Source organism: Vibrio owensii CAIM 1854 = LMG 25443, from assembly GCF_000817815.1.
Lineage (GTDB): Bacteria > Pseudomonadota > Gammaproteobacteria > Enterobacterales > Vibrionaceae > Vibrio > Vibrio owensii.
Window position 1 is genome coordinate 57,672 of record NZ_JPRD01000007.1, and the last position, 57,671, is coordinate 115,342.

The 57,671-nt window shown below is 43.7% G+C and carries 53 protein-coding genes and 1 pseudogene (1 of these 54 only partly in view); 31 read left to right on the forward strand and 23 right to left on the reverse strand.

Annotation, left to right across the window (positions count from 1 at the left end; translation table 11 throughout):
- Nucleotides 1-39 carry the 5' portion of a hypothetical protein gene (locus H735_RS03275; protein ID WP_005435209.1) on the reverse strand. The gene continues 492 nt to the left of window position 1, outside the view, so 39 of the gene's 531 nt are visible here — the first part of the coding sequence; the start codon lies at nt 37-39; the stop codon falls past the left edge of the window.
- A 174-nt stretch (nt 40-213) separates the two neighbouring features.
- Nucleotides 214-585: a YgiW/YdeI family stress tolerance OB fold protein gene (locus tag H735_RS03280; RefSeq protein WP_005427087.1), complete on the reverse strand. Its 372-nt coding sequence runs from the start codon at nt 583-585 to the stop codon at nt 214-216.
- Between the two features lie 164 nt (nt 586-749).
- Here H735_RS03280 and H735_RS03285 point away from each other — a divergent pair, with 164 nt between their 5' ends.
- The 4 genes from H735_RS03285 (at nt 750) to modC (ending at nt 4,849) form a co-directional block, all read left to right on the forward strand.
- On the forward strand, nt 750-2,201 hold the full coding sequence (locus H735_RS03285) for a cobyric acid synthase (RefSeq protein ID WP_027726763.1): 1,452 nt from the start codon (nt 750-752) through the stop codon (nt 2,199-2,201).
- A gap of 90 nt (nt 2,202-2,291) precedes the next feature.
- Nucleotides 2,292-3,044, forward strand: a complete 753-nt coding sequence (gene modA / locus H735_RS03290; protein ID WP_020196878.1) for a molybdate ABC transporter substrate-binding protein — start codon at nt 2,292-2,294, stop codon at nt 3,042-3,044.
- 12 nt (nt 3,045-3,056) lie between these two features.
- Entirely contained in the window at nt 3,057-3,746 is a 690-nt protein-coding gene (gene modB, locus H735_RS03295) for a molybdate ABC transporter permease subunit (protein ID WP_020196879.1), read from the forward strand.
- On the forward strand, nt 3,743-4,849 hold the full coding sequence (gene modC, locus H735_RS03300) for a molybdenum ABC transporter ATP-binding protein ModC (RefSeq protein ID WP_020196880.1): 1,107 nt from the start codon (nt 3,743-3,745) through the stop codon (nt 4,847-4,849). Before modB ends, modC begins: the two co-directional genes overlap by 4 nt.
- Nucleotides 4,850-4,917: 68 nt before the next feature.
- Here the strand turns inward: modC and H735_RS03305 are convergent, their stop codons facing one another.
- Nucleotides 4,918-5,355: a DUF3069 domain-containing protein gene (locus H735_RS03305; RefSeq protein ID WP_020196881.1), complete on the reverse strand. Its 438-nt coding sequence runs from the start codon at nt 5,353-5,355 to the stop codon at nt 4,918-4,920.
- Nucleotides 5,356-5,600: 245 nt separating this feature from the next.
- On the opposite strand from H735_RS03305, the gene H735_RS03310 reads away from it, so the two are divergent.
- Complete coding sequence (locus H735_RS03310) at nt 5,601-6,560, forward strand: diguanylate cyclase (RefSeq protein ID WP_020196882.1); 960 nt, start codon at nt 5,601-5,603, stop codon at nt 6,558-6,560.
- A 14-nt stretch (nt 6,561-6,574) separates the two neighbouring features.
- Nucleotides 6,575-7,546 carry a Solitary outer membrane autotransporter beta-barrel domain gene (locus tag H735_RS03315; protein WP_020196883.1) on the forward strand — a complete coding sequence of 324 codons (972 nt, stop codon included), beginning with the start codon at nt 6,575-6,577 and terminating at the stop codon, nt 7,544-7,546.
- Between the two features lie 12 nt (nt 7,547-7,558).
- On the opposite strand, the gene H735_RS03320 is transcribed toward H735_RS03315, so the two are convergent.
- The gene (locus H735_RS03320) at nt 7,559-8,803 is read right to left on the reverse strand and encodes a GGDEF domain-containing protein (RefSeq protein WP_027726765.1); all 1,245 of its coding nucleotides are present in this window, start codon (nt 8,801-8,803) and stop codon (nt 7,559-7,561) included.
- Between the two features lie 255 nt (nt 8,804-9,058).
- Here H735_RS03320 and H735_RS03325 point away from each other — a divergent pair, with 255 nt between their 5' ends.
- The 14 genes from H735_RS03325 (at nt 9,059) to H735_RS03385 (ending at nt 23,408) form a co-directional block, all read left to right on the forward strand.
- Entirely contained in the window at nt 9,059-9,427 is a 369-nt protein-coding gene (locus tag H735_RS03325; RefSeq protein WP_005435183.1) for a late competence development ComFB family protein, read from the forward strand.
- A gap of 62 nt (nt 9,428-9,489) precedes the next feature.
- Nucleotides 9,490-9,771 carry an HlyU family transcriptional regulator gene (locus H735_RS03330; RefSeq protein ID WP_005427008.1) on the forward strand — a complete coding sequence of 94 codons (282 nt, stop codon included), beginning with the start codon at nt 9,490-9,492 and terminating at the stop codon, nt 9,769-9,771.
- A 464-nt stretch (nt 9,772-10,235) separates the two neighbouring features.
- Nucleotides 10,236-10,958 (forward strand): hypothetical protein, encoded by a 723-nt coding sequence (locus tag H735_RS03335; protein WP_020196885.1) that lies wholly within the window; start codon nt 10,236-10,238, stop codon nt 10,956-10,958.
- Between the two features lie 257 nt (nt 10,959-11,215).
- Nucleotides 11,216-11,935 carry a hypothetical protein gene (locus H735_RS03340; RefSeq protein WP_020196886.1) on the forward strand — a complete coding sequence of 240 codons (720 nt, stop codon included), beginning with the start codon at nt 11,216-11,218 and terminating at the stop codon, nt 11,933-11,935.
- 491 nt (nt 11,936-12,426) lie between these two features.
- A complete protein-coding gene (locus tag H735_RS03345; RefSeq protein ID WP_020196887.1) occupies nt 12,427-13,983 on the forward strand; it encodes a Re/Si-specific NAD(P)(+) transhydrogenase subunit alpha in 1,557 nt (518 codons plus the stop codon).
- Between the two features lie 12 nt (nt 13,984-13,995).
- On the forward strand, nt 13,996-15,390 hold the full coding sequence (pntB, locus tag H735_RS03350) for a Re/Si-specific NAD(P)(+) transhydrogenase subunit beta (protein WP_005435174.1): 1,395 nt from the start codon (nt 13,996-13,998) through the stop codon (nt 15,388-15,390).
- 188 nt (nt 15,391-15,578) lie between these two features.
- Nucleotides 15,579-17,000: a sensor histidine kinase VxrA gene (gene vxrA / locus H735_RS03355; protein ID WP_304944935.1), complete on the forward strand. Its 1,422-nt coding sequence runs from the start codon at nt 15,579-15,581 to the stop codon at nt 16,998-17,000.
- Complete coding sequence (vxrB, locus tag H735_RS03360) at nt 16,975-17,637, forward strand: response regulator transcription factor VxrB (protein ID WP_005435172.1); 663 nt, start codon at nt 16,975-16,977, stop codon at nt 17,635-17,637. The genes vxrA and vxrB overlap by 26 nt, the downstream gene beginning before the upstream one ends.
- 8 nt (nt 17,638-17,645) lie before the next feature.
- Nucleotides 17,646-18,527 (forward strand): DUF2861 family protein, encoded by an 882-nt coding sequence (locus tag H735_RS03365; RefSeq protein WP_005435171.1) that lies wholly within the window; start codon nt 17,646-17,648, stop codon nt 18,525-18,527.
- 59 nt (nt 18,528-18,586) lie between these two features.
- Nucleotides 18,587-19,705, forward strand: a complete 1,119-nt coding sequence (locus H735_RS03370; protein WP_020196889.1) for a conjugal transfer protein TraF — start codon at nt 18,587-18,589, stop codon at nt 19,703-19,705.
- Nucleotides 19,706-19,747: 42 nt separating this feature from the next.
- Complete coding sequence (locus H735_RS29785) at nt 19,748-19,903, forward strand: YoaH family protein (RefSeq protein ID WP_005427041.1); 156 nt, start codon at nt 19,748-19,750, stop codon at nt 19,901-19,903.
- Nucleotides 19,904-21,098: 1,195 nt separating this feature from the next.
- A complete protein-coding gene (locus tag H735_RS03375; RefSeq protein ID WP_202905991.1) occupies nt 21,099-21,578 on the forward strand; it encodes a hypothetical protein in 480 nt (159 codons plus the stop codon).
- A 137-nt stretch (nt 21,579-21,715) separates the two neighbouring features.
- On the forward strand, nt 21,716-22,339 hold the full coding sequence (locus tag H735_RS29575; RefSeq protein ID WP_020196892.1) for a hypothetical protein: 624 nt from the start codon (nt 21,716-21,718) through the stop codon (nt 22,337-22,339).
- 136 nt (nt 22,340-22,475) lie between these two features.
- On the forward strand, nt 22,476-23,408 hold the full coding sequence (locus H735_RS03385) for a DUF2971 domain-containing protein (RefSeq protein ID WP_020196893.1): 933 nt from the start codon (nt 22,476-22,478) through the stop codon (nt 23,406-23,408).
- 36 nt (nt 23,409-23,444) lie between these two features.
- On the opposite strand, the pseudogene H735_RS03390 reads toward H735_RS03385, so the two are convergent.
- The 5 genes and pseudogenes from H735_RS03390 to H735_RS03410 all read right to left on the reverse strand — a co-directional run bounded on the left by H735_RS03390 (nt 23,445) and on the right by H735_RS03410 (nt 26,903).
- A pseudogene (locus tag H735_RS03390) lies at nt 23,445-23,875 on the reverse strand (phage protein).
- A 490-nt stretch (nt 23,876-24,365) separates the two neighbouring features.
- Nucleotides 24,366-24,677 (reverse strand): stress response translation initiation inhibitor YciH, encoded by a 312-nt coding sequence (gene yciH / locus H735_RS03395; protein WP_005435166.1) that lies wholly within the window; start codon nt 24,675-24,677, stop codon nt 24,366-24,368.
- 4 nt (nt 24,678-24,681) lie between these two features.
- Nucleotides 24,682-25,065, reverse strand: a complete 384-nt coding sequence (locus H735_RS03400) for a DUF3319 domain-containing protein (protein WP_020196894.1) — start codon at nt 25,063-25,065, stop codon at nt 24,682-24,684.
- A 128-nt stretch (nt 25,066-25,193) separates the two neighbouring features.
- The gene (locus H735_RS03405) at nt 25,194-26,183 is read right to left on the reverse strand and encodes a D-alanine--D-alanine ligase (protein WP_020196895.1); all 990 of its coding nucleotides are present in this window, start codon (nt 26,181-26,183) and stop codon (nt 25,194-25,196) included.
- A 150-nt stretch (nt 26,184-26,333) separates the two neighbouring features.
- A complete protein-coding gene (locus H735_RS03410; protein ID WP_009704436.1) occupies nt 26,334-26,903 on the reverse strand; it encodes an SPOR domain-containing protein in 570 nt (189 codons plus the stop codon).
- A gap of 236 nt (nt 26,904-27,139) precedes the next feature.
- Between H735_RS03410 and H735_RS03415 the strand changes: the two genes are divergently transcribed.
- Nucleotides 27,140-29,773 carry a bifunctional acetate--CoA ligase family protein/GNAT family N-acetyltransferase gene (locus tag H735_RS03415; protein ID WP_020196896.1) on the forward strand — a complete coding sequence of 878 codons (2,634 nt, stop codon included), beginning with the start codon at nt 27,140-27,142 and terminating at the stop codon, nt 29,771-29,773.
- A gap of 85 nt (nt 29,774-29,858) precedes the next feature.
- On the opposite strand, the gene H735_RS03420 is transcribed toward H735_RS03415, so the two are convergent.
- Entirely contained in the window at nt 29,859-30,746 is an 888-nt protein-coding gene (locus tag H735_RS03420; RefSeq protein ID WP_020196897.1) for a LysR family transcriptional regulator, read from the reverse strand.
- Nucleotides 30,747-30,982: 236 nt separating this feature from the next.
- Between H735_RS03420 and H735_RS03425 the strand changes: the two genes are divergently transcribed.
- Nucleotides 30,983-33,121, forward strand: coding sequence for a TonB-dependent hemoglobin/transferrin/lactoferrin family receptor (locus tag H735_RS03425; RefSeq protein WP_020196898.1), 2,139 nt, complete (start codon nt 30,983-30,985; stop codon nt 33,119-33,121).
- Between the two features lie 342 nt (nt 33,122-33,463).
- Here H735_RS03425 and galE read toward each other — a convergent pair whose 3' ends face one another.
- Complete coding sequence (gene galE / locus H735_RS03430) at nt 33,464-34,480, reverse strand: UDP-glucose 4-epimerase GalE (RefSeq protein WP_005435155.1); 1,017 nt, start codon at nt 34,478-34,480, stop codon at nt 33,464-33,466.
- Between the two features lie 54 nt (nt 34,481-34,534).
- Nucleotides 34,535-36,493 carry a sensor domain-containing diguanylate cyclase gene (locus H735_RS03435; protein WP_020196900.1) on the reverse strand — a complete coding sequence of 653 codons (1,959 nt, stop codon included), beginning with the start codon at nt 36,491-36,493 and terminating at the stop codon, nt 34,535-34,537.
- A 286-nt stretch (nt 36,494-36,779) separates the two neighbouring features.
- On the opposite strand from H735_RS03435, the gene H735_RS03440 reads away from it, so the two are divergent.
- Genes H735_RS03440 through H735_RS03450 form a run of 3 tightly spaced genes read left to right on the forward strand, consistent with a single transcriptional unit; the run spans nt 36,780 to nt 39,150 of the window.
- A complete protein-coding gene (locus H735_RS03440; RefSeq protein WP_009704442.1) occupies nt 36,780-37,535 on the forward strand; it encodes a 5-oxoprolinase subunit PxpA in 756 nt (251 codons plus the stop codon).
- On the forward strand, nt 37,535-38,218 hold the full coding sequence (locus H735_RS03445) for a 5-oxoprolinase subunit B family protein (protein ID WP_020196901.1): 684 nt from the start codon (nt 37,535-37,537) through the stop codon (nt 38,216-38,218). Before H735_RS03440 ends, H735_RS03445 begins: the two co-directional genes overlap by 1 nt.
- On the forward strand, nt 38,215-39,150 hold the full coding sequence (locus H735_RS03450; RefSeq protein WP_020196902.1) for a 5-oxoprolinase subunit C family protein: 936 nt from the start codon (nt 38,215-38,217) through the stop codon (nt 39,148-39,150). Before H735_RS03445 ends, H735_RS03450 begins: the two co-directional genes overlap by 4 nt.
- Before the next feature lie 32 nt (nt 39,151-39,182).
- Here the strand turns inward: H735_RS03450 and H735_RS03455 are convergent, their stop codons facing one another.
- The 3 genes from H735_RS03455 to H735_RS03465 all read right to left on the reverse strand — a co-directional run bounded on the left by H735_RS03455 (nt 39,183) and on the right by H735_RS03465 (nt 44,115).
- A complete protein-coding gene (locus H735_RS03455; RefSeq protein ID WP_020196903.1) occupies nt 39,183-40,616 on the reverse strand; it encodes an FAD-dependent oxidoreductase in 1,434 nt (477 codons plus the stop codon).
- A 353-nt stretch (nt 40,617-40,969) separates the two neighbouring features.
- Nucleotides 40,970-43,423, reverse strand: a complete 2,454-nt coding sequence (locus H735_RS03460) for an ABC transporter permease (protein WP_020196904.1) — start codon at nt 43,421-43,423, stop codon at nt 40,970-40,972.
- Nucleotides 43,414-44,115, reverse strand: a complete 702-nt coding sequence (locus H735_RS03465; protein WP_020196905.1) for an ABC transporter ATP-binding protein — start codon at nt 44,113-44,115, stop codon at nt 43,414-43,416. Before H735_RS03465 ends, H735_RS03460 begins: the two co-directional genes overlap by 10 nt.
- Between H735_RS03465 and tesA the strand changes: the two genes are divergently transcribed.
- The 4 genes from tesA to H735_RS03485 all read left to right on the forward strand — a co-directional run bounded on the left by tesA (nt 44,114) and on the right by H735_RS03485 (nt 49,827).
- Complete coding sequence (gene tesA, locus H735_RS03470; protein WP_020196906.1) at nt 44,114-44,716, forward strand: multifunctional acyl-CoA thioesterase I/protease I/lysophospholipase L1; 603 nt, start codon at nt 44,114-44,116, stop codon at nt 44,714-44,716. The two genes, H735_RS03465 and tesA, sit on opposite strands and share 2 nt — an antisense overlap.
- 83 nt (nt 44,717-44,799) lie before the next feature.
- The gene (fabV, locus tag H735_RS03475; RefSeq protein ID WP_020196907.1) at nt 44,800-45,999 is read left to right on the forward strand and encodes an enoyl-ACP reductase FabV; all 1,200 of its coding nucleotides are present in this window, start codon (nt 44,800-44,802) and stop codon (nt 45,997-45,999) included.
- Between the two features lie 189 nt (nt 46,000-46,188).
- The gene (locus H735_RS03480) at nt 46,189-48,099 is read left to right on the forward strand and encodes a bifunctional diguanylate cyclase/phosphodiesterase (RefSeq protein ID WP_020196908.1); all 1,911 of its coding nucleotides are present in this window, start codon (nt 46,189-46,191) and stop codon (nt 48,097-48,099) included.
- A gap of 72 nt (nt 48,100-48,171) precedes the next feature.
- Complete coding sequence (locus H735_RS03485) at nt 48,172-49,827, forward strand: ABC-ATPase domain-containing protein (protein ID WP_020196909.1); 1,656 nt, start codon at nt 48,172-48,174, stop codon at nt 49,825-49,827.
- Nucleotides 49,828-49,931: 104 nt separating this feature from the next.
- Here the strand turns inward: H735_RS03485 and H735_RS03490 are convergent, their stop codons facing one another.
- Complete coding sequence (locus tag H735_RS03490; protein ID WP_020196910.1) at nt 49,932-50,552, reverse strand: DNA-J related domain-containing protein; 621 nt, start codon at nt 50,550-50,552, stop codon at nt 49,932-49,934.
- Nucleotides 50,553-50,665: 113 nt separating this feature from the next.
- Nucleotides 50,666-51,505: an isopenicillin N synthase family dioxygenase gene (locus H735_RS03495; protein WP_009704452.1), complete on the reverse strand. Its 840-nt coding sequence runs from the start codon at nt 51,503-51,505 to the stop codon at nt 50,666-50,668.
- A 222-nt stretch (nt 51,506-51,727) separates the two neighbouring features.
- Here H735_RS03495 and H735_RS03500 point away from each other — a divergent pair, with 222 nt between their 5' ends.
- Nucleotides 51,728-52,324 carry a DUF2238 domain-containing protein gene (locus tag H735_RS03500; protein WP_020196911.1) on the forward strand — a complete coding sequence of 199 codons (597 nt, stop codon included), beginning with the start codon at nt 51,728-51,730 and terminating at the stop codon, nt 52,322-52,324.
- Here the strand turns inward: H735_RS03500 and cutA are convergent.
- The 5 genes from cutA to H735_RS03525 all read right to left on the reverse strand — a co-directional run bounded on the left by cutA (nt 52,286) and on the right by H735_RS03525 (nt 55,332).
- Nucleotides 52,286-52,618 (reverse strand): divalent-cation tolerance protein CutA, encoded by a 333-nt coding sequence (gene cutA / locus H735_RS03505; RefSeq protein WP_009704454.1) that lies wholly within the window; start codon nt 52,616-52,618, stop codon nt 52,286-52,288. The two genes, H735_RS03500 and cutA, sit on opposite strands and share 39 nt — an antisense overlap.
- 9 nt (nt 52,619-52,627) lie before the next feature.
- Nucleotides 52,628-52,879, reverse strand: coding sequence for a hypothetical protein (locus H735_RS03510; protein WP_009704455.1), 252 nt, complete (start codon nt 52,877-52,879; stop codon nt 52,628-52,630).
- Entirely contained in the window at nt 52,863-54,569 is a 1,707-nt protein-coding gene (locus H735_RS03515) for an SgrR family transcriptional regulator (protein ID WP_005435131.1), read from the reverse strand. The genes H735_RS03510 and H735_RS03515 overlap by 17 nt, the downstream gene beginning before the upstream one ends.
- A 79-nt stretch (nt 54,570-54,648) precedes the next feature.
- Nucleotides 54,649-54,882 (reverse strand): DUF3389 domain-containing protein, encoded by a 234-nt coding sequence (locus H735_RS03520; RefSeq protein ID WP_020196912.1) that lies wholly within the window; start codon nt 54,880-54,882, stop codon nt 54,649-54,651.
- 12 nt (nt 54,883-54,894) lie between these two features.
- Nucleotides 54,895-55,332 carry a hotdog fold thioesterase gene (locus H735_RS03525; RefSeq protein WP_020196913.1) on the reverse strand — a complete coding sequence of 146 codons (438 nt, stop codon included), beginning with the start codon at nt 55,330-55,332 and terminating at the stop codon, nt 54,895-54,897.
- Between the two features lie 192 nt (nt 55,333-55,524).
- Here H735_RS03525 and H735_RS03530 point away from each other — a divergent pair, with 192 nt between their 5' ends.
- The gene (locus H735_RS03530) at nt 55,525-56,310 is read left to right on the forward strand and encodes a M48 family metallopeptidase (RefSeq protein WP_020196914.1); all 786 of its coding nucleotides are present in this window, start codon (nt 55,525-55,527) and stop codon (nt 56,308-56,310) included.
- Nucleotides 56,311-56,414: 104 nt separating this feature from the next.
- Here H735_RS03530 and H735_RS03535 read toward each other — a convergent pair whose 3' ends face one another.
- Entirely contained in the window at nt 56,415-57,443 is a 1,029-nt protein-coding gene (locus tag H735_RS03535; RefSeq protein WP_020196915.1) for a site-2 protease family protein, read from the reverse strand.
- Nucleotides 57,444-57,671: the final 228 nt, after the last annotated feature.

Genomic DNA, 57,671 nt, shown 5'->3' on the forward strand with positions numbered 1-57,671 from the left:
CAAACCAAAGGCAGCAACCTTTAGAGCTTTACCTAACATGGGTGTCTCCGGGCAAGAAAATAATACGAACGAAAAAAAGGTCTGCAAAATGCAGACCAAGATTTACAAAGTATCATTTTAGGCGTTTCCCGTCACCTAATGCACTAGGACAAAGTGCGTATGATTTGTTCAGTTCAATGTTGTGCTGCCCAATTGAGCAGCGAAAAGGCAAGATTACATAACAACAAGGTGTTCTACTTCAATTTCTGGCTTGCTGCCGCCTTCAAACTCGCCAAACAGACGTACTTTTGTCGTTTGATCGATTGGCGTCGTTAGGCGGATGTCGTCGTCCAACTCAACCATGATTTCACCAGAGCCGTCGCTAAAGATAAATTGGTCGGCACGAGTTTGACGAAGTAGGTTGCCTTCTACAACCACGTCTTTCTCAGTGAACATGCTTGAGTCTTTAATCAATGCATCGACTTTCTCAACCGTAACAGGGCCATTAAATTGAATGCTTGATTGGCCGTGATTATGGTCTTTAGCCATTGCAACAGTAGGAGCGATAGCAAGTGCAGCGATAGTAGCGATAACAGTGTTTTTCATAATTTGGTTTCTCTATATAGGTGTTCGTTTTTGATGGTGCTATTAAAACAAACCTTATTTGAACCATTACTGATTCGAACATTCATATTCGATTCATTTTCTTGAGTCCTATGCTGAGATAACGTTATGATTGTTCACCTTCTTTTTTCTCTTATTAAACGTTCATGAAATCACCAATCCCTTCATTAATGGTTCAAGGCACAACTTCAGATGCCGGAAAAAGCGTCCTTGTGGCAGGTTTATGCCGGGTATTAGCCCGCAAAGGGATAAAGGTTGCCCCATTCAAGCCACAGAATATGGCGTTAAACAGTGCAGTAACCAAAGATGGAGGTGAGATTGGGCGTGCTCAAGCGGTTCAGGCACAAGCTTGCAACATTGAGCCTACGGTTCACATGAATCCTGTGTTGATTAAGCCGAACAGCGATACCGGCGCTCAGATCATCTTACAAGGCAAGGCGTTGTCGAATATGGACGCTGTCGGCTTTCATGATTACAAGAAAGTGGCAATGGGAACGGTGCTGGATTCATTCGCAAAGCTAACAGATGAATTCGAATCCGTGATGATAGAAGGTGCGGGTAGTCCTGCGGAAATCAACTTAAGAGAAAATGACATCGCAAACATGGGCTTTGCAGAAGAAGCCGACGTTCCGGTCATTATTATTGCGGATATCGACCGTGGTGGTGTGTTTGCCCATCTGTATGGAACGCTGGCGTTACTATCCGAATCTGAACAAGCTCGCGTTAAAGGCTTCGTTATAAATCGCTTCCGTGGCGACATCAGCTTGCTTGAATCTGGTCTTGATTGGCTAGAAGAGAAAACTGGCAAGCCTGTGCTTGGTGTACTACCGTATCTTCACGGATTAAACCTCGAAGCAGAAGATGCCATTACGGCGCAGCAAGAGCTGTCTTCACAAGTGAAACTCAGTGTTGTGGTACCAGTATTAACGCGCATCAGTAATCATACCGATTTTGATGTGTTGCGCCTAAACCCAGACATTAACCTTCGCTATGTGGGTAAAGGTGAAAAGCTCGATAAAGCCGATCTCGTGATCCTACCGGGCACTAAGTCAGTCCGAGACGATTTGGATTATCTCCGTAGCCAAGGCTGGGATAAAGACATTCAACGCCACATCCGTCTGGGCGGTAAAGTCATTGGCATCTGTGGTGGTTACCAGATGCTTGGCAACGTAATTGATGATCCAAATGGTGTAGAGGGCCAGCCTGGTCGTAGCGAAGGTCTTGGTTTGTTAGACATCACGACAACTCTAACCAACAGTAAACAGCTTACTCATTCACAAGCAGATTTATTCCTAAACGGAAAAACAGCCAAAGTGAAGGGTTATGAAATCCATGTAGGAAGAAGTGAAGTTCAGGACGCACAACCTCTCAAGTTAAATTCTGGCGAAGCAGAAGGAGCGCTGAGTGAATGCGGCCAAATTATGGGAACTTACCTACACGGGTTCTTCGATGAAGCAGATGTGCTGAGCTTGGTGTCTGAATGGGTAAACGGTACTCAAATCAAACAACAAGACTTTGAAGAGTTAAAAGAACAAGGCATTAATCGCATTGCGGATGCGATAGAACAACATATGAATCTTGACTTTCTGTTCAAATAAATCCAGTTTTTAACTGTTTGAAGCATAAATAAAAGTGGGCTCGTTGTTCCACAATATCTTTTTCTGCCTGTCTAGCACTGGAGTGTTTTTATGAAAGCATGGAAGATTCATGCTTGCCTAGCGGCAATACTGAGCGTTTCATCAGCAGCAAACGCAACGACCGATTTAAAAGTCTATGCGGCTTCGTCAATGACCAATGCGATTGACGATATCGCGCAAAAATTTGAACAACAATACGACGTAAAAGTCACACCTGTATACGGCGGGTCTTCATCCATCGCTCGCCAAATTCTAAACGGCGCACCAGCTGATGTGTTTATCTCTGCAAACACTAAGTGGATGAACTACTTGGTAAAATCTAAAGCAGTAAAGAGTGACAATGTCACCGAACTGGTTCGTAATAGTCTGGTTCTTATTGCTCCTAAAGCTTCAACTGTGACTTCATTTAACTTTTCAGACACCAGTGCCTGGAGCCAAGCTTTAGAGGGTAATCGCCTTGCACTAGGTAACCCAGTCTCGGTTCCTGCGGGCATGTATGCGCGAGAATCTCTTACTAACCTTGGTGTTTGGAAACAGCTTGAGCGACAAGTAGCGCCAGCGAAAAACGTTCGACTCGCCTTAGCATTAGTTGAACGCGGTGAAGCGCCACTTGGTGTGGTTTACAAAACGGATGCGCTTTTAACAGATAAAGTAAAAGTGGTCGGTGAATTTGCCAATAACACCCACGCTGATATCGTCTATCCAGCGGCTATCGTTAAAGACTCGACGCAATCAGAACAATTCTTCGAATATTTGAAATCTGACGATGCCAAACAAGTGTTTGCGCAGTACGGTTTTCAATAAAAAGGGCCCAGAGTGACAGAACTTGAATACCAAGCCTTAATGTTAAGCCTAAAAGTTGGCGCGTATGCCGTCGTGTGGCTTATTCCATTGGGCGTCGCTCTTGCTTGGTTGCTTTCACGAAAAGAGTTTATCGGCAAATCCATTCTCGACAGCCTTATTCATTTACCGTTGGTTTTACCGCCAGTAGTGATCGGCTACCTACTGCTGATCTCGCTAGGTCGCCAAGGCGTTTTGGGTAACTGGCTTTTTGAACACTTTGGTCTGGTGTTCAGTTTCAACTGGAAGGGCGCAGTTATCGCTTGTATCGTTGTTGCCTTGCCTCTAATGGTGCGTTCCGTTCGCCTTAGCTTAGATAACGTTGATCCTAAACTCGAACACGCCGCATCAACGCTAGGCGCGTCACCTTTCAAAGTCTTCCTAACTATTACGCTACCTTTAACGATACCCGGCATCATTACTGGCACTATGCTATCTTTTGCTCGTAGCTTAGGAGAGTTTGGTGCAACGATCAGTTTTGTCTCAAACATTCCCGGAGAGACACAAACCATTCCTTTAGCGATGTACAACTTCATAGAAACACCTGGAGCTGAGATGGAAGCCGCTCGCTTATGCATCATTTCTATTGTCTTGGCTCTGTCGACGTTAATGATTTCAGAATGGTTAAATCGCAAAGCAGCTTCACGTCTGGGAGCTAAGCGATGAGCATTAAAATTCAATTTAAACAATCACTTGGCGAAACTGATTTTGATATTGACTTATCGTTACCGGGTAACGGAATAAGCGCATTATTTGGCCGTTCTGGTGCCGGAAAGACCACACTTATCAACATTATCAGCGGGTTGGTGACGCCAAAGCAAGGTAAAGTGTCGATTGGTGAACACGTTCTTTTCGATAGTGATACCGGAATTAATTTACCCACGCACAAGCGCAAAATCGGTTATGTATTTCAAGACTCGCGCTTATTCCCGCATTACTCTGTGAAAGGTAACTTGCTCTACGGCGTAGCCGAAAAAGACGATGATTACTTTGATAAAGTGACAGAGTTGCTCGCGATTAAGCCTCTGTTAAAGCGCTTTCCAATCTCGTTATCCGGCGGTGAGAAGCAGCGTGTCGCTATTGCTCGAGCCTTGCTATCAAAGCCAAATCTATTATTGATGGATGAGCCGTTAGCGTCATTGGATATGCCACGTAAGCGTGAAGTGATGCCATTTTTGGAAGAGTTGTCTGAGCAGGTCAATATTCCTATCGTCTACGTTACCCATAGCTTACAAGAGATCCTGCGTTTAGCGCAGCACCTGTCGATTCTCGATAAAGGCAGAATCATGACGTCAGGTAAATTAGAGGAAGTGTGGGCATCTCATGCTATGCGCCCTTGGCAGTCATTCTCAGACCACAGTAGCTTGTTTGAAGGAAAAATCGCGACACACCACGAGAAATACGCGTTAACGTGCGTGAAACTCGCTCCAAGCGCTTGTCTGTGGGTGCAAAAAGTGGATGGGGAGCCTGATACACCAATCCGACTGCAAGTGCGTGCAAACGACGTATCCATCGCGCTAGAAAAGCCAATATCAACATCGATTCGAAACGTACTACCAGCAACGGTGGCGTCAATAGAAGCGCTCTCAACTGGTGAAGATAAGCAAAGTATTACTGTATCGTTAAAGCTTGATGAAGATTGTCACTTATGGGCGACGATAACACCGTGGGCATTGGATGATCTGAATTTGAAAGTCGGTGATGAGGTTTATGCTCAAGTTAAAGGTGTGAGTGTCACGCAACGCGATATTGCTTTGGCGCATCATTAAGTTCTCTAAACCGTAGATACACAAAAGGCCGCAGGGTGCGGCCTTTATTATTAAAGAAAGTGTCGGAATTACTTCGCGAAAACTTCTTTGAATTCACGCTTAAGAAGAGGGTCACGACGTGCTTTCTTAAGTTGCTTAACCATGTCTTTTACACAGTTGTGTAGAACATTGTCTAGCAGTTGAGCACGGTAGTCTTCTTTATCTTCATCTGTCATGTTTTCTGGCAGGTTAAGAGTCGGGAATTCTTCCATCACATTCAGACCAGCAAAAGCTTGGCCAACAGAAACTAGAGCGTGGAACTGCTCGAAGTTGTCTAGAATGTTTTGTGCACTTCCTGGCATTTCATCCCAAGATGCACGAACAGCTTCTTCAGACACTTCATGGATAGAGGTAACCATCTCAAACATTTGCTCTGGAACTTCATCGAATTCGATAACTTTACGTAGTTCTGGAGAAATAGATTCTAGATCGATTTTTTTGCTTTCGTTGTTAGTTGCTTCTGACATCATGAGTCCTGTTAGTACATAAGAGCGCACGTAATTTGTAGTGCGTAATGTAACCAGATTAAAGTGTCCCTAGTTACAAAAGGCGGGAATATTAATACCAAATGCGTCAAATAGCTACCATAAGAACTATTTGATTACGTGACCGTTCAACAAAAAAATATAGCACTAAATTTGTCGCGTAATGCAACAACCTCGTGTGTATGATATATGTTTAATAAAGACTGATAAAAAGAATGGAACGCGCTATGCAACCGACAGGGACATCGATGCGCATTCTCTTAGTTGATGACGTTCAGCTAGACCGAATGCAGTTGGCAATCCGATTAAAACAACAAGGTCACATTGTTAAAGCCGTTGGCAGCGGGATGGAAGCCCTCAATACCTATGAGAGTTTCGACCCTGAACTCGTGCTGCTGGATATTGCGATGCCGGACATGAACGGCTTCGAAGTTTCACTTCATATCAGAGAAACCTTTCCAGACTGGATCCCAATCATCTTCTTAAGCAGTCACGAAGAGCCAGAAATGATCGCGAAAGCAATCGAAGCGGGCGGTGATGACTATTTGATTAAGCCTGTTGATAAGCTTGTTCTAAATTCTAAGTTAATGGCAATGCAGCGAATTGCGCACATGCGTCGTGAGTTAAAGCAAGCCACCGCACAGCTCGAAGAGATGAATTCACGTTTGCAACAACAGGCAAATGAAGATGGCCTAACCAAACTCTACAACCGTCGTTATATTGATCAGAAGCTCGAAACCATGATTGCGTGGCACGGTCGTCACCACATGCCGATGGCGCTAATTCTTCTTGATGTCGATTTCTTTAAGCCGTTTAACGATAACTACGGCCATATAGAAGGGGATCGCTGTCTACAAGCCATCGCGAATCAGTTAAAAGCAACCTTCTGTCGTTCTGGTGAATATGTGGGGCGTTATGGAGGAGAAGAGTTTGTCATCTTGCTTAATAGCACAGATGCGCAGACCGCCGAAAAAGAAGCTGAGCGTGTACAAGAAGCGATGTACTTCCTAGATTATCCTCATGCGTATTCAAGCGTCGCAAATAGAGTGACAGTGTCACAAGGGGTGTTTGCATTTCAACCAACAGGTAAGGATAATGTCGCCGAATTGTACGCGACAGCAGATAGGGCGCTATATACGTCCAAATCGCTTGGAAGAAATACGTATACGGTGGTAAATGCAAGTTAAATCAAAAGGATAAGATGAAATATGCTTTAGTGACATTGTCACTTATTTCAACAGCAACTCACGCTAGCCCGGTTCAACAAACTTTGCAGAAAGAGTTTGAGCGTAACTTTGCCATCGGTATCGTCCTATCAGACAGTGATGTGTTCACCCTTGGCTTTCACGACTTTGACCCTAACAAATACCTCGACATAGACAACGAAGACATAGGAACGCAAGACTCCGTTGACTTAAGAAAACAAGTTGCTATTTCCACACTTCCTTATCATCTCTCTCTCACTGACGACGAGCAATCCCCAACAAAGTACAATTTAAAAGGGCGCTTGTATGCATTGGGAATCGATCAAGACGTTCATATAAATGAAGACAAAACCCCTGATCGAAACAAAGAACTTATCCTAGGTTCTTACACCGAACTAGAACGCCAAAACAAACTGACAGAACATCTCACGTTGAGCACCGCCGCTGGCGCTCATCTTATGTATTATCGCAACGAGTATGACTACCGAAGTGATGCTATCAGTGACTTGAGGCCCTTTTTAGATGGCGTATTCCTGAATACGGATGCGTGGGCTATTGTGGGTGAAGTGAACGCCGAGCTGAAGTATTTAGAAAACGAGCATTGGGGTAAATGGTATGTTTGGTCGTCTCCACATTATTTCTACGGTAAAGGATGGGGAGAAGGCAATAACGGGGATGTCGGCAACCCAGAAGGCTGGTATTGGGTCAACGGTGTAAAGTTATTCTATGACTTTACCAAGGTAGGCCGAACGGTCCAGTCCGTTTATACCAGCTTTAACCGAGTTGATGTAGGTGGGGACACGAGCAAACCGATGAACACGTCGCATTATTACGAAGCGAGTGTAGGTTGGCTGATGACACCACCTTTTAAGTCTGATTGGATCGATAACGTCGGTTTGGGGCTGACCATTAACTATGGCAGCGCGCTAAAAGGCGGCAGTTTAGTGTTGTTCTTTAATCAAGAATAGTTTTTATAAGCGTTAGGCGTGGCAGTACTTCACACAGTTTCTGCCCGCTTTTTTGGCTTTATACAAAGCTTCATCCGCAAGCTTAATGACATCTGCAGGGTTTCGTGCACTGCGACTGTCTGCAACACCAAAGCTTGCTGTAACTGACACCGTTTTCTTCTTCGAATCTGCACTACCGCGTTTTTTACGACCTTGCTTGTTGTCGTCAGGGCGAGTGTCTTGGTCACGAAGAATCATTTCATATTGCGCTATCAATTCACGAACTTCTTCTAAATGCGCTTCACAGTCTTCCGTATATTTGCCTTTGAATACAATGGTGAACTCCTCGCCACCAAAGCGGTAAACTTTCGCGCCACCTTGTGTCTTCATTAGGCGTGATGCGACCATTTTTAACACGTCATCGCCTGTGTCATGACCATAGGTATCATTGAACTTTTTAAAGTGGTCAACGTCTAGCATCGCAATAGTAAATTTACGTCCCATGTGTTTGAGCTCAAGATCCAGCGCACGGCGGCTTGGAATCAGCGTCAAACTGTCGGTGAAAGCCAATTGATGACTCGCCGACGTTGAGTAGATGATGATCAAAAGACCTGTCAGCGTAAACATCGTGCTAGAAATATACTGAACGTCAAAGAAGATAAACGTTGCTGATGCTAGCACCATCGCAGAGTAGGTCATGGCATGAATGATCTTGTTTTTCTTTAAGACCAAGATACCCAGAAAACACACGATACCAATGCAATACAACACCAAGACAAGTGGTAACTTAGAGAGAGTCGGTACGATAAACAAGATACCGTTAGTCCATTCATCAAATCCACCTTCGACGTAATATGTCAAAGTTACGTAGGACCAAAATACGAACATGATCAGCATGAACACGTAAGTCAACGTCGCTCTTGAATCAAAACCTTCTTTATTGAAGATGAACACCGCGAGAAATGAAACGGGTAACAAGCTCGCTAATATAGTGAGCTCTAAAAGCGCAGTTCCGGTTTGAAGAGGGACTTGAAGGCGATGTTGAATCACAAAGTAGGCAAAGAGCATGGCGATACAAACCATGGACTCTCGACCTTGCTTGAACGAATAACACATCAACAACGCACAACCGAGCAAAATGTACGGCAAATTCGCAGCGATTCCCCAGTTAGATTGCGTCATCTGAATGATGTTATCCATACCCAAACTGACTACGCCCAACAACAAGATTGGGAATAGGAATCGAAAGCCTGGGGAGGTCATTAAAGATGAAACCATCTACTGCAAATTACCTGAAAATAGTTGAATATATCTAGTGAGTTAGGTTAAGCATTCAATTAATACCGTGTGCAAACAGTATAAATTCTGTAACTTTCAAAACTAACAAGAATACGTGTATTTGGGAATTTTCCAAGTGTTTTACAGCGAACGCTTACAAAAAGAGAGAGGTTGATTAAATTAAGAGCAATCAACGAGTTGCACGTTAGTCCCGACTGCTATACTTTCAAAGTGTTGAACAAAGGAGAAAAATCGATGCAGATCAGTTCAGACGTACACAATTACATGGAAACACTGGTTGGGCAGGTACTTGCTTCAGAGCAGTACGTGGCGCAGTTCGACAATGAACAATTGGCGGATATTGCATGTTTAGCGCTCATTCAACTAAAGCCAGTGTACATTCGTCATGACATCGATTTTTTGTCTGCACTTCCAGAGCGTAAACTGGCTCAATTCAAACAAAGTGTCGATGTGGCGGTTGAGAACGCAGCAGTGATGATTCAGGAAGACAGACGCAAAAATCGTAACAATGATGTGCCTGTAATTTTGTCGCATACCAGTTATGATGAAGACAAAGAACTGGATTGGTTCGAGAAACCTATCCTCAACGTCAACATAAAGTAATTGATGCTCACCACTGTATAGAAAACTACCTATAAGAGAGTGGGCATACCCAAGGAGGAACCGTGGGATTCTTTTCGCGCTTGTTTGGTGGCAGTGACAAAGCTGCCGAAGTAAAAACCGTTGAACCAGTAGAATACAAAGGCTACTTAATTTACCAAGAAAGCCTTTCAGAAGGTGGCCAGTACCGCATCGCAGGGCGTATCGAAAAAGATTTCGACGGAGAAGTGAAATCACACCGTTTTATCCGTTCAGATTTGCTAGGTTCAGAGCAAGATGCCAACGAACTGATGCTAAAAAAATCGCAGATGTTTATCGACCAAATGGGTGAAAAGATCTTCGATTAGTTCTTCGACCTTATTTTCAATCGTCATAAAGCCATTAACTTTTGTTAGTGGCTTTTTTTATTCCCAATTAACTACTCAACATATTGCAGCTAAATATTTATTGTTAAGTGCAACGCTAGACAGGAGAAGCGTAAATATAAGTAATTTATACGCTAATTTTTCATTTTACTCATTACTTTTAAAAAGATGAGTTGCTTATTAATATCAATGAAAAAGCACATCAAAATAGAAATATTATTTATGTATTTTTCGTGTCGATAATGCTTAACACTAGCCCTATTATTGAGTCAAATTGTTTCAAAGTTTATCACTTTGTAATGACATTAAAGTTACTTGTTGCTGACTTTGTGAAATCTCTGTTTGTGTGTAATCCCACTGCCCGATATGACCAGTCAAATCGGTAGTTCAAAAGAAAATGTGCACTAAAAGGAAGGTGGCATTTACGTGTTGCCGGAGATGATCAAATGAGAAAAAACATTACTTCTGTTGCGTTGCTAACAGTAATTTCAACCCCAGTTTTAGCAGAAAAGTTAGAGGGCTCAGTAGAGGCTTATATCGACGATAATAATAATGCTGGTATCTATTCCTCACTCAATTTAACTGACCAAATTTACGTTGATGTAGAGGTCGCTGAAAGTAATTTTGGAGCTATTGGTGCAGGTTATACATTTAATACAGGTACTGGTATTTATGCAGCTTACGTTAGTGCCGACGGATTTGAAGAAGCACGCCTAGAAGTTTCACAAGATTATAAATTAACCGATCGATTAACTCTAAGTGGTAGCGTTCAATACAGGAATGGTCTGAATAACGATCAAGCCGATTACGCTCTTGTACACGGCGATGATATTGGCAGTCACGGGGCAGTACCACCACCAATCACACCAAATCGCCACAAGGACTTTTACAATGGCGGTCAACTCCCTGCGGGTGAGCATACTGTACCTGATATCGGTATCCAACGAACCGCTGTAGACACTGTATACAAACAATCACAAATGTTGGCCTACAACATTGGTGTTGAATATGCGCTCAACAGCTTATCTCTATCGTACGATTATGATTACTATCAGCAACTTGAAGATTTTTATGGGGCAGAAGATGCGCAGTCTCATACTGCACAAATAACATATACAGGTTCTGAGAGCCTTCAACCATATGTTAAGGTGACTTTAGTAACGGTTTGACCACTGTAGGCTTAGTTGTTCCGTTTTAATGAACTTATTTATGCATAGAGCTATTTTAGTTTAACTTTATCTCTCTCGACTTTGCCTCACTAACCAGTGGGGCTTTTTTAAACATGATATTCCTCCAATTTTTTGAGGGACTATCTACCCCTAAAGTCTAGTCTAAACCTAATTCAATGAACCTATCGATGGTTGGACTGACAAAGCCAAAACATAAACAAAAAAACATCATCAAACGATAGTAACAGGATTAAGCCATGACTAAGCTTAAAACTCTTCAAGGAGCAATTAATACGCTTCGCCCGTTAAAAATAGAAGTTCAGCAACGCAAACTCTTGCTGCGAGAAGTAAAAGGTCAAGTGTTGAACATACACTCGACGCTGCACAATATTGGCCTTGGTTCAGGGAGCGAAATACAAAAGCTCGACAATATGTTTGCACGCGCAATTTCAGTATCTGGTTGGGCGTCAATGGAGCAAGCGCTTGATGCTCTCTATGATGAGCTAATCGTTTTAGCGAAACAGGCTAAAGCAGAAAAAGCAGCAGCGTTCAAACTAGAGTGGGACAACCTTCAGTGTAAAATCAATGATTTATCTTCCATGGATAACAACGATCTAAAACTAAGGATAAGAGAACATTTAATTAAAAACGGAGATTGTGCAAACACAGCGGATGAGACCGCTATGAGCATGGTAATTGCCTATAGGTTGTTAGAGACAATAGATATCACCAACTTTGCGCTACCGGATGTTCTACAAGAAGTTGCCGAGATTGAATCCGTTCCTCCTAAAATGATTAACGCGTTAGTAGATGTTGAACATGAGATCTCTAAACAGATAGTAATCAATAAAGGGCATCTATATGAAGTTGTCGATGAGAACAAAGGCAATTTAATCGTTGAGAGTGACCTAGGTTGGAAAGTGCTGTTCCCTAAAGGGAGTGAAGGTACGCAGTTTGAATACCTGTCATATCGTTGATCGTTGACGAGTGGAAACAACATGACTGAATATCGTTTGATTTAACTTCGATTAAGAAATCACTGCAACTTGATTCGAATCATCTTAAAGAGAGCCATTAGTGTATATGCTGATAGCTCTCTTTCTTTTTAAGGCTTAAATATCTGTAAAACAAGCAGTTAGCAGACGTCTGGTTAGACCTCTGCTTAGTGATGCAAATCGTTGTTATTTTTCAGCGCGAAGTGGAGAATTATTCATTACGTGGCGTTATATGTAATGAAATTTAGTATTTTTATTACAAAACACTTGAAGTCACGATTGACGTTAGATAAAAACAGAATAATAACAGGACTGTTAGTCAAGAAGTGACTGTGCAAATGGGTGACCCCAAACACCATCATTCGTTTGTATTTATCTTGCGTAGTAAACAGATAGAAATAAAAAAGAATTAGAGTAGAGCGACGCTCTGTTTTGGGACTAATTTATTGATATGTATACAAGGAGTATGCGTTTTGCAAATCGGTGTACCTAGAGAAATACTCGCGGGTGAATCGCGAGTAGCTGCATCACCAAAGTCGGTTGAGCAGTTAATTAAGTTGGGGTTCGATGTCGCAATCGAATCACAAGCGGGGGTGCTAGCCAGTTTCGATGATGCCGCTTATGAAGCTGCAGGGGCGAAAATTGTATCTAGTGAAGAAGTATGGACATCAGGCTTAATTCTCAAAGTCAATGCGCCACTCGTAGATGAAGAAAAAGGCATCGACGAAATCGCATTACTGCAAGATGGCGCAACATTAGTGAGCTTCATCTGGCCTGCTCAAAATGCAGAGTTAATGGAACAACTCTCTAGCAAGAACATCAACGTTCTCGCAATGGATGCGGTTCCTCGTATTTCTCGTGCTCAAGCATTAGACGCACTCTCTTCTATGGCGAACATTGCCGGTTACCGTGCAGTGGTTGAAGCCGCTCATGAATTCGGTCGATTCTTCACAGGTCAAATCACCGCTGCTGGTAAAGTACCGCCTGCAAAAGTATTGGTTGCAGGTGCAGGTGTAGCAGGTCTTGCTGCTATCGGCGCAGCAGGTAGCCTTGGCGCTATCGTTCGTTCTTTTGATGTTCGTCCTGAAGTAAAAGAACAAGTTGAATCGATGGGCGCAGAGTTCCTAACGGTAGACTTCAAAGAAGACTCTGGCTCAGGTGACGGCTACGCAAAAGAAATGTCGGATGAATTCAACAAGAAAGCAGCTGAGCTTTACGCTGAGCAAGCGAAAGATGTTGATATCATCATTACAACTGCACTGATTCCTGGCAGACCAGCGCCAACGCTTATCACCAAAGAGATGGTTGATAGCATGAAAGCGGGCAGTGTGATCGTTGACCTTGCTGCTGCAAACGGTGGTAACTGCGAATACACAGTAAAAGATCAAGTTATTACCACGGCTAACGGCGTGAAAATCGTTGGTTACACTGACATGGTAGGCCGTCTGCCAACGCAATCTTCTCAGCTTTACGCAACCAACCTTGTAAACCTTCTCAAACTGCTTTGCAAAGAGAAAGATGGCAACATCAATATCGACTTCGAAGACGTTGTGCTTCGTGGCGTAACAGTAGTAAAAGAAGGCGAAGTGACATGGCCTGCGCCGTCAATTCAGGTGTCTGCACAGCCACAAGCCAAACCGCAAGAACCCGTTAAACCTCAACCTAAAGTTGAAGAACCAACGTCACCACTGAAGAAATTCGGTGCTTTAGCAGTCGGTTTAGGTGCCTTTGCTTGGGTCGCTTCTGTTGCTCCAGCTGCATTCCTATCTCATTTCACCGTATTCGTACTGGCGTGTGTAGTAGGTTACTACGTAGTTTGGAACGTAACGCATGCACTGCACACACCGCTTATGTCTGTAACCAACGCGATTTCAGGCATCATCGTAGTAGGTGCACTGCTGCAAATTGGTCAGGGTAATGGCGTCGTTACCTTCCTATCATTCATTGCTGTACTCATTGCGAGCATAAACATCTTTGGTGGCTTTACCGTAACCAAACGTATGCTCGAAATGTTCCGCAAAGATAAATAATAGGAGTGACCAATGTCTGCAGGATTAGTACAAGCGGCATACATCATTGCTGCACTATTTTTCATCTTAAGTCTCGCGGGACTTTCTAAACAAGAATCGGCAAGAAACGGTAACTACTACGGTATTGCGGGTATGGCGATTGCGCTTATTGCGACAATCTTTAGCCCGAATGCGGAAGGTTTTGTTTGGGTCATCATTGCGATGGTCATCGGTGGTAGCATCGGTATCCACTACGCGAAGAAAGTAGAAATGACTCAAATGCCTGAACTGGTTGCGATCCTACACAGCTTTGTAGGTATGGCTGCGGTATTGGTAGGTTACAACAGTTACCTAGAGCCACCAGCACCAGTTTCAACTGACCTAGCTGGTATGCACGCTGAACACGTAATTCACCTAGTGGAAGTCTTCCTTGGTGTGTTCATCGGTGCGGTAACCTTCACTGGTTCAGTCGTTGCTTTCGGTAAGCTACGCGGCACGATCTCTTCTTCGCCACTTAACTTGCCTCACAAACACAAAATGAACCTTGCGGCGATCGTCGTTTCTACGCTTCTTATGATTTACTTCGTAAAAGCGGACGGCAGCATGTTCGCATTGATCGTAATGACGCTGATTGCTTTTGCATTCGGTTACCACTTGGTCGCATCTATCGGTGGTGCAGATATGCCGGTTGTGGTTTCAATGCTGAACTCATACTCAGGTTGGGCAGCAGCGGCAGCAGGTTTCATGCTTGCAAACGACCTATTGATCGTGACAGGTGCATTGGTAGGTTCTTCTGGTGCGATCCTTTCTTACATCATGTGTAAAGCAATGAACCGCTCGTTCATCAGCGTTATCGCTGGCGGCTTCGGTCAAGAAGTTGTGATTTCAAGTGACGAAGAGCAGGGCGAGCATCGCGAAACTTCAGCAGAAGAAGTAGCAGAAATGCTGAAGAACTCAAAATCAGTGATCATCACTCCGGGATACGGCATGGCAGTAGCTCAAGCGCAATACCCAGTGCATGAGATTACTGAGAAGCTACGCGCACAAGGTATTGAAGTTCGCTTCGGTATTCACCCAGTAGCGGGCCGTCTGCCTGGTCACATGAACGTACTGCTAGCGGAAGCAAAAGTGCCTTACGATATCGTGCTAGAAATGGACGAAATCAACGATGACTTCCCAGAAACAGATACGGTTCTTGTCATCGGTGCAAACGACACAGTTAACCCAGCAGCTCTTGAAGATCCAAACAGCCCAATTGCAGGCATGCCTGTACTAGAAGTTTGGAACGCGCAAAACGTAGTCGTATTCAAGCGTTCAATGAATACGGGTTACGCAGGTGTACAGAACCCACTGTTCTTTAAAGAAAACACCTCAATGCTGTTCGGTGATGCGAAAGAAAGCGTCGAGGCAATTTTCAAAGCACTTTAATATAATTTGCTTTAAAACTAATCAAGGCCAGCATTCGCTGGCCTTTTTTTGTGCGCTTTCAATGTTATAGTACTGCAAATCCTTAAGCCGTCTAATGTCATTTGCTTGTTTATTGATGTATAGTTCTGGCTAATATAATTAGTAACGGTAACAGTTTGATTAAACAGTTTTTGCTACGTTCTGCCTTAATGCTGCCAATTTTTTCGGCACCCGCATTTGCAGATTCATTACCAGAACGAATAGATACGTTTACAGAGCTATTTAACTACGAAGTGGCTCTTAAATCGTATGATATACGCATACTGCAGTCTAACTATCCGACCAAGTTACTGTCGCCGGATTCGATGTTGCCTCAAACGACAGATTATCCGCTGAAAGACATTCAGCAACTGTACCGTTTAGCGAACACGTGTCGCGGAAAATTACCATTAAGTCCTTTAATTACTGAACCTTTAGTCTTTACACGTGCCATATGTAAGGGGACGCAACTTACACCACGTTGGTTTTCGCGCAGCGGTTTAATCCATCCAGGTGGTGGTACCTACGCAGCACGTTATGCAGAGAAGTATCCTGAGCTACGTCCTAAGCTTGCTCAGTACATGCATATCAAAGAGCGAAATAACGACGAAGGGGACGAGCTACTCGAAAGCCTACAGAATATGGATGATGACGCAATCAACGCTCTCATCGCTGGCGCGAGTATGTTTATTGAAGGAAAAGAGTTGTGGTTACGCCGTGGCGACCATTACTTTGTATTCGCTAAAAACGTTTGGCAGGAGAACGTAGCAAACGCTGGCCTGTCTTACGGTTTAGCATCAGAAAGCCGAAGCTGCTTCGTAAAACGCGGCAACATTTGTTGGGATGTCGAAGATCACTCGCAAGTGTTGCGGATCAGTATGATCATCCTCGTGATTGCCAATATTTTGTTGGTGATCGGTTGGGCAGTGTATCGTTGGAACAGTAAACGTGAAGAAATGCGCAGCCGAATGTTGGTACTGCAAATTCTAACGCACGAACTGAGAACGCCGATCGCATCGCTGTCTTTAACAGTTGAGGGTTTCCGTCGCGAATTTGAACATCTGCCCGAAAGTGTTTATGACGAATTTCGCCGATTGTGTGAAGATACGCGCCGATTACGCCAATTAGCAGAGGCAAGTAAGGATTATTTGCAATCTGATAACCAAATGCTTGCAACAGACTGGGTTCCATCCGTTGCAGAGTGGCTAGAATATAAGATTGAAGAAGAATTTGATAACGCTGTACTTTTCAAAATAAATGAAGATGTAGCTGCTAAAGTTAACGTGTATTGGCTCGGGACCTGTATCGATAACTTGCTACGTAACGCATTGAAGTATGGTGAAGCACCGGTTGAACTATGTGTAGAAACCAGTGCAGATAAAATCATTATCCAAGTCATCGATGCCGGCAGTTTAACTGCGAAAGATTGGGCAAACCTAAGAAAACCGTTCGTGAGTAAGAGCGGCTTAGGACTTGGACTAACAATAGTTGAATCAATGGTAGGCCGCATGGGCGGAAAAATGTCCCTAATGGGACCACCTACAACCTTTATATTGGAGATACCTTGTGAAACAGACACTGCTTCTCGTTGAGGACGATAAAAACTTGGCTGACGGCCTGTTAGTAAGCCTGGAACAAGCAGGATATGAGTGTTTACATGTGGAGCGTATTTCAGACGTTGAGCCACAATGGAAAAAGGCTGACTTAGTCATTCTGGATCGCCAACTACCAGACGGCGATTCTGTACAATCTCTTCCTGAATGGAAAAAAATTAAAGATATCCCAGTAATCCTGCTAACAGCATTGGTTACTGTTAAAGATAAAGTAGCGGGCCTAGACTCTGGCGCAAACGACTACTTGACTAAACCTTTTGCTGAAGCGGAGCTATTCGCTCGCATTCGTGCACAACTACGTGCACCAGATTCAGCAGAGCAAGGTAACGCTGATAAAGTGATGACAAAAGACCTAGAGATCGACCGTGCAACGCGCGAAGTCGTATTTAAAGGTGAGATGATCACACTGACTCGTACAGAGTTCGACTTGTTGTTGTTCCTAGCATCAAACCTAGGCCGTGTATTTACACGTGACGAATTGCTTGACCACGTATGGGGTTACAACCACTTCCCAACAACGCGTACTGTTGATACTCACGTACTTCAGCTTCGCCAAAAACTGCCTGGTCTTGAAATCGAAACGCTTCGTGGCGTTGGCTACAAGATGAAAGCGTAAGAGCAAGAATGAAAACACTACTTCCTGTAGTTCTATCATTACTGTTAGTGAAACCAGTCCATGCAACGGACTGGTTTCAAACAAACACACCTCTCACACAAGCGCACCAACATCTCCTAGAAGATGACCTTGGTGGCATGTTCAATTCCCTGGTCGAACTCTGGCAAAGCGAACCCAATAAAGAGCTAAGACCACATCTTAATGACTTGCTTGCTCAATCATTGTCTAAAGACTGTGGTAAATCTCTTACTGGTGTAACACTGCCTGATTGGATCAGCGGTATTAACGTTATTCGTCAGACTATTCAAAGTCCGGGTCGTGACACTTACCGCTTAGTGGTCAAGTTACGTGCAACCACCGATATAGAAGACATTTCTTTTCGTCGTTGGGTTGATAGCTCAATCTCTGCGGATGCCTCATTTAACTATGAAGAGCCGCAAGAGGGCGCAGAACTCGCGAATGAACGAAACTTCCTCAAGCGCTATAACTTAACCGGTAAGTTAGACGCAGGGTTGTATCATCTTTCCATCACGACGAAAGATAACCGCACTTATCGAACTTGGGTAATCTTAGGGGATTCGAACTCGACGCAATACGTTCGTTGGACATCTAAAGAGAATTGGAAGGTCGAAAAGAGCGCATTACGAAATCCGCACTGTCCATTGCCACAACTCGAAGTCGGCTTATACGATTATGTTGAAGGGCAATACGATCAGGTGTGGAAAAAGACCTACGAGTCAAACTACCCAAATGCATTAGAGCTTGAAGGCATCCCCAACGATCGCTATGTGTTAGCCGTGAGCATTAACAGTCGCCGTTGGCAAGGGGACATTATTGTGGAGCAGGCTCAAACTATTAGTCGAACTTATGATGTTTCTCTCGAAGAATAGTTAAAGAAATTACACTTGTGCCGATATAAGTTCAGGAAGAACAAAAACACAAGTGTAGTATGAAGACACAATACAAAATTTTAGCCACTACAATGACTGCTGCGCTATTCTCTGGCGCGGCTTCTGCTGCGACTTACGCAGTCGAGGCACGCAGTGATGCGATGGGTGGCGTTGGCACCGTATCTGCCTCTTACCTAACAGCACCATTCTTTAACCCAGCTCTTACCGCGATTTACCGACGTAATGATGATGCAGGTATGATCGTACCGAGCTTTGGTATCAACTATAACGACCAAGATGACATTATTGATTCGATTGAACGCATCGGAAAAATGAGTCCATCAGATCCAAATTTAGAAAATGAGCTAAAAGCGCTTAACAATAAGCAGGCCAGTTTCGACCTTGGTGGTGTAGTAGCAATTGGTATTCCAAACAAGTTTCTATCAGCCACCGCATACGGAAAACTGTATACAGAGTCGTTTGTAGAACCAGAGATCAAAGACGCTACGGATATCAATGCAAACTACGTCCGCGGAGTATCGATTGGTGTAGCAGAAGCGGGGATTTCACTCGCGAAGTACACCAACTTCATGAATCAACACCTGTCATTTGGCATTACGCCTAAACTGCAGCGTATCTACACTTATTCATACGCGACAAGCTTTGCTGCGTTCGATACTAAAGATCTACGTGAAAATGAAACCGCAGAAACTATGTTCAACTTGGATGCTGGCGCGCTTTGGTTCTTCGGTCCGTATCGATTAGGTATTTCTGCGAAGAACTTGATTGGCCGAGATGTGAAAACCAAGTCATTCACATACAACAGCGACACAATCCAATCCTATGAATACAGCATGCGACCTGTTTACACCGTTGGTGCAGGTTACGTAGCGGATTACTTCAGCTTTAGTGTTGATTACGACCTAAATGAAGAGAAGAAGTTCTCTACCTTTGATGACAACACACAAATGCTTCGTGCGGGTTTTGAAATCGATGTTCTACGCCAGCTAGCACTTCGTGGCGGTTACATGAAAAACCTAGCTCGTTCAGACGACGAGGGTACGATTACTGCGGGTATTGGATTATCACCACTCAACTTAATAGAGATGGATATTTCCGCTCAATACACCAATGAAAACGCAATGGGCGCTTCAATTAATTTCCTTGCGACCTACTAAGCGAATCGTTATAGTCAGCTCCTCACATTGAGGAGCTTTTTTATGTTTGACGATTTACCACCTCTGTCCCATCAAGAACAGCAACAAGCTGTAGAACGTATTCAAGAGCTAATGCAAAAGGGTACCAGTACCGCAGAAGCGATTAAGATCGTTGCAGAGCAAATTCGAGCAGAATACGCAGCAAAGAAACAAGACTAAGAAATTACGAAGAGCAGGGCACAGACCCTGCTTTTTTACGCCCGTCGAATACATAACCAAAACAGACAACTCACCACCTTTCTTCAAACAAAACATTACGTTACCACGTCACACCAATAGACCTGAAGTACAGTAGGAACCTCTACCATAATTAGTTAGTAAAATTTTACTAACTGCGATTAACTGTCACTTTTAAAATGCAGAGGAAAACACCACCCATAGAGGATGTCGCCAATAAAAGTCATAAAATACAGCGAGTTAACAAAGAATAAAAGACTGGCATAGGAATGCGTGATGCGTGGTTTTGTAATTAAATTACAAAGGCTTATTTAGATGGGTGATCTGGCAGTAGAATGTTCTGCAAAAATCTAAAAGAGACACCGTCACTTTGGTGTTCACTTAAATGAGTGCGATATGAAGGGAACTTTGATGACAGTAAGTGCTTGCGGACTAACATCCATTAATCCAACAGTACTCACCTAAAACAGCAAATCTAAATGTGTGAATAGAAAGAAATCGGATTGGATGGATGTACAGTTAGTGCTGTTATTTTTAAGAAAATGATCATTAGGCAACACAACTAGGCAGAGCGATTCTGGAACCTCTTTTACTTACGCGTTACGTTGTAACGCTGTGTGTAACAAAAAGAAATTGAGCGCAACACGCTTGTACCACTAATAGTGTTCTGCGTAGGGAAGTTCGTTTTCCCTACCTGATTTAGCTTCAATGCAGAAGCTCAGTGGTGAGTTCTCGAAAGAAAATAGATGAATGTAAGTAAGGTTGAGTTATGTATGGTGGGTCTAATCATTGTGTAATGAGGATCTGCAAAACGCTTAAACCTTTCGAGCAAGTTCAGACCCACACTAATGACGATTTACACAGCGAGCAGGGAGCTAATACATTTGGCAGGTCGATTGACCTCGACAGGCTTCCAAATTCGTTTTCATCGACGTCTACCAAAAATCAAGAAGCCTACAAAAAAGCCGAACCTTAGCGATGGGGTTCGGCTTTTTTGCTAACAAAACGCCAAAAAAAGCGCTAACAGCCATTCTTCAAGCTAATGTCAAAACTGTTTTGTAAGTCACTGAATTATCGTTGCTTAGAAGTGATAAAAGATCCAAAATGCACCGATTAATATGGCTTGTCGCTGTATAAGAAGCGTTATGCATTTTAATAAATTAGAGGAACTTTTCAGTTGGATCCATCATCCTTATTAGCCGATATGTTGGCTGAATCGTATAAAAGAAGTCCAAAACTTACCGTTTTTAGTGTGTTCTTTATTATCACATTGATTGTCGGTGGGGTTACTGCGGCTGAGTACCTTAAAGAGTCGGATTTTAAAAATAGGGCTCCTGAAAGTATCGCGCTACAGTTAGATGAACTGGATAAATTTGATGAAGGGTTGAAGAATTTAACAGCGTTTGTTCAATTGCAAAAAGAGCAACTAACGGAACAGCAAAAAGTTATCTCAGAGCTGGAGAAAAAACGCTCTGAATTAGAGCCTATCGTAGAATCTCAAACAGAAGTAGTTGAGGCTATCTTTCGTGTGCAAGAACAACGAGAACAAAGAGGCAAATGGTTTGATATAGGCTTGGGTTTTGTGTTGGGTATTATCGGCTCTTTGATCTCGTCTGTAATTTTTAAGCTTATAGAAAAACGGCGAAAAAATGCATAACAAATTGTTCAAGAGGGATTCGCAACGCGTGGCATTTTTACTATGCGTTAGCTTTAGTGTTTAAGGTGGTATACGGTGGCATCGGTATTGCGTTGCTCACCCCTTAACAAGGCGTTAAGTGTTTTAGAGGAAGTAACATGGATCTTGGCTCGTTTTCGACTGGTTTAGTAACGGCACTGATGTTTGTCGCACTAATAACGAAGTTCTACATTCCTGCGTATCTTAAAGAAAAGGCTAAGAATTTAGCGACAAAGGAAGATATTTCTGAGATTACCGAGGCTATTGAAAAAGTTAGATCGCAATATAACGAAAAGCTTCAGGAGCTAATATATCAAAATAATGTACAACTGGAGGGGCTCAAGGCATTAAACCAACTGAGAGTTGTGGCTCCGGAGCGAAGGTTACAAGCACATCAAGAAGCTTTCGCGTTGTGGCGAAAAATGCTGTCTAATCTTCATTCTAACGAAAGGGTAAATGTTGTGATGGAGTGCCAGGATTGGTACAACCAAAACTGTCTGTATTTAAGTGCTAAATCGAGGGAGGCATTCTCTGTAGCTTATGGTGCTCTCGCCATACACAATGATTTGTTGCAAGACCGAACGCAACCTGAGTCAGTCAAAAGGAATTACCTAGAAATTACTAATGCAGGTTCAATAATAGTTCAATCTGTTGAATTACCAGCGTTGAGTGCGGACGTTCGATACGCAGTCAAAAAAGATGGTGGGGACATAGCAGTTGTAGAGCCCGAAAAAGACACCTAACAAAGCGTTTAAGACGGATTCCCACTTGGCATTTTCGGTTTGATTCAACTTTAGTGTTTACGGCACAATGGTTTAGGTAAGGTGGCAGCGTTGCTCACCACTTAACGCGGCGTTAGGAGACCGGGAGCGGAGAAATATGAAAGTAAAGTTATATAAATACACACCTCACTTACAGAGTTTCTTGGAAAACCCAGTGCTTAGGTGTACACCTTCACATGACTTGAATGATCCGTTTGAGCTCCAACCTAATGCTAAAACTCTAGACAGTCTTTCTAAGGTGTACTCTGGCTCTTATGGAATCAATGATTTAACTTCTTTCGTTGATGTTAGGACATCAGATAGCGGCATAATATCGCTAAGTGAGACCAAATCTAATTTATTAATGTGGCCTCATTATGCAAATGAGCATAAGGGTGGTGTTATTGAATTTACGTTTGATATCAAGTTCGATAACGAACAAAAAATGCTACAACGTGGCTTTTTAAAATCAATATTCGATAACAAGTACCTATTTGACCGTGTTAAATATCGCCTTGAGAGAGAACCTGATAGTGAATTGTTTAATGCTTCAGGATTCGAGGTGTTTTTGGATTTAAAATCGCACTTGTCTTTTACTAAAGCAGAAGCTTGGAGTTATGAGAAAGAGTATCGGTTTTTATGCGAATTACATAGTGCTGATGTTGTTTGCGTAAATAACTCCCAAGAATTAATAAATTTGCTAACTTCGCTGGGACTTACGTTCAAGGTATCGGACTTAAATTCGAAATTATTAGTAATTACAAACTACAATGATAATTCATTCGACTTAACTGTTGACTTAAACCACCGATTAAGGAGGCAACAGTTATTGTCAGTTTGTAGAGATAGGTCGGAATCCATTTTCCATTTTTACGAAGTTGATCCTAAGTGTATTACGGGAGTATATCTTGGTTGTAAGTCCCCAAGTGAATTGAAGCACAAAGTATTGAATACGAATGTACTTGATAAGTTTGATAATCTTAATGGTAGAGTATTCGATTCAAGGCTGAGTCGTTCTCGTTATGAATTGTCGTTTGAAGAAATCGCCTAACAAGCTGTTTAAGATTGATTCGCAACGCTTTGTATTTTATCTCTTTAATTTGCTTTTAGATGGCATCCACTCGGCGGCTTTCATTCGACGGCCGCCTTTAAACGGTAAGACGTTTTCTTTGCTGAGTAGGACTTTGGTTGGTCTATGTGCCCAAATTTCTCAACAAGCTGACGATGTTCGTCACGCCAGAACACAAAACTTTCCAATTCTTTAGGGCTGAACTCACGACCAGACGGCGTGATGATGATGGCACGTTTCTCACAGACACGAAAGCCAGACCAATGTAAATCGTTAGGCAAGTAACCAAGTGACTTAATCAGCATGAGTTTTTCTGCCATTGGATTGATTGGAACAGTTCCATCAAGCCAACGAGTCATCGTCGGTTTGGACAACTGAAAATATTCAGCGCCTTGCTTGATGGATGCAAACTCACACCAAAAGAGTGTGCGAAATGACTCTTGAAACATGACAACGCTGGAGTTAATACAATGAAGCGATAATTATCTTTTTCACTGAAGGTAATCAGCAACGGCTAAAATCTTAAAAGCAAAGAATGCTGTTAATCTTAGGAGGACATTTTAAAGTGGCTAAAACCGGACATTACTAAATTGCTCCAACACCTTAAGTGCGCATTATGTATATTATGTTAAATAAAGTATCCATGTACGCCAATTCTTCTCTAGTTTGGTCTCCTATCCCCTCTCAGATTTTAAAATACAGCGCTTTTCGTTGGTGTCATTAAACATAATGGTGATTTACCATAAAATAGCTAATATGGATCTATCAATCTACGATTGCTTGCTCTGCTATTAGCTGAGTTTCTTCAATAGACTTTCTGTGTTTGTTGTTCAGAGCTGATTGTTATCTGCCGTTTCGTTCTTCAAGTCACCACACAGACTACAGATACAAAAAGAGCGTCAATTGAGACGCTCTTTAAAATCTACTGAACAGTTTGAATTAACCACCGGCTAATTTTACTGTCATGCCTTTCTTTTCAAGATGTGCTTTGATCTTGTCACGAGCATCACCTTGAATTTCGATGTTGCCATCTTTTACAGAGCCACCGCAACCGCAGACTTTCTTAAGTTCAGCGGCTAGTAATTTAAGTGGCGCGTCATCCATATCCAAACCAGTTACGATACAAACGCCTTTGCCTTTGCGGCCTTTGGTTTGCTTTTGGATACGAACAATACCGTCGCCTTTAGGACGTTCGACTTTTTCTTCTTCTGGTTTGATTCGACCAGTTTCTGTTGAATATACGAGAGTCATACTCTTATTTCTTTTGTTGTTGTGCTTGTAGCGCTTTTTGTTTTGCAACCAAATACGCTTCGATATGGCGTTGAATCGCAGGCTTCGCGCCCTTGATCAATTTGCCGTTGAACATACAGTACCAAGCGTTGGGCTCGCCTGTGTCGTTCTTTATCGTGTAGCCGTTAAATACTTCAGATTGAGGATTGTTAGTGCTTTGCGCTCTTTGCCCCAGAGTTGCGAATTCTTTTGGGTCAATAATAGATGCTGTGTCACACCACCAATCTATGCTCTTTTTTACCGCCGTCAAACTGCCTTGTAAAACGTGGTTTTTGATCTTTACCTTCCAAACGCTACCGTCAGGTCCGCCTGATTGCAGGTTAAAACCTCTATAATTGGAAATTGCCATACCACTGAGCCATCTATTTAATGCTTTGATACAATCATAAATGCAACTGAGTAATATTCAAACTTTAACGCTGTCACATTACTCAGTTATGCTTAGGTTTACCACAAAATGAATGACGGTAACGTTAGTTAGATTGCAGTATGAATACAATCTGCTAGGAATTCATGGAATTTGTGACCGTTGTTTTGCAGCATTTTAGGGAACATCGAAATCGGCGTCATACCAGGGAACGTGTTTACTTCGTTTAGGTAGATTTCATCATCTTCTGTTAAAAAGAAGTCGATGCGCGATAAATGACGTAAATTCATTTGCTTAAAGACGGTTTCTGAAGCCACGCGAATCGCTTCTACCTGTTCTTCCGTTAGGTTTTTCGCTTCAACTTCAGTCAATGAATGGCTTGAGCTGCTGTACTTCTCATCGTAAGAGTAAAAAGCCCCATCAGGCGCAATCACCTCGCCAGGCTTAGTAATAAATAGCTGACCATTCATCTCATAAGCTGCGACTTCCAGTTCACGAGGTTTGACTGATTTTTCTACCAATACTTGCTCTGAGAAACCAAATGCATCGTTAACGGCTTGCGATAAAGCTTCCTTCTTAGTGACACTGTAACATCCAACGGAAGAACCTTGGCGAGCGGCTTTGACAAACACTTTACCCCACTTATCAAACGCTTGTGACGCTTGTTCATGGGCTTGTTCATCATTACGCGTTAAGAAAAGGTATGGTGTGTTTGGGATACCAATCGCATCGTACCAAAGCTTTGATGTGATCTTATTGAAGCTGTTGCTGCTCGCTTCAGGCCCACAACCTAGGTAAGGAATACCCGCGATTTCAAACATAGATTGGATATCACCAGTTTCACCCGGGAAACCGTGGATACAAGGGACAATGAAATCGATATCTAGGTTAAGGTTGTCTGAGCACAGCTTTTTGGTATTAAGGTCCAAATAAACCAGTTCACCTTGGTTTGTCACCCAACCTTCATTTTTGATTTCTACGCGCGTCACGCTTACGTTTTCGATCAGATTTAACTGTTGCTCTACAAAGTTTGCAGAAAGCAGTGAAATCTCGTGCTCAGATGAGCCGCCACCGCATAGTAAAAGGATATTTTTGATCATGAATCAATCTTTCCGTGATTTCCAAAAGATACTATTCAGTATGATAAACCTTTGAGTAGTAACGTACAGTAATTTTACTGTGAGGAATACTGTTCGAATAGGAATTAACCAAAGAAAGAAGGGAGCATTTTGCTCCCTTCTCTTGTTCAATTAGTTTAGCTTGTTAAGCGTTGGATATGCCGAGTTTTTAATGGCATCAATGCTCTTAACGAAAGGCTTAAGTTGCTGGAAATGACCCGGCAATGTTGAAATCGCATTCTTCGCTTCTGCGCTTGTTGCGTAATCACCGTAAAGCACTGAGAACCATTTCGTGCCGTTTACCACTTTGTAGTTTTCCCAGATTGGCTGGCCGTTTTGAGGAAGTTGGCGTGCAAACTGGTCAACTTTCGCTTGGCTACCTACAGCAACAACTTGAATGGTGTAGCCAAAGCGCTGGATACCCGCTTGTTTCTTGCTAGGCGGAATGATCTTAACTGGTTTCGCCTGATCTTTAGGGGTTAGTTTCACCACCTTTTTCTCTTCAGGCTTCGCAGTCATTTTTACAACTGTTGGTTCTACGTCTTTCTCAACCACTGCGTTCTCAGACGACATAATTGGTTTTGAAATTGACTGAGATTGGTAGTCTTCTCGGTAGCTTTCTGACGTTACGTCAGTGATGTAAGTTTCCGATGCACAAGCAGAAAGCAGTACAGACAAGCCGATGATTGCGATTTTTTTCATGAAGTAACAAACGCTCTGGATAAATATTACGATAAATCATGCCGATAGCAGGCTATTTTATCAAGCACCAAACACAATAAACTGTGATTTTGGTGTGATGAGTGACACAAACTCTGTACGCTTGGCTCAGTTTTAAGCCAATGTCTGGCCTGTTCATATTTCAACAGTGACTTATTCGTTTATGATTGTATGAGGAATGACCAACCGTTCTCGGTGTCAATGGCCAAGGAGTCACAATGAACAAACTACAAAAACTCTTTAAACCGAATTCTGTTGCAGTGATTGGCGCTTCTCAAAAAGAGCTGCGCGCCGGCCAAATCGTGATGCGAAATTTACTACAGAGTGGCTTTGGTGGCGCTATCATGCCCGTCACTCCAAAATACAAGTCAGTTTCCGGCGTAATTGCTTATCCAAACGTGGCTTCCCTGCCCTATACGCCAGATATCGCCATACTCTGCACCAATGTTTCTCGCAATAAACAATTGTTGAAAGAGCTTGATGAACGCGGGACGGAGTTTGCGATTGTTATCTCTGACGATTCAGAAAGCTTAGATCTCTCAGACTTGAACATTCGTGTGCTTGGGCCTAACAGTCTCGGCATTATCCTACCTTGGCATCACTTCAACTGTTCCTTTTCTCCTGTTGCGGCGAAACCAGGAAAGATCGCCTTTATTTCGCAGTCCGCAGCGGTGTGTACGACCGTGTTGGATTGGGCGAATGATAAAAACATCGGTTTCTCTTCATTCATCTCTATTGGACAAGGTCAGGATATCGACTTTGCTGAGCTGCTTGACTATTTGAGTATGGATGGCAAAACAGAAGCGATTTTGCTTTATGTCGATTCGATTAAAGATGCACGACGATTTATGTCTGCAGCACGAGCAGCTTCTCGTAATCGACGCATCTTAGTGCTTAAAGCAGGACGTTCTTCTCAAGCTCGCACGCTTGGGGAAAAAGATATAGATTCTCTCGACGTTATCTATGATTCAGCAATCAGAAGAACCGGTATGCTGCGTGTTGGTAACACACACGAATTATTCGCCGCAGTAGAAACGCTCACGCATTCAGTCCCTCTACGAGGTGAACGTCTCGCGATAGTAACCAATGGAGGTGGCCCAGCAGTGATGGCGGTTGACACCTTATTAGATAGAGGTGGCAAGCTCGCAACATTGGATGAAGATTCTATTGCTAATCTGCGTGGTCTATTACCGGATAGTTGGCGAGGTGTGAATCCAATCGACTTAGCTGGCGACGCGACGAAAAAGCGATACGTCGATACCATCAACGCATTAATGAACAATGACTGTGCAGACGCGATTTTGATTATGCACAGCCCTTCAGCTGTCTCAGACTCTTTAGAGACCGCAAACGCAGTAATCGAAGCCATTCAAGCGCATCCGAGACATAAACATTTTAATATTCTCACCAATTGGTCTGGTGAACAGACCTCTAGAGAAGCACGCTTAGCATTCACGCAAGCAGGCATTCCAACCTACCGAACGCCAGAGAGTGCGGTCGTTGCGTACATGCACTTGGTCGAGTACAGACGAAACCAGAAACAACTGATGGAAACACCGACCACGGCAGAACCGCTCCATTCTGGCAGTGTGAGTTCTTCTCGCGAATGGGTGAATGAACAACTACTGGATAAAAACACAGTTGCCTTAGATACACACCAAACAAGCCCCCTATTTGAGCAGTTTGGTTTTGATATTCTCCCGACTTGGATTGCTTCAGAAGTCACAGAAGCCGTTCATATGGCAGAGAATATTGGCTATCCGGTTGCGGTAAAGCTTCGCTCTCCAGATATTGCTCATAAATCAGATGTACATGGTGTCGCGCTTAACCTGCGTAATAGCCAAGAAGTATCTAGCGCCGCACAAGCCATTTTGGATACCGCTAAGCTCAGTTACCCTGCAGCCAACCTTCAAGGCCTTTTAGTTCAAGGGATGGCAAAGCTTGGTAGTGCAGAAGAGTTGCGTGTCAGTATTGCAGTAGATAAGGTTTTTGGCCCTGTAATCTTACTTGGACAAGGTGGTTCAGACTGGAACATTACTCAAGATGCCGTTGCAGCCCTGCCACCGCTCAACATGAATCTGGCGCGCTATCTGATCGTCATAGCGCTCAAATCAGGTAAGGTGCGCCTGCAGAAACACAAAGACGCTCTAGACATCACAGAGCTGTCAAAATTCTTGGTGCGAATCTCCCAGATGGCTGTTGAGCTACCAGAAATAGAAAGACTGGACATTCATCCAGTGCTGGTATCTGGTAGCGATTTAACCATCATCGATGCAGACGTTACGCTTAAGAAATACGAAGGCGACGCGCAAGAACGATTAGCCATCCGCCCTTTCCCTGCCGAGTTCGTGGAGACGGTGACCTTGCGAAATGGCCAACCTATTTTGCTTCGCCCAATCTTGCCAGAAGACGAACCTATCCATGCACAGTTCATCAATAGCGTGTCTAAGGAAGATCTATATAACCGATTCTTCTCTGACGTCGGCGAGTTCAACCATGAGGCACTCGCAAACCTGACACAAATTGATTATGACCGTGAAATGGCTTTTGTCGCTGTCGCATTCGATGAAAATGGCCCATCAATCATCGGGGTGGCGAGAGCTTTAATAACACCGGATAATAGCGACGCAGAATTTGCCATTTTAGTTCGTTCAGATTTGAAGGGAAAAGGATTGGGTAAACTGTTGATGCAAAAGATCATCAGTTATTGCCAAATCAAAGGGACCAAACAGATGTCTGGTATGACTATGCCAACCAACCGCGGGATGCTGTCACTTGCGCAAAGTTTAGGTTTCGAATTGGATGTTCAGTTTGCAGATGGCACTGCCGATATGGTTTTACCTTTGAATTAATTTTGTTCACCTACGAATCAAATATCAAAAGAAAGGACGCATCGACGCGTCCTTTTCTTTACTCTTGTATAAATTAGTGACAATGTCACTTCATCTTCCAGTTTTTCTTTAGATATTGTATGCACCAAGACTTCGCTTCACCCATCGTGTTTCTGCGCCACGCTAAGATGATATCTATCGGCTTGCTTTCTGCGCCGTCAATGTACTTGAGCTGTCCGCTTTCTACCAAGGGCTGTGCAACTTGTGTTGGCAAGGTACCGATCCCTAATCCAGATAATAGAGCTTCAACCTTTGCTGAAAAATTAGTAACGGTCAGACGTGGTTGTTTTTGCATCACATTGATCGACAGCGCTGGTTGTTCTCGCGCAGTATCTGCAATCGCGATGACTCGATACTTTTCCCTTGCCGCGTCATCAAATTCCCCGCTGCGCTTATGAACGTAATGATCAGTAGCAGCTACCCAAACCATACTTAGCTTGCCAATCTTTTCTGCTTTTACATCTTGTGGGAGCGTATCTAAAGCTGGACAAACCAATAAATCTGAACGCCCGGTATTTAATGATTCCCAGCTGCCAGCAAGAATCTCTTCTTGCAGTCGGATTCGTGTACTACTCACATTAGACAACGCATCAACCATAGGGAAGAAATTTGCGATAGGAATAATACCATCGAACGCAACGGTGATATCCAACTCCCAACCATTCGCTAACAAGGTGGCATCATTGACGAGTTTCTCGCTTGCTTGAAGAATTGCCCTGCCACGCTCAAGTATTAACTTACCGGCTTCGGTGAAATGTGCTTTATGACCAGAACGGTCGAAAATGATGATATCAAGGTCTTGCTCTAGCTTTTGAATCTGATAACTCAACGAAGACGGTGCGCGGTCTAACTCGTTGGCTGCAGCAGCAAAACTTCCTCTTCTATCAATGGCATCCAAGATATGAAGTGCTTCTAACGTGATTGGACTCTGCACAATAACTCCCTATTTATGTGATAGCTATCACAGTAGTGGTATTTGAAAAATCACTCAAAAAAACGACTTTAGACAATATAACACATTGATTATCAAAGACTAGGCGGTGCGTAGTACAAATTTCCATTGATAAAAACAACATTAAACAACAATGGTAATGATAGTAATTACCATTTAGATCCACTAAGATACCGCACGTTGTTATTGCCTATTATGGATTTAAGGTATTGAAGCCAATGTATAAAAAATCAATTTTATCAGCCTCTATTGTCATCGCCCTCTCCCAAGGCGCTTACGCTGAAGAAACATCAACGTTCAATGAAGTCGTTGTTTCTGCCACTCGTACTAACCAAACTATGGATACTGTAGCAGCTTCTGTTGCCGTTGTTTCTGAGAAAGATCTCGAAGAAAACATGGCAAAAGATCTCAATGATGTATTCGAATACACACCAGGCGTTACGGTTAACGGTACTCAACGCCAAGGTGTTCAAAGCATTAACATTCGCGGCATGGAAGGCAAGCGAGTGAAAATCTTGGTAGATGGAGCGTCTCAGCCAGGTGTATTCGACGGCGGACCATACTCTTTCATTAACTCTAGTGCCGTGACTGTCGACCCTGACATGCTAAAAAGTGTTGAGATTGTAAAAGGTGCGGCTTCTAGTTTGCACGGTAGTGATGCTATCGGTGGCGTTGTTGCATTTGAAACGAAAGATCCAAGCGACTTCTTGAAAGAAGGCAAAGACTTTGGTGGCCAAGCTAAGCTTTCTTACTCTTCTGAAGATAACTCTTTTGCAGAGCACATTGCGGTCGCGAAACGATTTGATAATCTTGAAGCATTGATAGCATACACACGCCGTGACGGTTCTGAACTACAAAACTTTTCTAAAGCGCCTTACGACGACTACTCAGTGACGGATCAAGATTACTACAAGAACGACTTGTTGGTTAAATTGCAGTCACAACTGAATGAAGACCACCGTTTAGAGTTTTTGGGTGAAGTAATTTACAACCAAACTGACTCAGACATCGCGAGTTCTTCATACAAAAACTTCAATGCTGAAGACCAAACTAAGCAAAACCGTCTTGGTTTGAAACACATCTGGTTTGCTGATCTAGCTATCTCAGACACCATCACTTCTCAGCTAACTTGGACAAGTAAAGAAGAAAACGGTGTAACAAACCGCTTTAAAGAAGCAAGTCCTGGCTTCCCACCGTGGGTTCCGCCTAATGGTGATAACCAGCAGAAAAAAGACTACGAATACACTGAAGACAAGATCGAGTTTGAAACTCAGTTAGATAAAGAGATTCAAAACCACTACTTGGTTTACGGCCTGTCTTACAAACACAGCGACATCAGCAACACAAACCGCGAGTTTAACTCTGATCCAGGCACGCCTGACACGGTTTACATTTACACGCCAGATGCTAAAGAACAAAGCTTTGGTTTGTTCTTGCAAGATGAAATCGCACTACTTAACGACAAGTTAATCTTAACTCCTGGTGTACGTTACGACTACTTCTCTACTGATCCATCAGATACCTCTGAAGAGTCATTCAAGAAGTTCAGTGACTCTGCGTTTACTGGTCGTCTAGGTGCAACATATAAGCTGTCTCAACCAGGTACGGTATTCGCTCAGGTAAGCCAAGGTTTCCGTGCACCATCATTTGATGAACTTTACTACACGTACGACAACCCAGGACACGGTTACACTAACCGCCCTAACCCAGATCTAGAATCTGAAAAGAGCTTGTCTTACGAATTAGGTTACCGTCATAACACAGCAGCGTCGGCAACAGAATTCGCTCTTTACTACAGTGATTTCACCGACTTCATTGATCAAACATCAACGAGTAATAGTGGTCTAACTGAATACACGTTCATCAACATCAATGAAGCAACAGTAAAAGGTGTTGAGCTGTCTAATAGCCTTGATTGGCACGCTATTGCTAGCCTTCCTAAAGGTGTAACGACTCGTCTAGCTGCAGCGTACACTGAAGGTGAAGATGGTGAAGGCAACCCGCTTAATAGTGTGAACCCTTGGAATGCGGTTGCTGCGGTAAACTACGATTCACCAAACGCGCTTTGGGGTACAAGTTTAAAAGTTAACTACACTGCGAAGAAGTCTGACAGTGATATCAACTCAGATGGTGACAATGGCGGAACTAAAGACCAAGTTGCACTACCATCAGCAACAGTTGTTGACCTAACGGCTTACTACAAGCCAATGAAAGACCTAACCGTTCGTGCAGGTGTGATGAACTTGACGAATGAAGAGTACTACTTGTGGAACGATGTACGTGGTGAAACTGAGCTAAGCCGTGATATCACGCAAGCAGAGCGTAACTACAACATTAGTGTCAAATACGAGTTCTAAGTGTTACAAACACAAAAAAGCCAGCATTATGCTGGCTTTTTTTATGTGCTTTCATTTCAAAAATGTTAAGAAAAGAATGAAAAATGAAAGACTATTGTTTTGCCATCTCTTTTTTCACCATTACTGCTGCTGCAACGATGAATGCGATGATTAAACCAAGTTCCATGAACTACCCCGAATAGTTTAATGAAAATTTACGACCTAAATTAAGATTCGCACATAGTTTAGCATTTCTATTTATCGAAGCTACCTTTTAACCAGTAATTTACGAATTTTTCCGATTTAGATCAAAAAAGGCGCAGAAGTGCGCCTTTTTGTTATAAAAGTGTAAAACTTGAAGTTTTAAGCGTCTGGATAACCTTGAGGGTTATTTGACTGCCAGCGCCAAGTATCACTCGTCATCTCTTCAAGTGTACGGGTCGCCTTCCAACCGAGTTCGTTTGCTGCTTTTGAAGGATCTGCCCAACACTCTGCGATATCACCAGGACGGCGATCTACCAGCTTAAACGGAACTTCTTTGCCAGAAGCGGCTTCAAACGCTTTCACCATTTCCAATACGCTGTAGCCATTACCTGTACCTAGGTTATAGATATGTAGGCCTGCTTTGTTGCCTACTTTATCAAGAGCAGCAACGTGGCCATCAGAAAGATCCATTACGTGGATGTAATCACGGACACCTGTGCCATCTTTAGTTGGGTAATCACTACCAAATACCGACAGGAATTCACGACGACCGACCGCAACTTGAGAAACGAACGGCATCAAGTTATTAGGAATTCCTTGCGGGTCTTCGCCAAGCTCACCAGTTGGGTGTGAACCAACAGGGTTGAAGTAACGCAGAAGTGTGATACTCCAATCTGGATTCGCCTTTTGGAAGTCCGTTAGACACTCTTCTACCATCAACTTACTGCGACCGTATGGGTTGGTCGCACTTGTTGGGAAGTCTTCCATAATTGGCACAGAAGCAGGATCACCGTAAACCGTTGCTGAAGAGCTAAATACGATCGATTTAACGCCGGCTTCGCGCATAGCATCAACAAGAACAAGCGTGCCGTTCACGTTGTTATCGTAATATTCAAGTGGCTTTTCTACCGACTCACCAACCGCTTTAAGACCAGCAAAATGGATAACGGCTTCAATATTGTGTGTCGTCATTGCATCAACAAGCGCAGCTTTGTCGCGAATGTCTGCTTCAATGAATACTGGTTTTACGCCACAAACCTTTTCGATGCGCTCAAGCACAGTTGGTTTACTATTGTAAAGGTTATCGAGGATAACTGGTGTCATACCAGCTTCGATCATTTGAATACAAGTGTGGCTGCCAATGTAGCCCATACCACCCGTAACAAGTACTTTCATTTTATCATTCCTTCTGACGCGAATCGGGCTAGTCTAAAGGTTTCTAGCCCGTTTTTAAACTGTATCTGGGGATTCGCAACCCATTAAAATTGCTTGGCCTTTGCCGGCTTTCTTCGCTTGATACATGGCAGTATCTGCGCTTTTAAGAATTCGGGTCGCGTCACGCTCGTTAACACCCACCAATTTCACACCGATACTAACGCCAACTTTTAACAAAGAACCACGATATTCTATTGGAGCACAAATCGTTTCTAATAACTGCTCTGCAATCCTAGTCACCACTTTTTGATTAGCAGGATTCACTAACATGACAAATTCATCACCAGACAAACGAGCAATCAAATCACTGTGTCTTGTGGCTCCAGTCATACGTTTAGCGACAATCTTAAGCACTTCATCCCCAGCATCATGGCCATAAGTATCGTTGATACCTTTAAAACCGTCCAAGTCGAGATAAAGTACCGCAAACTCATCACGCAGATAGCCTGATCTTTGTACTAATTCTTCCAATTCAAAATGGAACTTTGAACGGTTAGCAAGCCCCGTCAACGGGTCGTGATGCGCTAAGTATTCTAAACGCTCCATCTCTTTTGCACTTGAAAGATCCGTTAGGATTATCACCATATCGAACGAATTCTGATCTTCACTTTTAATGATACGATTCACTCTCGCAAACATTGGTATAAGCTGACCGAGGTGGTTTTTTTCTATTACTTCACCTTGCCACATTCCATAGTTTTCAATCGATTCGATGATACTTGGCATCATTGCTTGCAGTTTCCGCCAACGAATTGATTTTATAAACGGCTGTCCAACCAGTTGTTCAGCGGTTAAACCAATCAACTTTGTCACCGCTGGGTTTACCATCGTAATAACACCTAGATGGTTGAGAACCACTAAGCCATCTTGACTGCTTTCAAATACACGTCCAGCAACTCGTTGTCGGTTCATGGCTTCTTCGATCTCGGTAATATCCTGAATCACAAAAAGAAGATAGCCGTGTTTTGCCAATCGGCGACTGGTTAAACTTAATTGCTGTTCATCTTCTGCATTTTGTAGATGGATGTCGTCACACTCTAAGCCTCGACTTAAAATTTGTCCTAACTCATTCGGTGCTTTAGTTTGGATCAAGTCACAGATATTTGCCGTTTCTAATCCATGGTAAGTCTTTTCAAAAATCCTCTGCGTCGCCTTATTACAGTGAATTACGCGACCTAAGTTATCCGTTACGATAAGCGCATCTTGAATCGAATCTACCACTTCTTCTGCAAACGCTTTACGACGTTCCAGCACTTCCAAACTGTGTTTGCGTTGTTTCTCTAGTCTCTTTTGCTTGTCTACCATCAGATTCAGAGAAGCAACGAGTTGCCCTACTTCATCTTTTGAACGGTGACTAATGCGACCACTCAAATGATGGCCATTAGCGAAGTCTTGGAGTGCTTGATTGACCTCCACTAGAGGGCGAAGAACACGACGCTCGACACCGATATAAAAGGTCACGCCACCAGCGAGAAGAATGATTAGGAACAGAAGCCCATCTTGCAATAGCGCATCTCTTACCTGCATCAAAGGACGTTGAGACAATGTGACTCTAATCGTTCCAATTACTTGTCCGTCATGGATTATTGGCTCAAGTACATAAAGAAAGTGAGCAGATAACGCATACCCCATTGCATGAAGATGACTTCGTTCATGCTTTGTTGGCGAAGGCGCTGAAAAACCGTCGAGAGCAAAAATCGCAAATGGTTGATTTTCTTTGTCGTAAAGCTTAACGCGTGATACGTTTGGCTCCTTCAGAAAGTCAGCCAAAATAGATTGCGCTTTTTGCTTGTTCTTTGTGGCCAGCGCATCTTTAATTGAGTGAGATACATCATTGATAAGCACTTTTGTTTGTTCAACAAGCTCATGTTTTGCTGACTGGTAGGTGATGTACGATGTGTAACTTTGAGATGTAACAAAGATGACCGTGATGAAAACGAGAATCGGCCATATTAGCTTTGCTCTTAATGACATATATATTCCTGTCGCAGAAAGCAACCAAAAGAACAAAAGGGTTGCTATGCAAACTATCACACAAAAAGAAGAGCCAAGACTAACACGACAGGCACTGAAATGAACCTGAAATTCTCAGATATTAGACTGATTAATCATGATTTTCTTGAAAATTCGGATCATTTCAAATAACCAGTCGATCATTTGTGGCGTATTTTTTCGAACACCTGCATGAAAAATGACGTTAGTCACTGAACCAAAACGTAATTTCCTGCATTTTTAAGCATACTTTGGACACAATAAACGTATGACATTGAACAACCAGCAACTAACACTAAACTGCGATATGGGCGAAAGCTATGGCGCATGGACCATGGGTGCAGATGAAAGCGTAATGCCTTTCATAGACATGGCGAACATTGCTTGTGGCTTCCACGCGTCTGATCCTAATGTCATGCACGATACTATTACCCTCGCTAATCAACATGACGTTGAAATTGGTGCGCATCCCGGTTATCCAGACTTACAAGGGTTTGGACGTCGCAGCTTAAAGATGACCTATGAAGAAATCACTAATATGGTGATTTACCAAGTTGGCGCACTCCAAGCTCTGTGTAAGGCACAATATACTGATATTGGTTACATCAAGCCTCACGGAGCGCTCTACAACGATATGATGCTAAGTGATGGTATTTTCTTAGCGGTCGTTAAAGCGGCAGCCCTGTTTAAAGTGCCTCTTATGATATTGGCGTCCCAAGAAAACGAAAAATACCTAGAAATTGCCGATGATTTTGATGTACCTCTACTCTTCGAAGCATTCGCAGACCGCCTTTATCAAGATGACGGGTTACTAACGCCAAGAACACAAGCTAATGCGGTATTAAACAGCGAACATGCAATACTAGAACAAGTGAGAATGCTGGCAGAATCAGGTCGAGTAAAAACGACATCGGGGCAATATATTTTGTTAGAGGCCGACACGATTTGTGTACATGGTGATAATGATGAATCTATCGCGTTGATTCAAAAAATTCGTCAGAGTCTCTACACCGGAGGAAATTAATGAATCAAGGGCAGTTTTCGATCTCTCCTATATCTGAATGCAGCATTCTAATTCGCTTTGAAGACACCATTACTGTTGAACACATAGGCGAGTTAGCACATCAAATTGTAGATAAACTCAATCTCATCGTAATGAATGTGGTTCCTTCTTACCGAACCATTTTGATTGACTACCTGCCCTTTAGAATTCAAGAGTCTGTAATACTACAAACGCTCAATGAGATCGTAAGTCGCTTTGATGTTCAATCTATGGACAACAAACAGCCGAACTACATTTCTATCCCCGTTTACTATTCGAATGAAACGGCTCTCGATTTGGAACGATTTCAACAAAATGGGCTATCAATGGATAAGCTTATTGAACTGCATACCAAGCCTGTTTATACCGTTTCAGCCATTGGGTTCGCTCCGGGCTTTGCTTTTCTGTCGGATGTAAGTCCAGAACTTCACATGCCAAGACACCATACGCCTCGTACCAATGTACCTGCCGGAAGTGTGGCGATTGCCGACAGTAAAACCGCAGTCTATCCATCCGACAGCCCTGGTGGGTGGAACATCATAGGCCGTACACCAATCTCGTTATTCACTGATACTCCTCCCTTCATCCCATTTGAAGTTGGTGACAAGGTCACGTTTGGTTCAATATCCAAACAAGAGTTTGTCAGTTTAGGAGGCGCTTTATGAGCTTCGTAGGATTGTTAGTAGAAAAGCCGGGGCCACTCTCTTTGATTCAAGATTTTGGTCGTTTTGGCCTTGCTCATATCGGGATAACTCAAAGCGGCCCTGTCGATGATTATGCTTATAGTTGGTCGAATCATCTTTTAGGCAATCCCGTTAACTGCTCTGTTATCGAAATCACATTGGGTAATGCGAGCTTTAAAGCACTAGCCGATTGTCATTTGGCGCTTTGTGGCGGTGATCTTAATGCATCAGTAAACGGTGAGCCTATTTCTAATTGGTCGGACTTTTGTCTCAAAAAAGGCCAAACGCTTAAGTTCGGAATGCCAAAGAATGGTTTACGTGCATATCTTGCTGTTAAAGGCGGATTTAGTGTTGAGAAACACCTAGGGAGCACGTCTACGGTAGTGAGAGAATCTCTCGGCGGTATGACAAAAGATGGTGAGCCTTTGAAAGCCGAAGATATTATTGGCTTTGAGCCACATTCGCTTCCAACGTCAAAACCCAAACAGATGACGTTCCGATTCAAACCAGATTACAACTTGCCATTAAAACTGAGAGTGATCGAAGGCTACCAGTTTGAAGATTTTTCCCAGCAGTCTATTGATGATTTCTATTGCGCAAGCTTTAAGATATCACCCAATTCAAATCGTATGGGTTATCGTCTTGAGGGCAAAGCGATACAACCGCCCTATGATGGCGTGCTTTCAGAAGGTATTGCACTGGGGTCTATTCAGATTCCAAACGATGGCAACCCGATCGTGTTATTGAACGACCATCAGACCATTGGTGGCTATCCGAAATTTGGTTGTGTCGCAAGAATTGATCTGCCACGTTTAGCGCAAGCTAAACCCGGGCAAACAGTGAGTTTCGTCAGAGGAGACAGACAAGGCCTGCAAGATGTGTGGTGTCAGTGGGCTCAGTTTTTTGGTTACTAAGCCCATATTAAATAGTCATTAAATCGTGAGCGCTACATCCCGTAGCGCTCTGCCAATGCTTTTGGATAACCGCGCTCTTGAGTGAGTTTTACCGCAAACTGCTCCACGTCTTCTTCACACCAATGCACCGTTACAGGGTGTTCAAGCTCCACGTTGTCATTTGGAGCTATATCAAACCAATATTGCGCCATTTTCTGAGCGGCTAGTAGCGTTGAAGAAGCTTTAACTACTTCAATTCGAGCATAGTTGTTCTCTTCAAATGTCACGTCTGCTGCACGCAATACAGGGTCAGTACCTGGGATTTGCTGTGCACCAAACAGTGCTTTCCCGCCTTTCACTGCACTTTGATAATCCGGAATGAATTGAGACATATGCTTAATCGCATTATCAGTACGCTCATCGAGGATCTCTTGTCGCCAACCGTTGCGTATTTTTGACAATAAACTGGTTGGTAACTCTGGTTGTGCAGAGATTTTTGAGCTTTCCACCAAGCCATCATCGAACAATGTGATGCCTTTGGTCATACCATGTAATTGGAAGTAGCCATCACCATATGGCGTTAACTGAGCCATGCCTTTGTCTGTACCGCGAGGACCATGGAAGATCACCTCTGGCCATTGCTGAGTACATTCATTCCAACGGGTAACGTAAGCCGCTTTGAATTCGACAAGTCGATCGCGCTTTACGCCAATCGCATCATCAACTGCGCCGGTCTCAAAGCCACAAGCATTAACTAAGTAATCACAACGTAGTGTCTTTTGTTCTCCTGCTTGAACGTAAGCCAGTTCCCAATCAGAGCCACGCCAATGGGTGTGTTTTAACTCTGCTTGCGTCAGCACATCAACATTAGGAAGTTGTTCTAGCGTCATGTTCGCTACAGCTGCAAGCCTAAATACACTCCATCCGTATTCCTGAACAGCGACCACTGGATACTTAAGCGCCTCAAGGTCAGCGTGCTGAGCAAACGGGATAGTCCACTCGTCAATGCTTCGCGGGTGTTCTGGCTGTACAAGCTTAGAAAGCGCTATCAGGGCCTCTTTGGAGTACAACTTGTAATACTCGTATGGTTCTCCCAACACCTGATTACTTGTGTCTTGTTCAACCAGAGATTGATAAGCACGTTTAATTACTTCTAATCGAGGTAATAATGCTTCTGGGTCTCCTCCATCTGAATGAGGCACGGCAATGATGGTAGGACGAATGTTCAGTGAATGTGGATACAATCGGATTGTGTCGATCGATTGAGTCAGAAGATCCAAACATTGCTGTTCGGAAATCTCACGATAAAGGTTTCCGCCCGCGTGTAGGTGGCAGATCGGAGGTCCATTTACTAATGAGGCCCCTTTCTCGAGTATGGAGACTTTAAAACCTAACTCGGCAAAGTGGATTGCCGCGGTAGAGCCAGCGACACCGCCACCAACAATAGCGATGTGTTTATCTTTACGATTTGGAAACTCAGACTTCATTGCTTCACTGAAATTTTATAAGGAGAAATCTTTACTTAATGTGGATTCTACTCGGGTTTGACTATGATTAAAATCACAAAAAGTTCATGGGTTTGCATTTGTTAAAGGTATACGCGAAAAGTTACTTTCGAGAGCAAAAAATTTCCGAAAAAAGTGCTTGACGAGGTTGTTGGGAAAGCCCGATTTTGACCCTTTGTGAATAATAATTTAACGCTAACACCCATGGCGTAAAGCCTGCGGAAACACCCCACTTTATTAACACTTCAGTTATCCCAAAAGTTATCCACTGTTTTTGTGGATAACTAAAATAAAACTGTCATGGAGTGCTTCCGTTTGACCTTATTACAAGCTAATTAAGTGTTTACTGGCGTTAATAATCTTTTCAAAAGACTCATGACGACCAAGGCGAGAACGGCAAACGTAGCAAATGGTAAAGCTATCCACAGTTCTGGGTGGATTTGCGCATTCAACTCGAAGCCATACTTCATCACCGCTGCGACACAAAGCTCGGCTGCAAATACCGCCACACCACTCGCGACGAGAGCCATAATTCCGTATTCCGCCCACAATGTTGTGTTAATCCGTTTTTTGCTAGACCCGAGAGTTCGATAAAGTCGAATCTCTTGCTGACGTTGAGACAAGCTCAATCGAAGCAATGTGAATATCAACAATAAGCCAGCGACAACACCTAACAACGCCAAGATGGTAATGGCTGACACAATCTGCTGAATAAGCTCTTGGATTTTATCGCCCATCGTTCGTATATCTAACACTGAAACGGTTGGGTGCTCACGTGACATAGATGCTAAGAGCGCTTCATTCTCTTCGCTAATGCGGTAACTAATCAGGTAAGAACCTGGCAAGCTCGCCATAACATCCGAAGAGAAGATAAAGTAGAAGTTTGGCTTCATATCTCGCCATTCAACATGACGAATGCTGTCTACTGTCGCATCGAAGTTCTGACTGTTGATCACAAATCGTAATTTGTCGCCCAACTCAATGCCAAGCTCACTGGCCACTTCTGCTTCTACCGATACGCTACCTTTGTTGGTCCACTCTCCGGAAAGAATGTCATTGTACTCAGGTAGAGAATCTCCCCAAGTAAGGTTGAGTTCACGGCTTACTGCATCAGAGCCCTGACCTTCAGATTTGATCTCTTTGACGCTCACGTCATTAATCTCGGCCAACCGTCCTCGAATAATCGGGAAAGCTTGTGACCGCGTCACGCCATTTTTATCTAACGTCTCCACGTAGCTATCAAGTTCGTAATCAGCAATGTTCAATGCAAAGACGTTAGGCGCATCCGCTGGGAGTGTTCTCGCCCAATCGGCAAGTATGTCACTACGTACAAGCCAGATGATTGAAAGCAACATCAAGGACAGTGATAACGCACCAAACTGCAATCCACTTGTCACGGGCGTACGGTTGATGCGACTTAACGCTAGTTTCATTGCTGGACGAGTTGAAACGCGAGCGAACAACTTGGTCAACATGACACTCATCATGGCGAGTACAACAAACAATGCAGCGATTCCCGCAAGTACAATCCAAACGAGTGTGTTGTTCGCGTAAAGGATAAGCAATGGCACCACAGGAACCAGCACTAACCACATACGCTTCCATGAACGTTTACCTGAACCTTGCTGCAGAACTTCTAAAGCCGGCGTTTTGATCAAACCAAGTAACGGAATCCCCAGCGCAGGAACCGTAATCAGAACCGCTGAAACAACAGAAACTAAAAATGGAGTGACACCGTAACTAGGCAGTGGGTTTGGAAGCAAGTCCTTGAGTGGGATTCGTAACAAATACTCCAAGCCACTGCCCAGTAACAAGCCCACAATACTTGCACTTACCAGCAAAATGGTAACTTGAATCAATAACCACTTTTCAATCCAACGACGACTCGCACCTAAGCTTTTCAACATCGCGATGGTTTGTGTCCGGCTGTTTACGTAGCTTTGACACGTCAAAACCAACGTGGTTGCCGCCATGATGATGACAATCGCTACGGTCAAAGAAAGGTATTGTGTTGTGCGTTCAAACACCTCATTGCTTCGACTTGCCGTATCCTGAGTACGCCAACGATCACTTGGCGAAAGCTCAGTGCTGTCTTGCAGTTGCGTCAGTGTTGCAGCATCCCCTTTAAGGAATAAACGATACTGTACTCGGCTACCTACTTGAATCGCGCCTGTTTTATCAACGTCGCTGTTGTGGATGTAAGCCGAAGGCATTTGTTGGAAAGGGTTGAAACTCAATCCTGGTTCCATCAAAACGGCACCGGAAACCGTGAAATCGGCGTCGCCTATAGTGACAACGTCACCCTTATCAACATCCAATTGTGCCATGATTCGCTCATCCAACCACAACTGATTTGGCTTTATGTGCCCTGATGAGTCATTGTCCAAAACCAAGTCACCCATCAATGGGTATTGCTCATCGACTCCGCGTACCGAGATAAGCTGCATACCATTATCGCTGAACGCCATGGTTGCAAAGTGCGTCATGGTCGAGCGCTCAAGCTCTTTAGTTGAAGTGAGAAGTGTATCCGGAATGGGGTTTGCTGAAACAAACACGGCATCGGCTGTTAATGCGTCTTTGCCTTGCTTAACGATGACCTGCTCCATTCGTTCTGCCAACGCAGACAAAGCAAAAATACTGGCTATAACAAGAATGAGTGCGACGCTTATCGGCCACAAGTTACCTTGACGTATTTCCCCGAAGCTCCAACGAACCAAGCTTTTATTCGGCGACTGATGAGCTTTTTTGTTTGATGCAGAGCTTTGTTCACTTGGGGAGATCACGGACATAACACCTCCTCTTCTAACTCACCCGCTTCCATACGGTAGACACGGTCACAGCGACTCGCTAAATGACTGTCATGCGTAACTAAGATCAGCGTCGTGCCATGCTGTTCATTAAGGTCGAACAGAAGCTCAATGACTTTCTCTGCCGTTTGATGATCAAGGTTGCCCGTTGGTTCATCGGCAAATAAAAGTTCTGGCTGAGTCATGAATGCACGAGCCAGAGCAACTCGTTGTTGCTCACCACCGGATAGTTGACTTGGCAAATGGTCAAGACGCTTCTCAAGCCCTACCGCTGTCAGTAGTTCTGTCGCTCGTGCATCATCTTCAGATTCACCACGTAAAAGACAAGGAAGAGTAACGTTACGCAGTGCGCTCAAACTCGGGATTAACAAGAAGCTTTGAAACACAAATCCCAGTGAATCTGCACGTATTTTAGCTCGAGCTTCATCGTCCAGTTTAGATAGTTCGTGTCCAAGTAACGTGATTTCACCAGACGTCGGCGTATCTAGTCCAGCAAGCAGCGTCATGAGCGTCGATTTACCGGCACCAGAGGTGCCAACGATAGCAATCTTCTCACCCTTTCTAATGTCAACATTTACATTTTTAAGGATTGTTAATTGTTCTTGATTAGTAGAGACTTGTTTAGAAACTAAATTAGCTTGAACAATAGGTGCTTTAAGTACAGGTGTTTGCATGATTCGTATACTTTCCTTAGTTCTCTTTTTCTGCCTTTCCGCCACCGCACATGCGAGCGAAAAGTTACTTGTTTTGGGCGACAGCTTGAGCGCTGGTTATCAGATGCCGATTGAGAAGAGCTGGCCTAACTTACTCCCTGATGCCTTATTAGAACACGGCCAAGATGTAAAAGTTGTAAACGGCAGCATCTCCGGAGACACCACTGGCAATGGCTTGGCTCGTTTACCCTCTCTTCTTGAGCAACACACACCGGATCTTGTTCTTATCGAACTCGGCGCTAACGATGGCCTTCGTGGTTTTCCACCTAATGTTATTACGTCGAACTTATCGAAAATGATTACCATGATCAAAGATTCTGGTGCGGATGTTGTCATGATGCAAATCCGTGTCCCACCGAACTATGGTAAGCGATACAGTGATATGTTCTACGATATCTATCCGAAACTCGCCGAGCATCAACAAGTCGCGTTAATGCCATTCTTTTTAGAGCACGTCATCGTCAAACCAGAATGGATGATGGACGATGGCCTGCACCCTAAACCGGAAGCTCAACCTTTCATTGCCGACTTCGTCGCCGAAGAATTGGTTAAACATCTCTAATTTTACTGGTCTAGCTCAATAAGTTTTACCTAACTTTACGTTACCCTGTCGAAAGTATTATTCACCAAGGTTAGATAATAAAAATGCAAATAGAACCGTTAATTCAAGGTGTTGTAGCTCGTTCGGCACATCCGTATGGGTGCCGCGCTTCCATCAAAGAGCAAATTGAATACGTTAAACAAGCACCGCAGATCAAAAATGGCCCCAAGCGTGTTTTGATCATTGGTGCGTCTTCAGGTTTTGGCTTGGCCGCCCGTATCGCCCTTACATTTGGCGGTGCTAAAGCAGACACCATTGGCGTGTCATTTGAACGCGGACCGTCAGACAAAGGTGTCGGTAGTGCTGGTTGGTACAACAACATCTTTTTTAAAGAAGAAGCCATTCATCATGGTCGCACTGCAGTAAACATCGTTGGTGATGCTTTCTCAGACTCAGTCCGTAGCCAAGTTATTGAAGCCATTGAAACCTACTTTGAGGGTGAAGTAGATTTAGTGATTTACAGCTTAGCAACAGGCGTTCGCCCTAAGCCTGAATCTGAAGAATTTTGGCGTAGTGTCATTAAGCCAATTGGAGAATCGGTAACGGGCGCTTCAATCATGCTGGAAAACGACCAATGGGTAGAATCTACATTGGCGCCAGCAACAGAAGAAGAAGCAGAAGCCACGATTAAAGTAATGGGTGGTGAAGACTGGGAAAGCTGGATAGACACACTGATCAACTCTGAATCTGTTGCCAAGGGTTGTAAGACGATTGCCTTTTCTTACATGGGCCCAGAAGTTACCCACCCAATTTACCTAGACGGTACGTTAGGCCGAGCAAAAGTCGACCTTCACCAAACCAGCCATGCATTGAACATGAAGATGGCGAACTTTGGCGGCGCTGCCTACGCAACAGTGTGTAAAGCGCTCGTCACCAAGGCAAGTGTGTTCATCCCTGCCCTGAGCCCTTATCTACTTGCGCTATACCACGTAATGAAAGAGAAAGGTACTCACGAGCGTTGTATTGAGCAAATGCAACGTCTGTTCACGACAAAGCTTTACGACCAAAGCAAAGTACCCGTTGATGGCGAACGCTTGATTCGTATCGATGATCTTGAGTTAGATCCTCAAGTGCAAGAAGAAGTTTCTGCACTTTTAGAGCAAATGAACGCAGACAACTTCGCTGATATCGGTGATTACGACGGTTTTAAAGACGAGTTTATGAAATTGAACGGCTTTAACTTTGAGGGTGTCGATTATGCTCAAGACATCTCAATGAAGACTCTGAAAGCATTAAAGCCTTAATTTAAAGCGTCTCACTATTGAGATAGTGCCAAGTAATTCAAAGTCCTGAAAGGTTTTCGGGACTTTTTTTTGTTTCCGAATCCGCCCCCCCTATACTTTAAATAAACGAGTGGTTAAATAACAAGCTCGTGCAAAAACAAAAACGATATTCATTCACAGGACGTGAAATTACGGGAAAGGATGACCTATATGGGTACATTGCAAACATTAGATTATGAAATACCCGAATCCATGCGGAAAAGCTGGCAAAATATCGTCAACCTGCTCGCGCGCATTGCGGATGTCCCAACTACGCTGATCATGCGTATCCACCCAAACCACATTGAAGTAAATACCTCCAGCGAGACTGATAACAACCCTTATAAAGTCGGTGACAAAGAAGAACTTGGTCATGGACTTTACTGTGAGCATGTCATTAAAAACAAACGCGAACTCATCGTTCCTAACGCGCTCATTGATGAAGAGTGGAAAGACAATCCCGATATTAAGCTCGGCATGATCTCGTATTGTGGCTTACCACTCTATTGGCCAAACGGGGAAACATTCGGCACCATCTGTATGCTGGATACCAAAGAAAATCAGTACAACGACACCTACCGAGAACTCTTGAGCACATTTAAAGAATCCATAGAGGCTCAACTAGCCGTCGTTTTCCAACAACATAAGTTACTGCGCTTAAATAACGAACTGAAAAATAGAGTCGAGAATAGAACGACTGACCTCGCCCAACTTAGCTACTCGCTAACAAAAGAAATTGACCGACGTAAGGCCGCAGAAAAGCAGGTAAGCTATCAACAAACCCACGATCATGGGACAGGCTTTTTAAACCGCGTTGCACTTGAAGAAGTGTTAGACCACATATTAGAAACCATGGATCATGACCAACAATCTTTGGTGGTGATTAACGTCGGTTTTAGTAACGCGCGCAGTATCGAAACAAAATACGGATTTGAAGCCTTTGACGAGGTATTGAAAGAGTTTCGCTTCCGCCTAGGCCACAACGAATCCAGTTATTTTGTGACTGGTCGTCCAAGTTCAAACGACTTGGTGATTGTTGTCTCTGGTGAAGACATCGAATCAAAAGTCCAACACTTACTTGAAGACATCACCCATGTCAGCGTCGGCAACTTCCACATTGATGAAAACGAAGTCCACCTTCACTCTTATATTGGCGTCGTTCAAGCACACAGAAGCAGTCACGCCAAACAACTGCTGCAAAACGCCTGTTATGCCATGTTGCTGTGTAAAGAGTCTGGTGAATCGTACAACTACTTCTGTGAGAGCCACACTCAAGAACTGAACAATCACAATCAGCTTGAAAGCTACCTATTACAGGCTGTTCGTAACGACGACTTAATGCTGTACTTCCAACCTAAGGTACTTCCACATACGCACAAATGGATAGGTGCCGAAGCACTATTGCGATGGCGTCATCCTGTCTTGGGTGATGTATCCAACGAAGCATTAATTCACATGGCAGAACAAAACGGATTGATTTTTGAAGTCGGCTCTTTTGTCTTGCGAACCGCGATTGATAAAGCCAAACAGTGGTCTGAGCTGGTGGACAATTTCAAGATTGCCGTGAACGTGTCTCCTATCCAATTACAAAACGTTAATTTCGCTGAGCAAATAGAACATCTACTTGAAACCTTCCATTTGCCTGCACACTTCCTAGAGTTAGAGGTGACTGAGAGTGCGTTGATTGCAGATGAAGTCGTGGCTCGTAACACATTGAATAAATTACACAATCTTGGAGTGACATTGTCACTTGATGACTTTGGTACAGGGTATGCGTCATTCAGTTATTTGAAGAAATACCCTTTTGACGCGATTAAGATCGATAAAAGCTTTGTTCAACAAATGGAGAAATCTGATGACGACAGAGCCATCATTTGTTCAATCATACACATTGCGAAAAAGCTCGATCTACAAGTGGTCATAGAAGGTATTGAATCAGCCCAACAAGAGCAGTTTTTGATCAATGAAGGCTGCGATATTGGACAAGGCTTTTTGTATGGTAAACCTATGCCGTGCAATGAATTTGAACAAAGTTTGTTTAATCAAAACCTTTTAGGTGGTCAATACACCTATTCTTCCTAAGCATTTCCTTTACTCTGCAGGCGGTGGTTTCTATAATCGCCGCCCGCTTCCAATAAAAAGGCCATTATCTTCATGGATCAGTTGACTGCCACGCTTAAGAAAATCGAAAAGCAGAACTACCGCGCATACCAACAAATCAAGGGTCAATACGACTTCGGTGATTTCGACTTGTACATTGATTACGTTCAAGGCGACCCATACGCATCTGCTTCTCGCCTACGTGCAACTCGCGCGTGGTCTTTAACCGGTCTTGAATGGCTAAAAGACGAATCACCTGCTTTTCAGCGTGCGGCTCGTGACTTTATTGCTCGAAGCTTCGACGAGTTTGCAAAACAAGAGAACGCAGTATCAATCTCTTTAAGCGGCCAAACCGTTCTAGACAACACAGCAGTGCTATTCACTGAAGAAGGCATTGAACTTCGCTTCCGCGTTAACTTGCCTGCAGAAGGTCGTTCTGTTCTTGGTAAGAAAGCCAACAACATCCTTACTTTCTACTTGCCGAAGTTTATCCGTCGCGCGACGCTAGAACGTGAACTGAACAAAGACGCATTGATTGAGCACTGTAAGGTAATTGAAGACCAAGCATCTCTGCGTGAGCAGCTAGAAGCAAACAACTTGGTTGCTTTTGTAGCGAATGGCAGCATCCTTCCACGTATTGCAGGTAACTGTGACTTGCCGATGAAAGACGCGGTTGAGTTCAAAGCGCCAGAATCACTTCAAGTGACGCTACATGCGCCTAACAAAGGCTACGTAACGGGTTTGGGTATCCCTAAAGGTATCACTTTGATTGTTGGTGGTGGTTTCCATGGTAAATCGACGTTGTTGAACGCCGTTGAACGCTCTATCTACGATCACATTCCAGGCGATGGCCGCGAATACATCGTGACAGATGGGAATGCAATGAAGATTCGTGCTGAAGATGGTCGTTGTGTTCATCACTTGAACCTATCGAACTACATCAATCACTTGCCAATGGACAAAGACACGGCTGATTTCTCTACACAAGACGCATCGGGTTCTACCTCTCAAGCGGCTTGGCTACAAGAGTCTATTGAAGCAGGTGCAAGTTCTTTGCTTATCGATGAAGATACTTCAGCAACCAACTTTATGATCCGTGATGAGCGCATGCAGGCGTTGGTAGCAAAAGGTGATGAGCCAATTACACCATTAGTTGACCGTATCGGCCAGTTACGTGATGAGCTAGAGATCTCGACCATCATCGTTATGGGTGGTTCTGGCGACTACCTAGACGTTGCAGATACCGTAATCCAAATGCACGACTACCAAGCGGTTGATGTAACTGAAAAAGCAAAACAAGTGATTGCTCAGCACCCTACTCAGCGTCATAACGAATCTGAAGAGAGTCTGCAAACGTTCCGCCCTCGTGCATTGAACCGAGTAGCACTGATGAACATTCTGACAGACGGGAAATTCCGCGTGAACGCGAAAGGCAAAGATTCTCTTCGCTTTGGTAAAGAGTTCGCAGACCTAAGTGCACTTGAACAACTAGAATCCGCGGATGAAGTAAACGCGATTGGTTGGTTGTGGTTCCAAATTGCCCAACTTCCGGGTTGGTGTAACCACCCAGCAAAAGAAATCGAAGACATGCTTTCTGGCGAATGGCACGCGACACTACCTAAACAAGGTGACTTAGCAAAACCACGCACATTGGATGTAATGGCAGCCCTAAACCGCATGCGTAAGTCTCAGTTCAAACCTTCTCGTTAGCACTGGACAAGACAAATAGCAAAAGGCAGCGATGAACGCTGCCTTTTTTGTATCTGGCTGATAGGTAAAGGATAAATAACGTTACACTGTGACTAATGTTTATTTTATCCGCTACGTAGTACATTCCAAGCCTCGCAGAGAATACGAAACCTATCTGCATCACCGTTCTCTCGATCTGGGTGCCACCGTAATGCAAGCTTTCTCCACTGCTTACGAATATCTGTCCGAGTCGCCTCCGCCCCCAATTCAAATAAACTCAACGCTTTCGCTCGATCCAAGTCGCTAGAAGTGTTTCCACCAATGTAGCGTTGATATCGACTCCAAAAGTCATTGAGTAGTCTACGTACCTCGCCTTCATCGGCTTCGTAATTTTTCCAATCAAGGTAGTATTCTCTGAGTGGATCATTGATGTCGATGCTGTGACGGGAAGCTTCAATTGCAGACATTAGCACAATGTTCATCGCTTCAACTTGTAGCCAACCATCCGGGTAAAGTGTTTCTTGCAGTTGATAGAGCGCGTTCATCAACAAGAAATTGCGCTTAAAGAGGTCTTTATCCGGAGATGGATCTAACTGAGGAATATAATCGTGCTCACTGAGCTCTTGCGCAAGTGTGTGTACCTTCCAACTCGTTGGTTGTTTACGGAGAATTTCTAGAATCGGCCACAACAATGGGTTTTCCATGTATTGCTGTCCGTTTTGGCAAACGTCGAATTGTTCGTCCATGTATCCCCTAACCGTTTTAAGTACCTGTTATTAAAGCTAGTCAATTTGTACCATAAAGACAAAAAGGCTGACAGTCATAAACCGTCAGCCTTTTGAAGGAGGATCTCGTTAGCTTAAATTACGCCAAGCTCTCTTAGGCGCTCCATTAGGTAGCTATGCGCTGTGTAACGCTCGGACAGAACCGTATCTGGCTTCGGGTGTAGGAACAATGGAAGCGAGATACGAGACTTCTCTTGACGACCACCTGTTGGGTTAATTACACGGTGAGTCGTAGATGGGAAGTAACCACCTGATGCTTCTTGTAGCATGTCACCGATGTTAATGATCAAGTTACCAAAGTCACACGGTACATCTAACCAATCACCTTCTTTACTCTTTACCTGAAGGCCCGGTTCATTTGCTGCTGGCAGAACAGTCAGCAGGTTAATGTCCTCATGTGCTGCCGCACGAATCGCGCCTGGTTCTTCTTCACCCGTCATTGGTGGGTAATGCAGAACACGTAATAGTGTTTTATCGCTGTTGTTGATCATTTCAGACAACGCGATAGAGAACTTCTCTTGAACCTCTTTTGGTGCGTACTCTTCCACCCATCCAAGAAGCTCTTGAGCAAAGGCATTTGCGCGCTCGTAGTACTCAAGAATTTCTTCTCTAAGCTGCTCTGGCATTTGACCCCAAGGGTAAACATGGAAGTACTCTTTAATGTCTTTAACTGAGTGCCCCTTCGCGACTTCAGAAACTGATGGTGGAAAATAACCGTCTTGTGTTTCAACATTAAATTGGAAATCATTCTTTTGTTCAGAGCAGAAGAACTCGTACCAATTTTTGTAAATAGACTCGACGAGCTCTTGTGGAATTGGATGGTTCTTAAGAACACCAAAGCCCGTTTCGCGCAGTGAGGTGACGAACTGTTGAGCAGCATCGTCAGCAAGATAATCGACAGTTTCCAGTTTCATGACTTTACTTCTTTTTTATTAGACTGAGCGATGAATTCTATGGATGGCCATGTTGTAAATCAAACTTTAATGAAATGTTTACGCGCAAACGTTTTATTGTTGAGCAGTTTGGCAATATATCAACATAAAAAGTAAGCATCTCCCCGACAAAATAAACAATTGCACACTGTACAATTAAGTGTAATCATAACCACAGTTTTCAATTGAAGGATCAATTTCTCTATGAAAAGTACTTCTACCTTATTGGGTTTAACGATTTTCTACGCCGTTGTTTTTTTGTTTTCAGCCTTAGAGCCAAGCTCTCGCGCGGTGTGGTTTGCAGAGATCGTTCCTGCCATCGGTATTCTCATTGCCATTTGGGCGCTTTCCATTCGTTACCAATTCAGCAATACCGCTTATATACTGATGTTTATCTGGCTTTGTCTTCACACCATTGGTGCCAAATACACCTTTGCAGAGGTTCCGTTTGATTGGTTCAACAACTTAATTGGCTCGGAGCGCAATAACTTCGACCGTGTTGCTCACTTCTCGATTGGCTTATACGCTTACCCGATTGCTGAATATCTAATTAATAAGAAAAAGATCAGTGTTGGGTTTGCTTGTTGGTTCGCTTTGTTTGCCATTATGTCTTTGGCGGCTGGCTACGAGATCATCGAATGGTGGTATGCGGAAATTGCAGGCGGTGATGAGGGGATCGCCTTCCTGGGATCGCAAGGCGATATTTGGGATGCCCAGAAAGACATGTTATGTGACACCATGGGTGCGATACTGTCGTTGCTTCTATTGACAACTCAACGTCGACTGGCGAAGCCACTCTAGATAAGGGTTAAAACCTTCTACAATTGGGACCTGTACGATCTGAGCCACCTCATATTCGTGCAGGTCTTTTATTTTGTCTTCAACCAAAGCGTATAAGTCTTTGCGTGTTTTAATGATCAACAACCACTCATTATCGCTACACACTTCCCCTTTCCATACATAGTGGCTCTCTATTGCCATGGTCTGTATACAAGCAGCAAGTTGCCCTTCCAGCAAACCTTTGATGATCTCGTCTCGGTTCTTCTGCGTACCTGCGGTACTCAATACCATGCAGTATTCATGTTGTTCGCTCATAACTGACTCTTATTTCATCGTCACCTTGCCGCCAATCATCTTGTAGGCTGGTGTTCCTCTTACTAACGTGTCTCTTGCAAACTCTTGTTCACAACCCGGGCAAATGCAAGGCGTATTGGTGAAGTCTTCAACAATGCGTTCTTTAAAACACTTCACTAATGCCCCTTTACCGCCTTTGCGATATTTAAACAGCTGCGTTTTACATTTTGCACAAAATATCTCGACCGTTTTGGTCGGTTGCTTCTTATTCGGTTTCGCCATCTTTCTCTATCTTCGGTTTTACCCACACGGTACTGAAATCAAACCAACCTAAGGCGTTACATTTGGCGTTTTGCAGGGCACCGCTGTGGTCTTTGTTCACGCCTAACCAACAGTGGAACATCGGGATCACTTGGCAGCTCTTTACCAGTTGTCTGCCTAACTCTCGAGCAGGAAAATCCGTGTGTTGCCCTGCTCTCCATTGATCCACCAGCGTTGACCAACCAGAGAAATCATAACCCGCACTAAATTTATCAATATCGCTATAATCCAATAGCCAACCTGCAAGTGCGTCGTTACGGTTGGTCGCAATACCCATCGCTTTTATCCAGATATCCACTTCCTCTGGTGAAGGTGGCTGAGTATCGTAACGAATGAACTCTACATCAATGCCATGTGGCTTGAGCAAGGTTTTGATCGCTTTAGCGATAACAGGAAACATAGGGTGTTTCTTTTGGTAAGCGACACAAATGGTTTTCTCTTTCTGGGGCGCGTCACCGGACATTGTCGGTTTAAGGTCAATCCAACCAGGCTTTAATCCAAATGCTTGCAGCACTCCTAGTTCAATGACCTTGTCTTGAGGAACATGGGAATACACTTGGTAGCTGTTCAAGGTTTGACTCAAAAATTCCGCCCATCTTGGGTCTTTTGCAATACCTGTATTTTTATTCAGTAGTAGAAAAGTGCATCCGGGATCAAGCTCGACTTCATCCGTCGAGGCTTGTTTATCCATTTGTGGCTTAGTCAAACTTGGGTAAACCATCGATGAGTAAGCCTCGTCGATCACCCAAACTTCAACTTGATCCAAGAGTGGACGCAGACCAAAGTAGCCATCAAACGCCGTCAGAATTAAGCGTTTGTCATCATTGACTTTAACTTGGAATGGGCCTGTGCCGATTGGCTTTCTATCGAATTCTTCTGAACGTAAGTTGCTTGGTAATAAGACTTTGGCTTGTGACTCACTCAATGCGAGTGGCAGGTACTTATCAGGGCGTACTAAGTGGATATCTACCGTCCAAGGCTCTGGAGAGATGACCTTCTCTATGTGAGAGAATAAGTTGAGTTCGCTTAACGCCCCAATACTTTCGATAACGCAGTCTGTTGTCAGCAGTTCGCCATTATGAAAACGAACACCACGACGTAGGTAGAAGCGCCAATGTGTATCTGAAAGTGCTTCCCAGTAATGCGCTAAATCGGGTTGAAGCTGCTCGTTGTCGTCGAGTTTTGTAAGGCCACTGAACACCTGACGCGCGATATGCTGCTCTGAACGGCGCATTGGTTTTTGCGGGTTCAACATAGAAAGCGGTCTGTAATAAGGCAAACGAACGACCTGCTCACCTTGTCGATGTTGCAGACCTAAATAGCCCTGAATAACCTGAGTGAGCTTAGCTGCATCGTTGTCGAGCGCTTCAAGGGCTTGACCTATTTTCCCTTCGTCTAAGTAACGACGTGCAAGATTCTCACTTACATCGCTACGATTGCGCTTGAAGATCAATTTAGAGAGCTTGCCTCGGCCTGCAGCAGGATGCCATTCGATCCACCCTTCTTCCTCTAGTTTGTTGAGGACGATTCGAGCGTTTCGACGAGTACAAAAGAGTGCTTCGGTAATGTCTTCGAGTTGAACATCCGTGTCATTACCAGAAAATTTTTCAAACAGCGTTTCGAACTGAACGCGTAAACGAGGGCTACTCATAAAGAGGAAATTTTAGTTTTCATAACGATAAACTAAGTTTCCTCATTTTTCGTGAAAAGTGCAAACTCAGACGTGCAAATTATTGAATGTCGATACCAATTTCTTGCGCTAGTTGGCGTAATTGATCTTCATCGTCGAGTTTGATCGACCATTTCGTTTCCGCTCCATGGGCTAAAACAACATTTGCTCCACGTCCAAGTAGCTGAATTGCATCAGTTTGTGCTTGCAAAGTAACCATCGCACTACCTGTTAGTTTGATAACAATTTCACGCTGCGTTGCGATGATTTTTCCTAAAGAGAATTCAATGACCATATGAGTATTCTCTTACTGAACTTGTTTTTCTTTCGGATGTTTTACTGCGATCGTCAAACGGCTCGTACAAACCAGACGTCCGCGTTCATCGGTGATTTCGATTTGCCACACTTGAGTAGACACGCCCAAATGAACAGGCTTTGCGGTACCAATAACATGGCCACTGCGCATCGCACGAACATGGTTTGCATTAATGTCCAAACCAACACAGTAACTGCCTTCCTCTACACAGAAATTCGCGGCAAGTGAACCAAGCGTTTCCGCAAGTACAACAGACGCACCACCATGCAGCATACCCAGTGGTTGGTGTGTAAAGCTGCACACAGGCATGGTCGCGCTCAGTGAATCATCAGTGAAATCGGTATAGACGATTTGCAGATGCTCCATCATAGTATTTTTTGAGGTGGCGTTAAGAATGTCTAAGTTAATTGGCTTTTTCCAAATACTCATTTTTCGCTCTTGTCTCGTCCCGTATCGCACTGGACGATTTATCTATGAAAAGTGCGCCTAGCATAGTCCTGATCGCATCGCGACTTCAAGGTCAAACGCAAGTCTCAACGTGATCAACATAATGACTTAACGTTTCTTTACTAAGCGTTATACTATTGGTACAAAACAAAAAATATTTATATGGCCCCCGCTATGAGAACATGGATTAAAGCCTCAGTACTTTTGACCGTTGCAGGTCTAACAGCGTGTAGCTCTTCGCCCACTGGCCGTAACCAAATTTTGATGTTTTCCGACCAAGAGATGTCATCGCTCGGCGCAAAGTCATTCGACCAAATGAAGAAAGAGATACCAATCAGTAAAGACAAAAAGACCAATGCCTACGTTCAATGTGTTGCGAAACAAATCACCGACACGATTCCGCCTCAAGCAGGCTTCAAAGAATGGGAAGTGGTTGTGTTTGACAGCCCTCAGGTAAACGCCTTTGCTTTACCGGGTGGTAAAATTGGTGTTTATACCGGCTTACTGAAAGTGGCGAAAAACCAAGACCAACTTGCAACGGTCATCGGCCATGAAGTCGCACACGTTTTGGCTGATCACAGTAATGAGCGTTTGTCTCAAAGCCAGTTAGCCAATGCAGGGCTATCACTTGCTAATGTTGCAATCGGTGCGTCTGAATACAAGCAATACCAGCAGATGACGATGGCGGCGCTTGGTGTGGGAGTTCAATACGGTGTGATTCTTCCTTATGGACGAACGCAAGAATCTGAAGCCGATATTGTTGGTCTTGGGTTTATGGCAAAAGCTGGCTTCGATCCTAACCAGAGTGTCGATCTTTGGAAAAACATGAGCGTTGCAGGTGGTGCTCAACCACCAGAGTTTTTCTCAACTCACCCATCGCACAGCACTCGTATTAGAGATCTACAAGCAACCATTAAAACACTGCCAGAATCTAACGTTAAAGCACCCAAGTGTGGTTGATTCAAAACTCAAGGCACTCTAGCTAAGAACTGTCCTTAGATTGCAAACAATAAGAGCTCCATTTCGGAGCTCTTTTTATTCGTCTGTGTTTTTACTTAATGGGTCTACGTACCTAAGATCTGCAAAGGCAAGCTCAGTAAGCTGTCTCCTAACCCGGCGAAGTACCAAATGATGGCAATAAATCCTCCGACTGAAACCAAGTACCAAGCAAACGAGAACAGTTGCCCATATCGGGTTAATGGCAGTAAATGACTGTGGTGTCGGGTTCGCCATTCCATCACCACTTCTAACATCCCCATCAATAGCAAGAAACCAAGCAACGTTAAGCCGAAGGTGTAACTGATGTAGATACCGAGCAAAGCCGTGACAATACTCCCTGCCAAACCAACCCATGTATTCATTGAAAAGGTGATACTTTTAAGAACATGTCCGCCATCTAATGGCAAGATCGGCAGCAAGTTGAAGAGGTTTAGCAAGGCGTTAAACACAGCAAGGCCCGCAAAGATCATCTCCCCTGTCATCCAATATAAGACGGTGAATAGAATGCTGAGGACTAACCCAAAGAACGGTCCCATGATGGAGATAACCACATCTTGCCAACGTGTGTTTATCTTTTCATCGCTTAGCGCTAAGCCACCTAAAAATGGGATGAGGTAGATGCCTTTGATCTTCATACCAAAGTACTTCATTGCTCGGATATGGCCATATTCGTGAAAAACTAAACACGCCACCAATGCGAGGGCGAACTCAATCGAAAACAGCCATGAGTATGCCGCAAGACTTGCAGAGGCTAACGCCACTTTAATGACCTTCGCGCTTTTCAACGCCTTCATGCCGAGCGACACAATACCAATGAGACTAAAACGCTTTTCTGCCGGTGGCGGTTCTACCGGTACTTGGCGTTCGATGTCTTTTTCGTCACGAGTCCCTTCGACAACCAGTGAGTCATTTACTGTCGCTTGATACTTAAAATCAAATGGTTGCCAGTTTAGTTCACAGCTCAATTGGCAATGTAAAACATCCTCTCCAGCAGTGAGCTTGAACTCATGCTGTGTCTTGCCTGAGTCATCATCGCTCGCAGCAATCTGCGACACCAAGGTGTTATCCCAAAACAGTTGTTGCCAACCTGCCATAGAGCCTTCAAGCCTGAGCGACTTTCCTAAAAATTCAATGTGTAGTAATTCCAACGCGATTTCCAATGCGATAAACACAAAGTTCGAATTATGCCTGCAATGGCATCGAACGAAAAGCATGTTAACAACACGTATTTGATTAGCTTTTAATCATAAGATTTACAAAACAACTCTGGTCATACCATTCTTTACAAAAATATCACCATAATACATGGCCTTATTAATTGC

What these genes read in the sequence shown, in the direction of transcription:
- H735_RS03280 (WP_005427087.1), bottom strand. Translation starts at nt 585, where the DNA reads ATGAAAAACACTGTTATCGCTACTATCGCTGCACTTGCTATCGCTCCT.
- H735_RS03285 (WP_027726763.1), top strand. Translation starts at nt 750, where the DNA reads ATGAAATCACCAATCCCTTCATTAATGGTTCAAGGCACAACTTCAGAT.
- modA (WP_020196878.1), top strand. Translation starts at nt 2,292, where the DNA reads ATGAAAGCATGGAAGATTCATGCTTGCCTAGCGGCAATACTGAGCGTT.
- modC (WP_020196880.1), top strand. Translation starts at nt 3,743, where the DNA reads ATGAGCATTAAAATTCAATTTAAACAATCACTTGGCGAAACTGATTTT.
- H735_RS03305 (WP_020196881.1), bottom strand. Translation starts at nt 5,355, where the DNA reads ATGTCAGAAGCAACTAACAACGAAAGCAAAAAAATCGATCTAGAATCT.
- H735_RS03310 (WP_020196882.1), top strand. Translation starts at nt 5,601, where the DNA reads ATGCAACCGACAGGGACATCGATGCGCATTCTCTTAGTTGATGACGTT.
- H735_RS03315 (WP_020196883.1), top strand. Translation starts at nt 6,575, where the DNA reads ATGAAATATGCTTTAGTGACATTGTCACTTATTTCAACAGCAACTCAC.
- H735_RS03320 (WP_027726765.1), bottom strand. Translation starts at nt 8,803, where the DNA reads ATGGTTTCATCTTTAATGACCTCCCCAGGCTTTCGATTCCTATTCCCA.
- H735_RS03325 (WP_005435183.1), top strand. Translation starts at nt 9,059, where the DNA reads ATGCAGATCAGTTCAGACGTACACAATTACATGGAAACACTGGTTGGG.
- H735_RS03335 (WP_020196885.1), top strand. Translation starts at nt 10,236, where the DNA reads ATGAGAAAAAACATTACTTCTGTTGCGTTGCTAACAGTAATTTCAACC.
- H735_RS03340 (WP_020196886.1), top strand. Translation starts at nt 11,216, where the DNA reads ATGACTAAGCTTAAAACTCTTCAAGGAGCAATTAATACGCTTCGCCCG.
- pntB (WP_005435174.1), top strand. Translation starts at nt 13,996, where the DNA reads ATGTCTGCAGGATTAGTACAAGCGGCATACATCATTGCTGCACTATTT.
- vxrA (WP_304944935.1), top strand. Translation starts at nt 15,579, where the DNA reads ATGCTGCCAATTTTTTCGGCACCCGCATTTGCAGATTCATTACCAGAA.
- H735_RS03365 (WP_005435171.1), top strand. Translation starts at nt 17,646, where the DNA reads ATGAAAACACTACTTCCTGTAGTTCTATCATTACTGTTAGTGAAACCA.
- H735_RS03370 (WP_020196889.1), top strand. Translation starts at nt 18,587, where the DNA reads ATGAAGACACAATACAAAATTTTAGCCACTACAATGACTGCTGCGCTA.
- H735_RS29785 (WP_005427041.1), top strand. Translation starts at nt 19,748, where the DNA reads ATGTTTGACGATTTACCACCTCTGTCCCATCAAGAACAGCAACAAGCT.
- H735_RS29575 (WP_020196892.1), top strand. Translation starts at nt 21,716, where the DNA reads ATGGATCTTGGCTCGTTTTCGACTGGTTTAGTAACGGCACTGATGTTT.
- H735_RS03385 (WP_020196893.1), top strand. Translation starts at nt 22,476, where the DNA reads ATGAAAGTAAAGTTATATAAATACACACCTCACTTACAGAGTTTCTTG.
- yciH (WP_005435166.1), bottom strand. Translation starts at nt 24,677, where the DNA reads ATGACTCTCGTATATTCAACAGAAACTGGTCGAATCAAACCAGAAGAA.
- H735_RS03400 (WP_020196894.1), bottom strand. Translation starts at nt 25,065, where the DNA reads ATGGCAATTTCCAATTATAGAGGTTTTAACCTGCAATCAGGCGGACCT.
- H735_RS03405 (WP_020196895.1), bottom strand. Translation starts at nt 26,183, where the DNA reads ATGATCAAAAATATCCTTTTACTATGCGGTGGCGGCTCATCTGAGCAC.
- H735_RS03410 (WP_009704436.1), bottom strand. Translation starts at nt 26,903, where the DNA reads ATGAAAAAAATCGCAATCATCGGCTTGTCTGTACTGCTTTCTGCTTGT.
- H735_RS03415 (WP_020196896.1), top strand. Translation starts at nt 27,140, where the DNA reads ATGAACAAACTACAAAAACTCTTTAAACCGAATTCTGTTGCAGTGATT.
- H735_RS03425 (WP_020196898.1), top strand. Translation starts at nt 30,983, where the DNA reads ATGTATAAAAAATCAATTTTATCAGCCTCTATTGTCATCGCCCTCTCC.
- galE (WP_005435155.1), bottom strand. Translation starts at nt 34,480, where the DNA reads ATGAAAGTACTTGTTACGGGTGGTATGGGCTACATTGGCAGCCACACT.
- H735_RS03435 (WP_020196900.1), bottom strand. Translation starts at nt 36,493, where the DNA reads ATGTCATTAAGAGCAAAGCTAATATGGCCGATTCTCGTTTTCATCACG.
- H735_RS03440 (WP_009704442.1), top strand. Translation starts at nt 36,780, where the DNA reads ATGACATTGAACAACCAGCAACTAACACTAAACTGCGATATGGGCGAA.
- H735_RS03445 (WP_020196901.1), top strand. Translation starts at nt 37,535, where the DNA reads ATGAATCAAGGGCAGTTTTCGATCTCTCCTATATCTGAATGCAGCATT.
- H735_RS03450 (WP_020196902.1), top strand. Translation starts at nt 38,215, where the DNA reads ATGAGCTTCGTAGGATTGTTAGTAGAAAAGCCGGGGCCACTCTCTTTG.
- H735_RS03455 (WP_020196903.1), bottom strand. Translation starts at nt 40,616, where the DNA reads ATGAAGTCTGAGTTTCCAAATCGTAAAGATAAACACATCGCTATTGTT.
- H735_RS03460 (WP_020196904.1), bottom strand. Translation starts at nt 43,423, where the DNA reads ATGTCCGTGATCTCCCCAAGTGAACAAAGCTCTGCATCAAACAAAAAA.
- tesA (WP_020196906.1), top strand. Translation starts at nt 44,114, where the DNA reads ATGATTCGTATACTTTCCTTAGTTCTCTTTTTCTGCCTTTCCGCCACC.
- H735_RS03465 (WP_020196905.1), bottom strand. Translation starts at nt 44,115, where the DNA reads ATGCAAACACCTGTACTTAAAGCACCTATTGTTCAAGCTAATTTAGTT.
- fabV (WP_020196907.1), top strand. Translation starts at nt 44,800, where the DNA reads ATGCAAATAGAACCGTTAATTCAAGGTGTTGTAGCTCGTTCGGCACAT.
- H735_RS03480 (WP_020196908.1), top strand. Translation starts at nt 46,189, where the DNA reads ATGGGTACATTGCAAACATTAGATTATGAAATACCCGAATCCATGCGG.
- H735_RS03485 (WP_020196909.1), top strand. Translation starts at nt 48,172, where the DNA reads ATGGATCAGTTGACTGCCACGCTTAAGAAAATCGAAAAGCAGAACTAC.
- H735_RS03490 (WP_020196910.1), bottom strand. Translation starts at nt 50,552, where the DNA reads ATGGACGAACAATTCGACGTTTGCCAAAACGGACAGCAATACATGGAA.
- H735_RS03495 (WP_009704452.1), bottom strand. Translation starts at nt 51,505, where the DNA reads ATGAAACTGGAAACTGTCGATTATCTTGCTGACGATGCTGCTCAACAG.
- H735_RS03500 (WP_020196911.1), top strand. Translation starts at nt 51,728, where the DNA reads ATGAAAAGTACTTCTACCTTATTGGGTTTAACGATTTTCTACGCCGTT.
- cutA (WP_009704454.1), bottom strand. Translation starts at nt 52,618, where the DNA reads ATGAGCGAACAACATGAATACTGCATGGTATTGAGTACCGCAGGTACG.
- H735_RS03510 (WP_009704455.1), bottom strand. Translation starts at nt 52,879, where the DNA reads ATGGCGAAACCGAATAAGAAGCAACCGACCAAAACGGTCGAGATATTT.
- H735_RS03515 (WP_005435131.1), bottom strand. Translation starts at nt 54,569, where the DNA reads ATGAGTAGCCCTCGTTTACGCGTTCAGTTCGAAACGCTGTTTGAAAAA.
- H735_RS03520 (WP_020196912.1), bottom strand. Translation starts at nt 54,882, where the DNA reads ATGGTCATTGAATTCTCTTTAGGAAAAATCATCGCAACGCAGCGTGAA.
- H735_RS03525 (WP_020196913.1), bottom strand. Translation starts at nt 55,332, where the DNA reads ATGAGTATTTGGAAAAAGCCAATTAACTTAGACATTCTTAACGCCACC.
- H735_RS03530 (WP_020196914.1), top strand. Translation starts at nt 55,525, where the DNA reads ATGAGAACATGGATTAAAGCCTCAGTACTTTTGACCGTTGCAGGTCTA.
- H735_RS03535 (WP_020196915.1), bottom strand. Translation starts at nt 57,443, where the DNA reads ATGGCAGGTTGGCAACAACTGTTTTGGGATAACACCTTGGTGTCGCAG.